The sequence below is a fragment of the Clostridium sp. AM46-21 genome (genome assembly GCF_003480025.1).
GTDB lineage: Bacteria > Bacillota > Clostridia > Lachnospirales > Lachnospiraceae > Coprococcus > Coprococcus ammoniilyticus.
This window is the reverse complement of the sequence record NZ_QUIB01000004.1, coordinates 1-57,671: the sequence shown is the minus strand read 5'-3', so window position 1 is coordinate 57,671 and position 57,671 is coordinate 1. Positions and strand designations below refer to the sequence as shown.

General features: G+C 41.6%; 48 protein-coding genes and 1 pseudogene (1 of these 49 running past the window's edge). 12 read left to right on the top strand and 37 right to left on the bottom strand.

The features are described from left to right. The 6 genes from DW959_RS03495 to DW959_RS03470 all read right to left on the bottom strand — a co-directional run. Positions 1–579: the 5' portion of an AAA family ATPase gene (locus DW959_RS03495; RefSeq protein WP_173783928.1), read on the bottom strand. The gene continues 444 nt to the left of window position 1, outside the view; only the first 579 of its 1,023 coding nucleotides appear in the window; its start codon is at positions 577–579; its stop codon lies off the left edge, out of view. Then, positions 560–751: a hypothetical protein gene (locus tag DW959_RS03490; protein ID WP_054325471.1), complete on the bottom strand. Its 192-nt coding sequence runs from the start codon at positions 749–751 to the stop codon at positions 560–562. The genes DW959_RS03495 and DW959_RS03490 overlap by 20 nt, the downstream gene beginning before the upstream one ends. A gap of 388 nt (positions 752–1,139) precedes the next feature. Then, the gene (locus DW959_RS03485) at positions 1,140–1,832 is read right to left on the bottom strand and encodes a hypothetical protein (protein WP_054690455.1); all 693 of its coding nucleotides are present in this window, start codon (positions 1,830–1,832) and stop codon (positions 1,140–1,142) included. After that, on the bottom strand, positions 1,829–2,389 hold the full coding sequence (locus tag DW959_RS03480; protein ID WP_071428839.1) for a sigma-70 family RNA polymerase sigma factor: 561 nt from the start codon (positions 2,387–2,389) through the stop codon (positions 1,829–1,831). The genes DW959_RS03485 and DW959_RS03480 overlap by 4 nt, the downstream gene beginning before the upstream one ends. 340 nt (positions 2,390–2,729) lie before the next feature. After that, positions 2,730–3,107: a TnpV protein gene (locus DW959_RS03475; RefSeq protein WP_054325472.1), complete on the bottom strand. Its 378-nt coding sequence runs from the start codon at positions 3,105–3,107 to the stop codon at positions 2,730–2,732. Beyond that, complete coding sequence (locus DW959_RS03470; RefSeq protein WP_117599152.1) at positions 3,032–5,152, bottom strand: recombinase family protein; 2,121 nt, start codon at positions 5,150–5,152, stop codon at positions 3,032–3,034. The genes DW959_RS03475 and DW959_RS03470 overlap by 76 nt, the downstream gene beginning before the upstream one ends. Positions 5,153–5,374: 222 nt before the next feature. On the opposite strand from DW959_RS03470, the gene DW959_RS03465 reads away from it, so the two are divergent. The 4 genes from DW959_RS03465 (at position 5,375) to aguA (ending at position 8,989) form a co-directional block, all read left to right on the top strand. Continuing rightward, the gene (locus DW959_RS03465; protein ID WP_347475311.1) at positions 5,375–5,623 is read left to right on the top strand and encodes a sigma-70 family RNA polymerase sigma factor; all 249 of its coding nucleotides are present in this window, start codon (positions 5,375–5,377) and stop codon (positions 5,621–5,623) included. Next, positions 5,607–6,227, top strand: coding sequence for a hypothetical protein (locus tag DW959_RS03460; RefSeq protein ID WP_118483323.1), 621 nt, complete (start codon positions 5,607–5,609; stop codon positions 6,225–6,227). Before DW959_RS03465 ends, DW959_RS03460 begins: the two co-directional genes overlap by 17 nt. A 166-nt stretch (positions 6,228–6,393) precedes the next feature. Then, a complete protein-coding gene (locus tag DW959_RS03455) occupies positions 6,394–7,686 on the top strand; it encodes a serpin family protein (RefSeq protein WP_117808296.1) in 1,293 nt (430 codons plus the stop codon). Between the two features lie 205 nt (positions 7,687–7,891). After that, on the top strand, positions 7,892–8,989 hold the full coding sequence (gene aguA / locus DW959_RS03450) for an agmatine deiminase (protein ID WP_118483321.1): 1,098 nt from the start codon (positions 7,892–7,894) through the stop codon (positions 8,987–8,989). Positions 8,990–9,090: 101 nt separating this feature from the next. Here aguA and DW959_RS03445 read toward each other — a convergent pair whose 3' ends face one another. The 8 genes from DW959_RS03445 to acgA all read right to left on the bottom strand — a co-directional run bounded on the left by DW959_RS03445 (position 9,091) and on the right by acgA (position 14,427). Further along, positions 9,091–9,528 (bottom strand): DUF3783 domain-containing protein, encoded by a 438-nt coding sequence (locus DW959_RS03445; RefSeq protein WP_118483319.1) that lies wholly within the window; start codon positions 9,526–9,528, stop codon positions 9,091–9,093. Positions 9,529–9,596: 68 nt separating this feature from the next. Next, a complete protein-coding gene (locus tag DW959_RS03440; protein WP_118615400.1) occupies positions 9,597–9,929 on the bottom strand; it encodes a carboxymuconolactone decarboxylase family protein in 333 nt (110 codons plus the stop codon). A gap of 16 nt (positions 9,930–9,945) precedes the next feature. Further along, a complete protein-coding gene (locus tag DW959_RS03435) occupies positions 9,946–10,380 on the bottom strand; it encodes a cupin domain-containing protein (RefSeq protein ID WP_117808293.1) in 435 nt (144 codons plus the stop codon). Between the two features lie 178 nt (positions 10,381–10,558). Beyond that, the gene (locus DW959_RS03430; RefSeq protein ID WP_118483317.1) at positions 10,559–11,341 is read right to left on the bottom strand and encodes a protein-ADP-ribose hydrolase; all 783 of its coding nucleotides are present in this window, start codon (positions 11,339–11,341) and stop codon (positions 10,559–10,561) included. 107 nt (positions 11,342–11,448) lie between these two features. After that, positions 11,449–12,402, bottom strand: a complete 954-nt coding sequence (locus DW959_RS03425; RefSeq protein ID WP_118615460.1) for a Sir2 silent information regulator family NAD-dependent deacetylase — start codon at positions 12,400–12,402, stop codon at positions 11,449–11,451. A 50-nt stretch (positions 12,403–12,452) separates the two neighbouring features. Beyond that, entirely contained in the window at positions 12,453–13,064 is a 612-nt protein-coding gene (locus DW959_RS03420; RefSeq protein ID WP_118615398.1) for a 4Fe-4S binding protein, read from the bottom strand. Between the two features lie 90 nt (positions 13,065–13,154). After that, a complete protein-coding gene (acgM, locus tag DW959_RS03415; RefSeq protein WP_118615396.1) occupies positions 13,155–14,216 on the bottom strand; it encodes a radical SAM/SPASM domain protein, ACGX system in 1,062 nt (353 codons plus the stop codon). Positions 14,217–14,244: 28 nt separating this feature from the next. Next, the gene (gene acgA / locus DW959_RS03410; protein WP_118615394.1) at positions 14,245–14,427 is read right to left on the bottom strand and encodes an ACGX-repeat peptide; all 183 of its coding nucleotides are present in this window, start codon (positions 14,425–14,427) and stop codon (positions 14,245–14,247) included. 248 nt (positions 14,428–14,675) lie between these two features. Between acgA and DW959_RS03405 the strand changes: the two genes are divergently transcribed. After that, a complete protein-coding gene (locus DW959_RS03405; RefSeq protein WP_117808288.1) occupies positions 14,676–14,996 on the top strand; it encodes a helix-turn-helix domain-containing protein in 321 nt (106 codons plus the stop codon). 123 nt (positions 14,997–15,119) lie between these two features. Here the strand turns inward: DW959_RS03405 and DW959_RS03400 are convergent, their stop codons facing one another. The 6 genes and pseudogenes from DW959_RS03400 to DW959_RS03375 all read right to left on the bottom strand — a co-directional run bounded on the left by DW959_RS03400 (position 15,120) and on the right by DW959_RS03375 (position 21,948). Then, the gene (locus tag DW959_RS03400) at positions 15,120–15,422 is read right to left on the bottom strand and encodes a hypothetical protein (protein WP_008400078.1); all 303 of its coding nucleotides are present in this window, start codon (positions 15,420–15,422) and stop codon (positions 15,120–15,122) included. 554 nt (positions 15,423–15,976) lie between these two features. Further along, the gene (ptsP, locus tag DW959_RS03395; protein ID WP_118615458.1) at positions 15,977–17,680 is read right to left on the bottom strand and encodes a phosphoenolpyruvate--protein phosphotransferase; all 1,704 of its coding nucleotides are present in this window, start codon (positions 17,678–17,680) and stop codon (positions 15,977–15,979) included. Between the two features lie 40 nt (positions 17,681–17,720). After that, positions 17,721–17,984, bottom strand: coding sequence for an HPr family phosphocarrier protein (locus tag DW959_RS03390; protein WP_008400082.1), 264 nt, complete (start codon positions 17,982–17,984; stop codon positions 17,721–17,723). Positions 17,985–18,155: 171 nt separating this feature from the next. Further along, positions 18,156–20,218, bottom strand: a pseudogene (locus DW959_RS03385) (fructose-specific PTS transporter subunit EIIC). Between the two features lie 78 nt (positions 20,219–20,296). Further along, entirely contained in the window at positions 20,297–21,199 is a 903-nt protein-coding gene (pfkB, locus tag DW959_RS03380) for a 1-phosphofructokinase (protein ID WP_117822209.1), read from the bottom strand. Further along, entirely contained in the window at positions 21,196–21,948 is a 753-nt protein-coding gene (locus DW959_RS03375; RefSeq protein WP_008400090.1) for a DeoR/GlpR family DNA-binding transcription regulator, read from the bottom strand. The genes pfkB and DW959_RS03375 overlap by 4 nt, the downstream gene beginning before the upstream one ends. A 484-nt stretch (positions 21,949–22,432) precedes the next feature. On the opposite strand from DW959_RS03375, the gene DW959_RS03365 reads away from it, so the two are divergent. After that, on the top strand, positions 22,433–23,095 hold the full coding sequence (locus DW959_RS03365; protein WP_118615392.1) for an Ig-like domain-containing protein: 663 nt from the start codon (positions 22,433–22,435) through the stop codon (positions 23,093–23,095). 20 nt (positions 23,096–23,115) lie between these two features. Then, the gene (locus tag DW959_RS03360) at positions 23,116–23,559 is read left to right on the top strand and encodes a hypothetical protein (protein ID WP_118615390.1); all 444 of its coding nucleotides are present in this window, start codon (positions 23,116–23,118) and stop codon (positions 23,557–23,559) included. Positions 23,560–23,718: 159 nt separating this feature from the next. Here DW959_RS03360 and argJ read toward each other — a convergent pair whose 3' ends face one another. The 12 genes from argJ to DW959_RS03300 form a co-directional block, all read right to left on the bottom strand. Then, on the bottom strand, positions 23,719–24,963 hold the full coding sequence (gene argJ / locus DW959_RS03355) for a bifunctional glutamate N-acetyltransferase/amino-acid acetyltransferase ArgJ (protein WP_044944736.1): 1,245 nt from the start codon (positions 24,961–24,963) through the stop codon (positions 23,719–23,721). Between the two features lie 116 nt (positions 24,964–25,079). Continuing rightward, on the bottom strand, positions 25,080–26,759 hold the full coding sequence (gltX, locus tag DW959_RS03350) for a glutamate--tRNA ligase (RefSeq protein ID WP_021944786.1): 1,680 nt from the start codon (positions 26,757–26,759) through the stop codon (positions 25,080–25,082). A gap of 191 nt (positions 26,760–26,950) precedes the next feature. Further along, a complete protein-coding gene (locus tag DW959_RS03345) occupies positions 26,951–27,925 on the bottom strand; it encodes an aldolase catalytic domain-containing protein (RefSeq protein ID WP_008400103.1) in 975 nt (324 codons plus the stop codon). 447 nt (positions 27,926–28,372) lie between these two features. After that, positions 28,373–30,925 carry a glycoside hydrolase family 3 N-terminal domain-containing protein gene (locus tag DW959_RS03340; protein ID WP_117822213.1) on the bottom strand — a complete coding sequence of 851 codons (2,553 nt, stop codon included), beginning with the start codon at positions 30,923–30,925 and terminating at the stop codon, positions 28,373–28,375. 79 nt (positions 30,926–31,004) lie between these two features. Then, on the bottom strand, positions 31,005–32,486 hold the full coding sequence (glpK, locus tag DW959_RS03335) for a glycerol kinase GlpK (protein ID WP_117822214.1): 1,482 nt from the start codon (positions 32,484–32,486) through the stop codon (positions 31,005–31,007). A gap of 450 nt (positions 32,487–32,936) precedes the next feature. Next, positions 32,937–35,117: a hypothetical protein gene (locus DW959_RS03330; RefSeq protein WP_118615388.1), complete on the bottom strand. Its 2,181-nt coding sequence runs from the start codon at positions 35,115–35,117 to the stop codon at positions 32,937–32,939. Next, a complete protein-coding gene (locus tag DW959_RS03325; protein ID WP_118483299.1) occupies positions 35,086–35,286 on the bottom strand; it encodes a hypothetical protein in 201 nt (66 codons plus the stop codon). The genes DW959_RS03330 and DW959_RS03325 overlap by 32 nt, the downstream gene beginning before the upstream one ends. A 269-nt stretch (positions 35,287–35,555) precedes the next feature. Next, positions 35,556–38,258, bottom strand: a complete 2,703-nt coding sequence (locus tag DW959_RS03320) for a TetM/TetW/TetO/TetS family tetracycline resistance ribosomal protection protein (RefSeq protein ID WP_243023322.1) — start codon at positions 38,256–38,258, stop codon at positions 35,556–35,558. Positions 38,259–38,348: 90 nt separating this feature from the next. Continuing rightward, entirely contained in the window at positions 38,349–39,368 is a 1,020-nt protein-coding gene (locus DW959_RS03315) for a lysylphosphatidylglycerol synthase transmembrane domain-containing protein (RefSeq protein ID WP_117808280.1), read from the bottom strand. A 536-nt stretch (positions 39,369–39,904) separates the two neighbouring features. Then, the gene (gene cysK / locus DW959_RS03310; RefSeq protein WP_118615384.1) at positions 39,905–40,834 is read right to left on the bottom strand and encodes a cysteine synthase A; all 930 of its coding nucleotides are present in this window, start codon (positions 40,832–40,834) and stop codon (positions 39,905–39,907) included. 114 nt (positions 40,835–40,948) lie between these two features. Next, entirely contained in the window at positions 40,949–42,259 is a 1,311-nt protein-coding gene (locus DW959_RS03305) for an O-acetylhomoserine aminocarboxypropyltransferase/cysteine synthase family protein (protein WP_117822220.1), read from the bottom strand. A 489-nt stretch (positions 42,260–42,748) separates the two neighbouring features. After that, positions 42,749–44,875: an Ig-like domain-containing protein gene (locus tag DW959_RS03300; RefSeq protein ID WP_118615382.1), complete on the bottom strand. Its 2,127-nt coding sequence runs from the start codon at positions 44,873–44,875 to the stop codon at positions 42,749–42,751. 495 nt (positions 44,876–45,370) lie between these two features. Here DW959_RS03300 and DW959_RS03295 point away from each other — a divergent pair, with 495 nt between their 5' ends. After that, a complete protein-coding gene (locus DW959_RS03295) occupies positions 45,371–45,805 on the top strand; it encodes an Rrf2 family transcriptional regulator (protein WP_118615380.1) in 435 nt (144 codons plus the stop codon). 803 nt (positions 45,806–46,608) lie between these two features. On the opposite strand, the gene DW959_RS03290 is transcribed toward DW959_RS03295, so the two are convergent. Further along, entirely contained in the window at positions 46,609–47,658 is a 1,050-nt protein-coding gene (locus DW959_RS03290) for a S66 peptidase family protein (RefSeq protein ID WP_117822223.1), read from the bottom strand. Positions 47,659–47,741: 83 nt separating this feature from the next. Next, positions 47,742–49,253: an SMI1/KNR4 family protein gene (locus tag DW959_RS03285; RefSeq protein ID WP_117551463.1), complete on the bottom strand. Its 1,512-nt coding sequence runs from the start codon at positions 49,251–49,253 to the stop codon at positions 47,742–47,744. A 310-nt stretch (positions 49,254–49,563) separates the two neighbouring features. Between DW959_RS03285 and DW959_RS03280 the strand changes: the two genes are divergently transcribed. Beyond that, positions 49,564–49,800, top strand: a complete 237-nt coding sequence (locus DW959_RS03280; protein WP_002578301.1) for a DUF6061 family protein — start codon at positions 49,564–49,566, stop codon at positions 49,798–49,800. Positions 49,801–50,000: 200 nt separating this feature from the next. Here DW959_RS03280 and DW959_RS03270 read toward each other — a convergent pair whose 3' ends face one another. From DW959_RS03270 to DW959_RS03260, 3 genes are all read right to left on the bottom strand, one after another. Further along, positions 50,001–51,194, bottom strand: coding sequence for a site-specific integrase (locus DW959_RS03270; RefSeq protein ID WP_021361840.1), 1,194 nt, complete (start codon positions 51,192–51,194; stop codon positions 50,001–50,003). A 78-nt stretch (positions 51,195–51,272) separates the two neighbouring features. Next, on the bottom strand, positions 51,273–51,479 hold the full coding sequence (locus tag DW959_RS03265) for an excisionase (protein WP_002341493.1): 207 nt from the start codon (positions 51,477–51,479) through the stop codon (positions 51,273–51,275). Further along, a complete protein-coding gene (locus DW959_RS03260) occupies positions 51,472–52,614 on the bottom strand; it encodes an XRE family transcriptional regulator (protein ID WP_021361841.1) in 1,143 nt (380 codons plus the stop codon). Before DW959_RS03260 ends, DW959_RS03265 begins: the two co-directional genes overlap by 8 nt. 526 nt (positions 52,615–53,140) lie before the next feature. On the opposite strand from DW959_RS03260, the gene DW959_RS03255 reads away from it, so the two are divergent. The 3 genes from DW959_RS03255 (at position 53,141) to DW959_RS03240 (ending at position 57,502) form a co-directional block, all read left to right on the top strand. Beyond that, complete coding sequence (locus tag DW959_RS03255; RefSeq protein WP_009242236.1) at positions 53,141–53,761, top strand: helix-turn-helix transcriptional regulator; 621 nt, start codon at positions 53,141–53,143, stop codon at positions 53,759–53,761. A 458-nt stretch (positions 53,762–54,219) separates the two neighbouring features. Next, positions 54,220–56,382 carry an immunoglobulin-like domain-containing protein gene (locus DW959_RS03245; RefSeq protein WP_021361842.1) on the top strand — a complete coding sequence of 721 codons (2,163 nt, stop codon included), beginning with the start codon at positions 54,220–54,222 and terminating at the stop codon, positions 56,380–56,382. Further along, on the top strand, positions 56,330–57,502 hold the full coding sequence (locus DW959_RS03240; protein WP_000195429.1) for an IS256-like element IS256 family transposase: 1,173 nt from the start codon (positions 56,330–56,332) through the stop codon (positions 57,500–57,502). The genes DW959_RS03245 and DW959_RS03240 overlap by 53 nt, the downstream gene beginning before the upstream one ends. Positions 57,503–57,671: the final 169 nt, after the last annotated feature.

Genomic DNA, 57,671 nt, shown 5'->3' with positions numbered 1-57,671 from the left:
GCGATAAAGAGGATTTATATCTCTCATCTTGTTCATATGGGCGATAATCACGATGGCACAGCCAGTATTTTTTGCAACTGCAATCAAGTGATTAAACTCTGCCCTTGTTTCGTTGGCATTGTTCATTGAACAGTTCTCTCCGATATAGGAACTCATCGGGTCAAGAATTAAAAGTTTTGCGTGATACTTTTCGATTGCTTCAGCAATACGGTTATCTCCAAAGGATAAAGACTTTTCATCTTCCTTGATGAAGATAAGGTTTTCTCCGTTCCCACCGGCAGAGTTAAATCGGGGTACTACCGTATCGTCTGCATCATCTTCCGTTGTCTGATAGATGATAGTCATAGGCTCATTTTCTTCCGTTTCAGTAAAAGGCAGAGGTTCGCCCTTAGAGAGCAGTGCGGCGATTGACAGCATTAACTTGCTTTTTCCATCGCCCGGATCGCCCTGCAACAGCGTAACCTTGCCGTACGGAATATACGGATACCACAGCCATTTCACTTCCTTCGGCTCAATCTCACTTGCCTTAATAACTTCGAGAGGGACATTTACATTCATTTCATTTTCCATTTGCTTCATTTTTCTTCGTTCTCCTTTTCGATAAATACTTAGGGCAAAGCACCACGATACAACGGAAACTCTGCTTGCAGTCATTACTGCATTTTCTGCAAAGTTCGTTGTAGGTAATGCGATTTCTTTCGTTCAGAAACAATGCCCAATCTTGTTTCCGTTTCTTACTCATTCTCGGCATATCAATCCTCCTTTCCGTCTGAAAATAAAAAAACCACAGGAAAGATACTCAGAGCCTTGTTTCTGTCATTTTTCGGGGCGAAAATCGGGCAAAATTGCCTTTCTAAGCCTTTCAAAAAAATCACGCAAGGTATTTGTACTAACCTGTGGTTATGTATGAAATTGTAGGGTTTGGGGCAACAAAAAACACCGTATTTCTACGATGTTTTCTGTCATTCAAGTAGCAAAAAACGTGACCACTAAAATTATAATCATAAGAACAGGCAAAAAGCGAAGATACCGTTCTAATAGAGCTTTTTAGACTTGTTTTTTGGGGCTTTATATTACTTTCCCTATTTTTTAAGGGTATAGGGTGTTACATCAAGTTCTTAGTATATGAAATTTGCAGATTATTCTTGGATTTGGCTCAAATCAAATGCACCGTTCTCAATCAACTTCAAAATTGTGTCTGCCAAGTTGTTTTTTACAGTTTCACTTTCATTTTCAACGCCAGAATACTCTACATAAATAGTGTTCTCTCCCATATCAAAGGTTGCATAATATATTACGGTTTTGACACCTTGACTATTTGACTTTGTTACGAAATATCCTGCGTTGATATCAACGCCGTCTACACTTGAAGTGATTGTATTTCCATCAATGATAGTATCTAATAGATTTACACCCTGTTTAGAAACTACCATTCTTGTATCATCAATTTTTCCCTCAAAACCCAGAATATTATGATTGTCAGCATCAAAATAAGCATCTGCGGTAACAGGCAAGTCTGCAAAAAGCATTTCAATTTCAGCATCGCTCAAAGGTCTTGTTGTTACATTTAAGTTAATTGAAGATTGTGATAAGTCATTTTTAACAAAAGTAATTGTTTCTCCATCATTCAGCGTGGCAATATCGTTTTTTGTACCAAACAGATTGCTTTGAAAAACTCCCACTCCAATCACAGCAACGAGTACGAAGCAAGCTGCAACAGACACCCATTTTTGCCGATTAGTTATTTTACTTGTTTTTTTCATAGGTTCAGCCTCCTTAATATACTGATTATCGACATTTCCCAATGCCCTTAAAAGTTTCTTTTCTTTCATACAGAGATACCTTCTTTCTCTAACAATTTTTTGAGTTCGTTCCTTGAACGAAATAATGACATCTTGATTTTGCTCTCGCTCATACCATATTCCGTTGCAATTTCTTTAATGGGCGATAAATACCAATATCTTCTCATAAAGATTTTTCGCTGTTCTAATGACAGGGAAGAAAGAAAGCGGTTGAGAATATCCGTTAGAGCGATTTCTTCAACAATGTTTTCTGTACTATCCAACGATGGTATGCACTCTTGTATTTCATCAAAAACCAATGGCATTTGCCCACCATTACGTTTCTTTGCATTAAGCAGTTCGTACCTGTCCAAAGATAGGTTGCGAGTAATCTTCCCTAAAAAAGTTTTTAGGACAGATGGACGGTTAGGCGGTATGCTGTTCCAAGCTCTTAAATAAGTATCATTTACACATTCCTCGCTATCTTCGTCATTGTGAAGAATATTAAAGGCTATGTATCTGCAATACTTTCCGTATTTTTTTGAAGTTTCGGATATAGCAGCTTCGGAGCGCTCCCAATATAAATCTAATATCTGCTTATCATCCATAGGCTTCTCCTCCTTTCCCTTGTATTAAGGCCTTTCACCCTAATAAACGGGAAAAATGTGTCAAGCGTCACTTAAATTCAAAAAATATTTATTCAAAGATTAGCTTTCATTTTTTGAAAGAATATAATAAAACAGCAAAAGGCTTACACCTACAAGTCTCTTAATATTCAATGCGGAAAATTACAATTCATCACTCTCATTTTAACACATCATACCATCTTTATGAACTTTCAATTTAACCACTTCCATTACACTCACGACTTAATGACTTCTTGAATACTTCCCGAAAAAGAAAACTGCCATCAGTAAAGACAGCAGTTCCTTTTCGGCTGGTATGCTATTAGGAATACACAATATCGTTCAATACAATCTCATCTGCACAGGCTCGGATATTATTCATCAATCCGACCCATCTCATCATATCCTCCGCTTTCAGTTGTTCCGTCACACCTTGTTTTCTTGCCATTTCCTTTATCAGATACTCCGCCATATTACACGCCGAAGTATCAATTTCAGCAAGGTGTTCATATAACTTTCCGCTTGTAAGCAGATTGCAATATAAGACTTTCCTATGCTCCCTCAAATATCTTTCCCTCATTCTTCCGTATTTTGTGAGCGTAGGCGGTTCTTCGTTTTCTATCGTCAAGCAGGGATAGTAATAATCTCCGATGAGTTCGTACTGGATACCAGTTCTTTCGTCTGTAATAAATCTTTGCATTCTGATTTCTCCTTCTGCTTCTTGTGATAAAATTCCAAAGACTTCTCGTTATGGTTTATCTTTTGACATTCTTCGGAACAGAATTTCTGCTGACTGTGTGTAGGCCAGTAGGTACTGCCACACACAGCACAGACACGCTGACGATAATAATGATTTCCTTTTTCAGCTTCTCTGTCGGCTTTTGTCTTGTCCTGCCTTGCCTGATAGCAACAATCTTTTGAACAGAATATCTGTCGGTTACTTGTAGGCACAAACTCTTTTTGACAGTGAGGACATATCTTTGTCTTGACGATTTCTCCACCGTTTTCAGCGAGTTTTTTCGCCTTTCGCTTCTCTCGGTAGGCTTTTTCACGCTCACGCTGTTTTGCCAAGCGTTCCATCTCAATCTGTTCTTCCTGTGCCTTTATTTCAGCAAGTTCTTCTTCTGTATAGGCAATATCGACCTGCCCGACATAGTTGAAGTAAATATCAACCTTTTGTGTCCTTGCTTTTCCCACACCCTCTGCTTCATAAACCACAATCTTGTCAATGAGTTCAGCAAACATCAAATCGGAAATTTCTGTCGGCTCTTTGCACTTGCGAATTAAAGAAATGAAATGCTTAATATCAACAGCATTTACTTTTTCTTCGGTAAGTTCCTTTTCCATTTCCTCAATCTTCGTTTCCAGCTCAGCCTGTTCGTCATCGTACTGCTTCATCAGTTGCTTATACTGTCTTTCGGGCAGTAATCCCGAAACAAGATTTTCATACAAGCCACGAATAAGTTTAGACAATTCATCGTATCGCTTCTGAAAACGGTGCAATTCCGATTTATTGTGCTTTGGCTTTTCTGTCTGCTTTTCATTCCAAAGTGCTTGAAGTTCCTTTGCAAAGGCTTCTTCGTCATTCAGAACAAATCTTGATAATCGTTTGACAGCCGATAATATCAAGGCTTCAACATTATCAGCACTAATTGAATGGGCAGAGCAGGAGTTTACTTTGCTTGCATATCCGCCGCAACGGTAAGAATACTGCACCGAACGGTCTTTTTTACTGTAATGCGTTTGCAGGGTCATTCTTCTGCCACAATCCGCACAGTACAGATAACCGCTTAAACGGTTGCTATGCGTTCCTCTTGCCGCTGTCCTGTTCGCTCGTTTCTTTCGCTTCTGAACGCTGTCCCAAAGTTCCTGCGAGATGATAGGCTCGTGCGTATTATAAAATACATACTGTTCATCTTCATCGGTATTCTTTCTTTTGTGCAGTTTGAAATTGGTGCTGACCGATTTACGCAAAACAGTATGACCGAGATATTCCTGTCTGCTTAAAATCGCTCTTATGGTTGACATTCCCCAAAGATACGGGTCTGAAAACTTTGTTCCGTTATACTGTTCGGGGTGATATTCCTTTGCGTGTGCAGCCGGAATTAAAACCTTTTCTTCGGTAAGCAATTCAGCGATTGCTCTCGGACTTTTGCCCTCGTTGGCAAGCAAAAAGATACGCTTTACCACCGCAGAAGCCACAGGGTCAACGACAAGCGTTTGTTTGTCGGTTGCTAATCGGTTATATCCATAGGGAATTGAACCGCTACAACGCTTTCCGTCTTTCATACGGGCGTCAAACACAGCCTTGATTTTATTGCTTGTGTCTTTTGCGTACCATTCGTTCATTATATTCAAAAATGGGGCAAAGTCATTGTCAGAAGCATTATTGCTGTCGATACTGTTATTTATCGCAAGGAAACGGACATCTTTCTGTGGGAACAGAACTTCCGTATAAAAACCGACTTGCAGATAGTTTCGCCCTAATCGGCTCATATCCTTAACAATAATCGTTGCGACATTTCCTGCTTCTACTTCCTTAATCAACTCCTGAAAACTCGGACGATTGAAATTTACACCCGAAAAACCATCGTCAGTAAAATGACGGATATTCGTAAAACCATTTCTTCGGGCGTAATCTTCCAAGTATTGCTTTTGATTGGTGATTGAATTTGACTCACCATTAAGATCATCATCTCTCGACAAACGCTCATAGAGTGCTGTAATCTTTGAACTCCTTGACATTCTCTTATCCTCCTTTCCTTATGTAATCCGATTTAGCATTACAGGGATTACTCCCTCTGCTAATAGGAGAAAATAGGGGTACAAAGCGGAACTGTTTTTCAAGAAAATCAAAATATTTTTTTGAAGTTCCAAGACCGATTTTGATAGCCTATTTTCAATTTAGAAACGCATTATTTATCGTCCTACTAAAGTATAGCCCTCTGGCACAGGAACCGGACATCATTGGAAGATTATATGGAACAACTGAATTTTTCTGATACTGAAAGCCAGGAATTATTTGAAACAGTCATGAAGCTGCCGGAAAAATACCGGACAGTGATCCATCTGTTTTATTATGAAGACTATTCCATTAAGGAAATTGCAGACATTCTAAAGATCAGCAAAAGCAACGTAAAGGTCCGGTTAAACCGCGGACGTACCGTGCTTCGTGACACCCTAAAGGAGGCTTGGGACTATGAACAATCAGAATAAAGAACGCTATAAGAAAACATTTGACATGATCCACTCAGATGCAGTCATCAACATCACCACGGAACGCTCAAAGAAGCTGCGGATCCACACGATCACACGCAGACTTTCCTACGCAGTTGCCGGACTGGCAGCCATCTTCTGTCTGTCAAATGGCATCTGTCTGGCAGCAACCGGAAGCACCTGGGTGCATAAGGTATTCTCTACTGCAAATGGTACGAAGGTCGAATACGATGCAGAAGACGCTACCATGTCTTTCCGTATCGAATCAACCGATCAAACCTATGTCACCGCGAAAGCCGGAAGACTGTATTTCACCCTGAACGGACAGCAGACCGATATCACAGACAAATGCAGTACAGATACCTACTTCCGATATGATTACACGGATGCCGATCATATCACACATGTGATCGTCATAGGCGGAACTGCCGATGATTATGGCTATGCCGAATATCTGTTTGATGCAGATGGTACTTATATCTTCAACAACATGAATGTATCTTCCGATACTCCGGCATGGTTTGTAAATGCGGAAAAAGATCTCGGTGTAGATGCGGAATCCTTATCGGATGAAGCTGCCACCTATTCCGTGACCGAAGAATAAAAATTTTTAAAATAATTCCATAAATCCTCCATTTTCTTTCGTATGTAAATTAAAGAAGCAAATAAACCGGACACTGATAAGACTATATATTTTTTTGAATATTCTTATTCACTGATATATGTTAGTATTATTCATATCTGACCACGAAAGAAATGGAGGATTATTTATGAATAAAAAGATAATCAGCTTATTACTTGGTGCATGTCTGTGCACAAGTCTTGCAGGATGCAGAAACGCAGATAATAATGGCGGCAGCGTCACCAAACAAAAACTTTTAGCATCAAAGGAACTCGGAAGTGACATCGCAGTCGGAGCAAAACCGGCGCCCGTCGATTCCTATGAGGAACTTAAAAACGGTGTCAACAATTTTGCATTTGACCTGTATGATGCACTTCCAAAAGACAGCAACTGTTTTTATTCCCCTTACAGTATTTCCAGTGCACTGTCCATGCTCGATCAGGGTGCCGGGGGCGAAACGAAAACGGAACTGGAATCAACACTTGGCATCAAAGATCTTTCAACCTGGAATACGGAAATGCAAAGCTATCTGAACAAAGACTGGTCCAAGCAGACATATGTAAATACTGCAAATTCCATCTGGATGACCACCGGAAAAGACTGGGCGGCTAATATCTCAGATGATTTTCTGCTTCCGGCCAAGACCTATTACCATGGTGAGATATATGAAGCCGATTTTACGGATCATGCCGATCAGGTTGTGAAGGATGTAAACAACTGGGTAAATGAACATACAAATCAGATGATCCCATCCATCATGAATGAACTTTCGACAAATACTGTTATGATGCTCATTAATGCGGTTTACTTTGAAGGAAAATGGCAGACACCATTTACAGAGGGTAACACATACGATGATACTTTTCACGGAACAAACGGAGATTCTACCGTACCAATGATGCATCTGTACGATGAACGATTCTCTTATGCGGATAGCGGATCGATAAAAGGAATCGTACTTCCTTACGATGGTGATTCTGTTGTAATGAAAGTATTCCTTCCATCTAAAGAAGGCGATACGATCACCAACCTGTTCGATGCTTTAAGCAGTGATGAGAAACAGGCACTTATCGACTCTCTGGATAATGCTGATTCTCCTGAGATAGAGACCATTCAGCTTCCAAAATTCACAGATGAACAGAGTATCAACGGTCTGGATGATATCCTGAACAGACTTGGAATCCGGTCTGCATATGCTTCTGCTGATTTCTCAAAGATCGCAGATGGCATCGCGGTATCTTCCGTTTCTCACAAAGCAAAAGTGATCGTTGATGAAAACGGAACAAAGGCTGCCGCGGAGACGGATATCATAATAAAGGAAACTGCTATGATGCCACCGGAAGAAACCTATAACTTCATCGTTGACCAGCCATTTGTCTATGTCATTGAAGATCAGGATACCGGAATGATCCTGTTCATGGGACGGGTAAATGATCTGTAAGATCCAATTCCATATTGATTTTCAATAATCTCTGTGCTATCGTAATAAGAAATAAATACAGACACATGCAACGGAGCAATTCAGAAAATGAGTTGCTCCTTTTTTTGTTTTATCAAATATAAGACTGAAAAATCTCCTGCCTGCAAGAGATGATTTTTCAAACACGATATGGATATTTTATTTGCGATACAAGGAGGATACAGGAATGGCGAAACTTATTACAAACTCGACCCCAAAGGCTGACGGTTTCCGTATGCCGGGAGAATTTGAAGAACAAAAGCAGATCTTTATGATCTGGCCGGAACGAACCGACAACTGGAGAGCCGGTGCGAAACCGGCACAAAAAACATTTGCAAATGTAGCTGCTGCGATCTCAGAATTCGAACCTGTTACAATGTGCGTATCTGCCGCACAATATGAACATGCAAAAACCATGCTGCCTGCCGGCGTACGGATCGTTGAAATGAGCAGTAACGATGCATGGTGCAGAGATATGGGACCAACTTTTCTGATAAATGATAAAGGCAAAACCCGTGCCTGTGACTGGACCTTTAATGCCTGGGGCGGACTGGTCGACGGATTGTATTTTCCATGGGATAAGGATGATCAGATCGCATCCAAGATCTGCGAACTGGAACAGATTGATTCTTACCGAACTGATGATTTCGTATTAGAGGGCGGCTCTTTTCATGTCGATGGGGAAGGTACACTGATCACCACCGAGATGTGCCTGCTGTCAAAGGGAAGAAATCCTCATCTCACAAAAGCTCAGATCGAGCAGAAATTAAAAGATTATCTGAATGTCGATACGATCATCTGGATCAAGGACGGCATCGATCCCGACGAGACAAATGGACATATCGATGATGTCGCCTGCTTCGTCCGTCCCGGTGAAGTTGCCTGCATCTATACGGATGATCCGACTGACCCATTCTATAAAGAAGCACAGGCCGCTTACCACACCCTGTCAAATGCTGTAGATGCCAAAGGCAGGAAACTGATCGTCCATAAGCTCTGTACAACCAAAGCTCCGGTTTATCTGAAGGGCATGGAAACAGTCGATGCAGTTCCCGGAAGCACTCCAAGAAAAAACGGTGACCTTGCGATCGCCTCTTATCTGAATTTTCTGATCGTAAATGGCGGCATCATCCTGCCACAGTACGGTGATGAAAATGACGCTCTTGCAATCCGTCAGGTACAGTCCATGTTCCCGGAACGTAAGGTTGTCGGTGTCCGTACCGAAGAAATTGCTTACGGCGGCGGCAATATCCACTGTATCACCCAGCAGCAGCCGAAAGCCTGACATGATGTCTGCCATCTTTATCATAGCAAATCTGCTATTGCATCACCGAAATTCACTACAAAAAATGGAGCATACAGAGTTCTCTCTGTACGCTCCATTTTCTACTTTCGCATCATTACAAACCGCTCCTTGCGAAGCTCCTGCATAAGAAGCTTCACTGTCCAGTTCTGATTGCTCGGTGTCAGGATCGCCTTGTAATCCACTTTCACATCACCATGCCGAAGCTCGAATAGCATCTTGTCCAGACGTTTTTCCTTCAAATTACATAAAAGAATCAGGCTGTCTGCCCGGCTCTTTGTCTGCATACCCGCAGTCACTGCACTCGAAGAATGTTTAGCTGCGTTTTTCCCAGTCTGATCCGTTGCATCTGCCATTTCTGCTACTTTTTTATAGGTTCCATTTACAAGCTCACCCAGCTTATAATTCGTTGTCACTATCTCATCCGGTATCCGATCTACGGTGATCTTCATCCGGCTTGCAATATTCTGTATTTTACGGTATTCGCTGTCTGTTACATGTATTAATATTAACTTTTCCATGCTGTCTCCTGTCTGTATATCTCGTTTCACACTACCACAGGATTAGAAGAAATGCAAGAGACTCTATACTACATATCTTCTTCTGCCCAGACTTCTTTTGCCATACGAAATACTGCCCATGCCTTCGGCCATCCACAGTAAAATGCTGCATGTGTAACGATCTCTGCAATTTCCTCCTGTGTGATTCCGTTTGCCTTTGCACTCATCAGATGATAACGGAAGGATTCATCGGTAAGCCCCTGTGCCATTAATGCAACTACAGTTACCAGTGACCGGTCTCTGAGGGACAGCTTATCCTCTCTGCTCCATACCTCGCCAAATAATACATCATCATTTAATTCTGCAAATTTTGGAGCAAATTCTCCAAGCTGTGTTCTTCCTGCTGTCTGTTTTACTGCCATGATAGATCCACCTTTCCTATGCTAACTTATTATATTCTTCATCCGTGACCGGTTCGCACCATTCATTACTGCAGTTCTCACCCGGTACTTCTACTGCGATATGGGAAAACCAGCTATCCTTCTTTGCACCATGCCAGTGCTTTACCTCTGCCGGAATCGTGATTACAGTTCCCGGTACAAGACTGACTGCCTCTTTTCCTTCTTCCTGATACCAGCCCTCTCCGGCTGTGCAGATCAGGAGCTGTCCGCCGCCCTTTGTTGCGTGATGGATATGCCAGTTATTCCGGCATCCCGGCTCAAAGGTTACATTTGCAAGAAACAATCCTGTTTTCGTGTCTGTCAGCGGATTCAAAAAGGAATCCCCAATAAAATATTGTGCAAATGCTGTATTTGCATTTCCTGTTCCAAATACGTTCTGCTTCTCAAATTCTTCTCTGTTTGTAGTCTTCATACTATCACTCTCCATCTTACTTAAACTTGTTTCAGCGCTTATGCGCCTATGCTCTGATGCTTTCCGTATTTATATACTAAAAAGGAGTATACCTTTTTCGTACACTCCTATCATACTCTTTGAACTTTACTCCAAGTCAAGAACTTTTTTGTATGAAGTTTTTATGAAGTAAGTATTCTCAGTATTCAAGTAACCTTTTGTATATATGTAAATCCTCATCCTTGAACACGTTAAATACCACCTGCATCCGGCTTCCTGTTTCTTCCAGATACTTCTGCACGGTTTCTACTGCGATCTCCGCTGCCCGTTTATTCGGGAACATGAATACGCCTGTCGAAATGCAGCAAAAGGCAATACTTGATACTCCATTTTCTTCTGCAAGCTCCAGACAGGAACGATAACAGGATGCCAGCAATTCTTCGTGTTCCTTCCGCAGCCGTTCCTGCACGATCGGACCTACTGTATGAAGTACATATTTACATGGAAGGTTAAATGCCGGTGTGATCTTTGCCTGTCCGGTCGGCTCCTCATGTCCCTGCGCCTGCATGATATCATTACAGCGCAGCCTGAGCTCTATTCCTGCCTTTGAGTGAATGATATTGTCCACACAATTATGCATTGGACGAAAGCAACCGCACATCTGACTGTTTGCGGCATTCACGATTGCGTCCACCTTTAGTACTGTTATATCTCCCTGCCAGAGATAGATCCGGTCATCTGATTTTGTCGGAGACAGCTCTGTAAAATCTATGACTCCTGCCTTTTTATTTTCCTCTGTCAGATATTCGTCCTGAATCCATAAAAATTCCTGACTGATCTTCTTCGGCATCCGTACATTCATCAGAGAGCGCAGAAGATCCTTCTGTTCCTGTTCATCTTCCGGAATTCTGTAATTCTTATAATATGCATCTTCATCCAGCAAATTCCGGATCAGCCATTTTCTCTGTTCCTCGTGATTCATCAATTTCTGCTTCCTTCCATATTTAGACTTTCTGTTTTACTATTTATTACACTATCTCTGGAAATCCTTCATCCGTTATTTTTCTGCCGCATAGCGCCAAATGTCCGTTACATCCCAGCCACACAACGCTCTATATCCGTAATGCTTTCTTTCATATCTGCATTAATTCCGACCGCGCGGTCACCAAGACTCTCCGGCACAACTGCTTCATTCAGATTCAGACGGATTATCGAGATATTTTTATTCTCTCTGACCAGTTTTTCAAATGGAAATCTAATTATCATTGGTGTGTTAAATCCAACGCCAAGTTCCAGCAGCACCAATCTGCCTTTCTCTGCCTCAGACAGGAAATCTCCAAATCTCTGCTCCGCATCATACCATGCTGCATCCTGAACGAAATGCTGATCTTTTCGCAGATTCATGTCCATAGCCCCGCCGCACACCGGACATTTCGGAACCATATAGATCGGTATCCTGCAATCCCTCCGTGCCTGATCCATCTGCCGGAACAGATCTACCGCATCGTAAAGTTTATCATGACAGCCTTTTCCGCACTGAATATGGAAATAATCTCCCTGTGTGCAGAAGATCTGATCTTCCGGCAACCCTGCTTTGACAAACTGACCATCTGCATTTGTGCTTAAGACAAATATCTTCTTACCGGAAAACATACTTAAAAACATTTTATGAAGCGGTGTCACATCCAGATCAATACCGCCAAGGATCGCCTGTTTCGACCAGTAGCCCCAGTAGCTTTCTTCATCCGGGTACGGGTAAAAGCCTGCAGAATACATATCCTGCATATATGGCCCTTTTCCATATTTCTTCTGGAACTCTCCGAAATTCTCCTCAAAAAATGTTCCGCCATACTGCGCGCCTGCCGCTGCACTCATCCCTGCTCCTGCTCCAACCAGAACGTACTCTGCATCCTGTAACATCTGGGAAGCCAAACGGATCTGTTCCTCATATGGCGTCTTCTGGAACACATAATCTCTGGCAGGTGTCCCGGACAAAAAAGTTTCAAATGTTATTTTATCATTTCTATACTTAATCTTTTTCATAATCTGTCGCTCTGTTTCTGTCTGTATATCCATTTCATTATTTCTATCGGTCACTTTCGCATGATTGCCTGAACAGGACAGTTCTCATAACAATTTCCACAATGCAGACAATGCTGCTGATTGATCTTATATGGTGTTCCTCTCTCGATACACCTCTGGGGACAGAGTTTCTCACATTTACCACAGCCGATACAGGCATCTGTTATCACATACCCCTTTTCCCGGATTATAGCATTTCCAAGGCTGTATGTCTCACGAAATATCGGATTCACGCCCAGATTAAAATATTCTACCTCACCCTGATCAATACAGAATATAATACCTATACTTCTGGTATTACCCGGATAGACATTTGCCAGATAAGGCTGCTCCTCAAAGATGGTATCACGCCATTTCTCCTGTTCTTCCTCGCGCACCGCATATGCCTTTCCCGACAGTCGTATCATCTCTTTATATTTTGTATAGCAAAGGATCTGAACCCGTCCATCTTCCAGAAGTTCCTGACAGAAATTCTTCCCCCTTGCCGTATAAAAATACAGGGCATCCGATTCATAATGGATCGCACTGATATTCCGTATCTGCGGCGCACCATCCTTATCCACTGTTGCAAATGCAAGAACTCCTACCAATTGCATCTTCTTTAAGCATGTTTTTAAATCCATCTATCGTTCCTCCAATACAAAATAACCAGACATCCGCATTCCTGTTTGCGTTTGTTTACTCTACAATTTTAATTCTTCCCTGTTTTCTTGTTAACATGGAAGCACCTCCCCAGTAATCTCATTTCTTGTCTTCCAGCACTGAGGATCTGCTCCGTAAAAGCTCCCGGTCGTTCCATTTGCAACAGCCGGACACCCTCTACACCATGCCTTTAATTCACACTTGCTGCATTTGCTGAATTTCTCATAATCTCTGTATTTCTCCATCTGACAGATCCACACATCTGCCAGCCGGTCCTCAAATACATTTGCCACCTTGCTGTCCATAACACGCCTGCATGCCATCACGTCACCATTTGATGAGATCGTGATATGGCAGTTACCACAATTACAACCCGCATAGATCATGCCTACCTGTGCATTTTCCGGCAGCGTAAACGCTCCTGTTTCATACTCATATAACGTCCACAGATGACCCTTTTTATTAAAATACGTCTTGCAGCCTGCCGCTTCATATGCCTTATACTTCGCATCACAGACAGACAAAAGCTCCCGGTACTCCTCCGGTGTCATGCTGGTATCGACCTCTCCACCGGTCGGTACATATCTTGAAAATGCATACACATCCACGCCAGCCTGAACAACTGCATCGATAATATCCGGTATCTCATGCATATTTGTCTTTGAAACCGTACTCATGATAATGCTCCGGATTCCTGCCCGATTCAGACAGCCGACTTTTTCCAGCGTCAGATCGAAGCTGCCCGGTTTCCGAAACCAGTCATGGGTCTCTCTCATTCCATCTAACGACATCTGGTATTTTTCACAGCCACAAACGGCTAACATTTTACAGATCTCATCGTTCAGATGGAATGGATTTCCCATGATTGTAAATGGAATATTTTTGCTCTTTAACAGAACCATCAATTTCCAGAAATCAGGATGCAGGATAGGATCGCCGCCAGTAATATAGAAGTACGGTACTCTGTGATAGACCTTACAGAAATCTTCACAGTTCGCCACAACCTCCTGCATCTGCTCCCAGGTCATGCTCTTTAATTCCTTACATCCTGTCCCTGAAAATATATAACAGTGCTTACACCGCTGATCACACTCATCTGTGATATGCCATTGAAATGCAAAATACTGACTCATCCTGTCCATGCCTCCTTATTTCTTCATCTTATTTCTGCTCCGGCTTGTCAGACGCTCCACATGCTGTTCCGCACGCTGCCGGTTTGTCGGATGCTCCACATGCTGTTCCGCACGCTGCCGGTTTGTCGGATGCTCCACATGCTGTTCCACATGCTGCACCTGCCTGCTTGTCCTTATCGTCTTCCCAATCTGCAATATTTGATAATGCCATCTTCTGTTACCTCCTGATAATTTTATTTTTGGGCTGTTGCCCTCTTGCATTATCAACATAACAAATTCTGATTTTCGAAAAAGTACGCACTTTTTTATTACCTGGTCACAAAAAAGTAACCCCGGTTACCTTTTTGTAACTAATTGACCATACATAGGATGTTAGATTATAATTGGATGTAACAAGAAAAAAGAATATTGGGTACAAAATAAATGTTAGATATAAAACAAATACATGGAGGTAATGTTATGTTAACAAAAGAAGAATTACCAGAATGTCCGGTTGCAACGACCGTTGCTCTGATCGGAAGTAAATGGAAGCTGCTTATTATAAGAAATCTGTTACAGCGTCCATGGCGATTCAACGAACTCAAACGCGATCTGACCGGTATCAGCCAGAAGGTTCTGACCGACAGCCTTCGCTCAATGGAAGAAGACGGGCTGATCACCCGAACCGTATACCCGGAGGTTCCGCCACGCGTAGAATATGCGTTAAGCGACCTCGGACAGACCTTAAAGCCAATCCTTGACTCTATGGTCGAATGGGGTAACGCCTATAAACAAATGTAAAAAAAAGCCATACATAGTGATTAACCCTTTTCATAGCTATTATCTCCACTATGCATGGATAGTAACGGATACCAGAGAAGAACACAAGACAATTGAAAAAGCACCCGACCGGGTGCTCTTGCTTTATCTTTTCTTTGCCGCCTTGGCTGCTTTCTCCAGCTTTCGCTTCTTTGCCTGCTCAGCCATGAATAATTTTCTGAGATTTTCCAGCTTTGCAGCCTCCTCTTTTGCGGTATTCAGATCATCTGTGACCCTGTCCTGTGCGTCCTGACTGTCAAATCTTACAAACTTCTCAAATACGGTTGGATAAGTGAAAGTCTTTTCTATATTCTCACACTGAAATAAAATACGGATGTGTGTACCATCACATTCAACTACATTTCCCTCACCAAATTTTACATGTTTCACTTTTTCGTTTTCAAACATAACCTATCTTCCTCTCTACCTATTGAAAACATCTCCAACTGCCAATATGTGCCCTGTTTCGTCTTGCCGCTACGGCTAAAAAATAACTTTTTTATTTCAGACTTCTATATTATTAATATTACCAAATATTTTCCATAAAATTCCAGTGCAAATTAATTTTCGTAAGAAATTCGTGAAAACCCCACACTCAAGCTTTCAAATTTTGTAAAAAATGTATTCTTGACATTTACCCTGCTATTCAAATATGCAGAAAACCGTCTCAGAAAACAATGCACTTTTTAAGCCTCGCCTGCGCTAATTGCAGAAACTTTCATATCTGTTTTGTTTGGAACTATCCGATATATTACAAAAGCAACAGTTACTATATATTACACTATTATGTAGCAAGCCTTTTTCAACGCCGGTCCTTAGCGAGTTGCCATAGGCAAGGAGCTTAGTACCGCTGCGTTAAAATAAAGTGCAAACGACTTGCGGAATAATAGGTGTAATTATAGTACTAGTTGCTTTTAATATCTTTCATTCTGTTCCAAACAAAACAGATATGGGCTTTTCGCTTATCTTGCGAAGGCTTTTAACAGTTCAGCCACCTCAGCTTCTGTGGATAAGGACAATGCTTTTGCTGCAAGCGCATCTGCATCTGCCTTTGACCATTTGGCAATTGTGCCTCTGGTTCTTAAAACAGAAGTTGCCGATACACTGAACTCTCCCAGTCCAAAGGAGATCAGAAGTGGGATCAGTAACGGATCAGCAGCTGCTTCACCACACATACCTACCATGATGCCTGCTGCATTTCCTGCTTCAATAACATTCTTCATAGAACGAAGAACAGCAGGATTGTATGCGGAATACAGATATGCAACCTTGGCATTTCCTCTGTCAACTGCCATTGTGTACTGGGTCAGATCATTTGTACCGATACTGAAGAAATCAGCTTCCTTTGCCAGAAGATCTGCGATCAGGCTGGCTGCAGGAGTCTCGATCATAACGCCGACCTGAATATCCTTGTTATATGCGATTTTCTCTGAATCTAACTCCTTCTTAAGTTCCGCTACCAGTTCTTTTACCCGTCGGATCTCATCCACACAGGTAACAAGCGGAACCATGATCTTAATATCGCCAAATGCACTCGCACGAAGCAATGCACGAAGCTGTACCTTGTAGCTGTCCTCATTTTTCAAACAATATCTGACTGCACGGAAACCAAGGAACGGATTGTCTTCTTTTTCCAATCCGAGATACGGGATATCTTTGTCACCGCCGACATCCAGTGTACGGATAATAACTTCTTTACCCTGCATCGTCTCGGCTGCTGCCTTATATGCTTCAAACTGCTCGTCCTCTGTTGGCAAACTGTCTGTTCCCATGAACAGGAACTCAGTACGGAATAAGCCTACGCCTTCACCATCAGCAGCTACAACACCCTTGGCATCCTCTGGATTGCCGATATTGCCATATAAAGCTACCTTTGTTCCATCAGCAGTTACTGTATCTTTTCCTCTGTAGATCTGAAGCAGTTTCTTCTCTTTCAGGTAATCTGCACGCTTTGTCTCATATTCTGCGATCTCATCCATCGCAGGTTCTAAGATGCAAACGCCTTCGCATCCGTCTACAACTGCCATCATACCATCGGACACCTGATCTACGATACCATCTACACTAAGTACAGCAGGGATCTCAAGTGCTCTTGCAAGAATAGCTGAATGAGAAGTCTTACCGCCAATCTCGGTGATAATACCTGCTACATTTTCCTTTACGATTCCTGCTGTCATGGATGGTGTCAGATCCTTTGCGACGATCACTGTACCTGCCGGAACATCTCCGATATTAATATCCGGCGTACCGGTAAGGATCTTAAGCATACGGACACGGATATCTCCTACGTCAGTTGCTCTCTGTCTGGTCAGTTCATCATCTACCTGGGAGAACATGGATACGAACATATCACATACACTGTCAACGGCTGCTTCTGCACATTCGCCATTACCGATCAACTCCTTGACCTGATCCTGCATAAATGGATCACTTATCAAAACGATATGTCCTTCCAGGATCTCTGCATTATGTTCTCCAACCTTTTCTTTCATTGCATCTGCCATTTTCTGAGTCTTTTCAACAAAAACTTCCATAGCATTCTCAAATCTCTGAAGTTCAGCATCTGTATCTGTTACTGTATGCTGCTTATATTCCGGTTTGCCATCACTGATGATGACAACCTTTCCGATGCCATAACCGGCTGAGCCGCCTATTCCTTTTAACATATCTTCTACCCCGCTTTCCAGATGAAAGAATGCTGTCTGACTATTCGCCAAGACCGGATTCAACCAACTCTACTGCCTTTGCGAGAGCTGCCTGCTCGTCTTCACCGTCACACTCAATTGTCATCTCTGTTCCACACTTAATACATGCTGCAATGATCAGCATAACGCTCTTTGCGTTGATTCTCTTACCGGCAATATCGATTGTTACGTTACATTTGAACTTTGTCATTTCCTTTGCAAATACTCCTGCCGGTCTCATGTGTAATCCCTGCTCATTAATAACTTTAACTGTCTGTGATACCATAATTATCTTCTCCTTTTTATATCTCTTTTATCATTTGTCCGATTCGGACAAACGCATGATCAACATTGTTACTTTTGATTTAATATTTGAAATATCCCTGTTTTATTTATATCCGGCAGGAACAGATTCTTTCTGTTCCCACCGTTGTTAAAAAGGATAGGGTTTTTGTTTTTATTCTTCTGCTACATTTTTCTTGATCAGACCGAGCAGTAAACAGGTTACTACAGAACCGATCACCCATGAAAGAATGTAGAATAATGGATGTCCTACTGTTGCAAATACGAAGATTCCTCCGTGTGGTGCCATCAGTGTACATTTGAATGCTGCTGATAATGCTCCTGCTACACCTGCACCAACCAGGGTACATGGGATAACATGAAGCGGATCTGCTGCTGCAAATGGAATCGCACCCTCTGTGATGAAGGAACAACCCATTACAAAGTTAGAAACGGCTGAGCCTCTTTCTGCCTTTGTGAATTTCTTAGGGAACAGCTTACATGCAAGTGCAATTCCCATTGGTGGAACCATACCGCCGATCATTACGGCTGCCATGGAAATGTAGCATGCCTGAACGGCTGCATCACTCTGGGATGCACCGGCTGATACAAGGTCTGCTGCTGTAGAAAGCATTCCCGAGCCGAATACATAAGCTGCCTTGTTGATAGGACCGCCCATGTCGATCGCCATCATTGCTCCGAGGATCAGACCAAGGAGAGCTAACAGATTCTTATCTGCAAGTGATGTAAGCATATTGGAAAGTCCTGTATTTACAAGGCCGATCAATGGATTAAAGATAAATACCATCAATACGCCTACAAGGAAAATACCAACTAACGGATAGATCAATGTTGGCTTGATACCCTCTAATGACTGAGGGAACTTTGAACACATCTTCTTTAATAAAAGTACGATATAACCTGCAAGGAAACCTGCAAGAATACCACCTAAGAAACCGGATACTGTATTACCGGAGCCTCGCCTACAAAACCGAATTTTGAAATAAAATTCTGGAATGGGGAAAGGCTTGCACCTGCCCATATATATTTTGCGATCGCTGCATTACCGGATGAAGCAAGAAGTCCGCCGGTAAATCCAACTGCAAGACCCGGACGATCTGCGATCGAATATGCGATATAACCTGCAAGTACCGGAACCATCAGTCCCATGGACAGATCTCCGACATATTTAAAGAATGCGGAAAGTGGTGTACAGGTACCGAAGTTTGAACCACCGGTTGAACCATATCCACAGATTGTATCGATCAGGAATGCCAGTGCGATCATGATACCGCCACCGATAACGAATGGAAGCATATGGGATACACCGCTCATCAGATGCTTGTAGATCTGACTTCCAACACCGCCTGCGCTTTCTTCCTCTGCTTTCTTTCCACTCTCATGATGCACCGAAACCTTGCCATCGATTACTTTATTGATAAGCTCTTCCGGTTTGTGGATACCATCTGCTACCTTTGTAAAAAGAACTGGCTTGCCGTCAAATCTTGCAGTCTCCACATTCTTATCGGCTGCTACGATAATACCGTCACATTCTTCAATCTCCTTTGCTGTCAGACGATTCTTAACACCGCCGGATCCATTTGTTTCAACCTTGATCGAAATGCCCATTTCATTTCCTTTTTTCTCAAGGGCTTCCGCTGCCATAAATGTATGTGCGATACCGGTCGGACATGCTGTAACTGCAAGGACTCTGTATCCTGTCTTTTCCGGTGCGTTTTCCTTCTTATCTTCTGTTGCTTCTCCAAGTTCATCCGCAAACTTTTCCATCTCATATTTGCTGCAGATATCTAAGAACTGATCTGCATTCTTTGCTGCAAGAAGTTCTGCTCTGAAGTTCTCATCCATCAGCAACATACTGAGTCTTGATAATACTTCCAGATGTACATCTGCGCCCTTTTCCGGTGCTGCGATCATGAAGAACAGGTTTGCAGGCTGTCCGTCTAATGAATCATAATCTACACCGTCCGGTACTGTCATAGCTGCAAGTCCCGGCTGCTTAACTGCTGCATTCTTGGAATGAGGAATTGCGATTCCCTCTCCAACTCCGGTCGAACCGGATTCCTCTCTTGCAAGAATTCCTTTCTTGAATTCTGCCTTATCTGTTATATTGCCCGATTTTGCATGAAGATCGATCAGATAATCGATCGCTGCGTCTTTAGAATCTACTTTTACACCAAGGGCAATTCCTTCTTTTTTTAATAACTCCCTTATTCTCATACTCATTCTCCTTTACTCAAATACCGGTTTATCAGGATCTGGTCAGTTCAGTCGGTTCTTCTCCCTTTTCCCCAACTGTTAAAATTGTCCTAAAAGTTTCTCAACCTGGTCTTTTGTTGCAAGTCCTTCTGAAAATGCAGTTGCACTGCCTGTTGCTGCGCCGTACTTTAATGCTTTCTTGTAATCATGCTCTGCAAAATAGCTTGCGATAAATCCTGCCACCATGGAATCTCCGGCTCCTACAGAATTAACAACTTTTCCTTTTGGAACGCCCATTCTGTATGTCTCTCCGGTCTCTGTGATCAGCATAGATCCGTCTCCTGCCATGGAGATCGCTACGTTTCTTGCTCCAAGTGCCTGTAATCTCTTTGCATATTCTTCAATCTCCTCATCGGAATGAAGTGTTACGCCAAACATTTCTCCAAGCTCGAAGTTATTCGGCTTGATAAGAAACGGATGATACTTGAGAACATTTAACAGGAGATCCTTCGTAGCATCGACTACGATATCAACCTTCTTGCCTGCAAGTCTTGCCATGATCTTCTCGTACACATCAGATGGTAAAGATGGTGGGATCGCTCCTGCCAGAACCAGACAGTCACCGTCTGTTAAACCATCTAATTTCTTATAAAGTTCTTCCAGTTCTGCATCGCTGATATTGGGGCCTTTTCCATTGATCTCTGTTTCTTCTCCGGCTTTCAGCTTAACATTGATTCTGCTAACGCCATCTGAAACCGTGATGAAATCAGCTTTTACACCAAGGGCAGCGACTCCTTCTTCAATCGCTTTTCCGGTAAAGCCTGCAACAAATCCAAGTGCTACAGAATCTACGCCCAGATTCTTAAGGACTGTTGAAACATTGATTCCCTTTCCACCGTAGAACAGGGCTTCTTCTCTGCTTCTGTTTACCGAACCGATTTCCAGTTTTTCCATTCTGACAACATAATCGATTGCCGGATTGAAAGTTACTGTGTAGATCATTCCTTCATTACCTCCTTTATGACTGTTGCATCTGCATACTTATCATTTACAAGTCGGTCGGTGATAATACACGCCTTCTTGATTCCTGCAAATGTAACCGCTGTAACCTTGTCAAACTTCGTGTGATCGGCAAGGACAACACTCGCATAAGATCGGTTGACCGCTTCCATCTTTACAAGTGCTTCTTCTACATCGACTGTCGTGAAACCGTAATCTGTATGTACACCGTTGGTTCCAAGGAAGCATTTTGAGAAATTGAACATCTTCATATTATTTACAGCATCTGCACCTACCGTAGATTCTGTGACCGGCTTTCCAAGTCCTCCGATCATGTATGCCCGAAGTCCTTTGTTCATCAGCCGTTTGATATGTGCAATTCCATTTGTGACAAATGTCGCTCTGGTTGATTCCAGATACTCGATCATCCATCCGGTACTTGTTCCTGCATCTATGAAAATAAAATCGTCATCATTGATCATATTCACCGCATACCGCGCAATTGCTTTCTTTTCTTCCACACAGAGCTGCTCTTTTACACTGACCGCAATCTCATCTGCAATAAACTGGTGTGCAACTGCTGTAGCTCCTCCGTGTACCTTATTCAGTTTTCCCATTTCATCGAGAGCGATAAGATCCCGCCTTATGGTTGATTCTGATGCTCCTGTGCACTCTGTCATTTCTGCAACTGTGATCGTTCCTTTGTTCTTCAGAGCTTCCAGTATCTTGTTATATCTTTCTTCCGTAAGCATATATATAGGTCTCCTTATTATCAAATCATTTTATTATTTGCAATTCAATTCATATATATGCATTATAACCAATTTTTCATTCAAAATCAATCATATTCGTTCAACTTGGATTTATATTAACACACATTTCGTTCACAATCAATCATTAATTTGCATTTTTTTGAAGTTTTTTGAACAAATATGAAAGAAACGGAATTAAAGAAAGCAGGCAGTCTCGTTATAAGACCACCTGCCGGTTTTCTTTCTTCTGCTGTCAATGCCGATCCCGGAGAACTAAGCGCAAGTTTTCCTGGCATCGGAACACCTTCTTCCTGCTGATTGATATATGACATCAGCCAAAGGGTCATAGCTGCGTCTCTTCCAAAAAGGATCTCATTATAGAGTTCTTTTTTGCGTACGAAATTCTAAAATATAAAATGGGACGTCACCATATCATTCCAATTCTTTCTGGAAACGTACAATCATCGGATGCAGCCTGCTCGGTATGGTTATCGTAACTGCATTGCCAGCACAGGCAGCAACTTTAAATGAGCGCACAGTTTCCGCTGTCAGTACATACACAGGCACCAATGCTGCCCTTGCCACAAGTAAGACCGCAGCTATAAACACTGCCACTTCTACTACAAATACAACCACAAATGATGCCACCCTTACCGCAAGCAAGACCACGGCCAAGAAAGCTGCGCTGAATAAAACATCTTTAAAGCTGAAGAAGGGCAAAACTTACCAGTTAAAAACAAAAAATGTAAAGGGAACGGTAACATGGAAGTCTTCTAATAAGAAGATTGCCACAGTTTCAAAGAAAGGTAAGGTCACTGCAAAAAAGGCAGGCTCCGCTGTTATTAAAGCTACCTATAAAAAGAACGAAAAGATAAAGACATTAAAGTGCAAGGTCACTGTTACAGCAGCGAAAAAAGAATCCCGTGAAGAGACTGTAAAGAAGAAAATCCTTGCATTACAGAATACATATAAAGAAGGTACAACATGGACAAATGACGACTTCTATCTCTGGAAGGCAAAGAACATGTACTGCTATGGCTGTATCGCCCCTGCAGCAAACAGGCTTTTCAGTAAATACACGGTATTAAGCACAGTTCAAATGCAAATCATTCATTTCAGGGAGATAAGTTTTTATCTCTCTGTTTGACTATACTTATGGAGAAAATTATGAATAATTCTTATAAAGATGAGATAAATAATAAAATATATGACTACATTGCCGGCTACATAAATTGTTCAACAGATCAATTAAAAGAAGAAGGCACACATTTCGTAAAGAACGAAAAGGCTGCTAATAATTATGTTAAAATTCTCAGCATCAGAGATACAAATATCATTTCTCTGTCTGAAGAAAAATATGAACTTGGAAAACAACTGTTATCAGGTAAAACCCGAGACGAATTATATGAAGGTAACAACCTTAAAACATTATGTGATATCGAGGGCTTTGAAAATTCACTGGCTTTTGATGCAGAAGGAAATACAAATACAACCATCGTTTTATGTGCAATAAAAGATAACGAAATAATAGCCATTGCGGGTGCTGCTCCCACCGGTAAACTGATGGAAGTTGGAATTGATGTAAAAAAGAACTGGCTTCCCAAGCAGTAGCCATCCGAAGCGGCTATATGCCACTCTGGACGGATTCATTTGGGACACGCTAATCAGCGCACTATAAGTATAAAAAATAACCGCCCAGCCTGCAAACTGCGAGCGGTTATTTTTAACCAATCATATCAAGGCTAACCGTCTATCGGTGGCACTCTTTATTTATGAACGATAATCACCATTGATCTTGACATAATCATAAGTCAGGTCACAGCCCCACGCTTTAGCGGATGCTTCGCCCTGATTCAGATTGACGTTGATATAGATATCATCCTCAGATAATACCTCAGAGGCTTTTTCCTCAGAAAATGGAATACCGGAACCGTTTCTGCATACCTCTACGATACCCTTCTCAGATTCAAGATCTACATCTACTTTATCGATATCGAAATCCGCTTCTGCATATCCGATCGCACAGAGAATACGTCCCCAGTTTGCGTCTTCACCAAACATCGCACATTTGGTCAGTGGGGAACGGATAATGCTCTTTGCAACGATGATCGCTGTATCCTGATCCGGCGCTCCAGATACTGTACATTCCAGCATCTTGCTTGCGCCCTCTCCATCACTTGCGAGCATCATCGTCATACACTCCATAACGATGTACAGTGCTTTCTTGAAAATTGCATAGTCGTCATTTTCTGTTACGATCTCTTCATTTCCTGCAAGTCCGTTTGCCATGACACTTAAAGTATCATTTGTCGATGTATCACCATCTATAGACAGACAATTATAGGTTACCTTTACGATCTCACTCAGAGCCTTCTGGATCATATCGGCTGAGATTGCAACATCCGTTGTGATAAAGTTCAGCGTGGTTGCCATATTCGGATGGATCATACCGCTTCCCTTTGCCATTCCACCAAGACGACAGGTCTTGCCACCAAGTGTGAATTCTACTGCAACCTGCTTATCAACTGTATCTGTCGTCATGATCGCATTTGCAGCCTTATCATTGCCATCGGCACTTAAACCGCCAGCAAGCTCTTTCATGTGCTCTTCAAATGGTTCGATCGGAATGATCTGACCAATCACACCGGTCGATGCATTGATGATCATATCTGCATCGATTCCCAGTGCATCTGCTGCCAGCTCACAGATCCGCTCTGCCTTTTCCACGCCATCCGCATTACAGGTATTTGCATTCTTTGAATTAACGACAACTGCCATGGCTTTGCCGCCTGTTGCCTTCAGATGCTCCTTAGTTACAAGGATCGGCGCACCTTTTACCTTGTTCTGTGTATATACGGCTGCTGCATTACAGACTGTACTGCTGTAAACCATACCCAGATCATTCTTATTCTTATCGGAATTCAGTCCGCAGTTTATACCATTTGCCACAAATCCCTTTGCTGCACAGACACCACCGTCTACATATGTGTATCCTTCGTATGTTTTCTTCTTCATAATCATCCGTAGCCAAATCCTGTCGACTTCCACGTTTCATTCCACTACTGCCGATCAGTGATTCGCCACTGCCTCCTTTTTAAGATATATAAAACTCTGCCTGTATTTCTATTATCTTACTTGCCGATTGCTGCCAGAAACTTGTCCAGTCTTCCGATCGTACGATTCTTGCCGATTACGTTCATGATCGTAGCAAGATCCGGTGAATTCTTCTTACCGGTTACTGCCACACGAACGATCGTGCAGACATCTGTGATCGATCCCTTATAAGCATCCGGATTCTTCTTATATTCCTTGACATTCGGGCAATAGCCAAGCTTATCACCCATAACCTTCATCTCGGCAAACCAGTTCTCAGCATCTAAGAACAGATCCTTCTTATATTCATTGATGATCTCTGCCATCTGATCTGCATTATACTTCTCGTCGATCTCGTAGGAAAGCTTCAGTTCATCCTCCGGCACATAGAGATAGCCGAACATCTCTGCCAGATCCGACCACTTACCAACATCCTTACGGACTTTATTTCCTGACATCTTCCAAAGGCTAATCGTCTTTAAGAAGCTCTCTTTATCATTTGTGCCAAATTCATACAGCTTCTCATCAAATTCTTTTGCCCATGCCATGATCTTCTCATAGCACTTTTCTTCTGAAAATGTGGAGATCATCTCTTTGCTGACATCATTTAACTTCACCATGTCAAATAATGCACCGGATGCCGGCATCTTCGCAAGTGACAATGTGAAATCATCGATCGTCTTATCAGGATTTGCTGCATGCCATTCCTCATAATTGGAATTGGCGATCGTCATCAGATATTCCAGTACACTCTCGGATGGATAGCCCTGCTCCTGATAGAAGCCAACGGCTGCCTCCGGGTCTTTTCTCTTACTAAGCTTTCTCTTATGCTGATGTTCATTTCCATCCTCATCCACGGATATTTCCATCTTCATAATTGGTGAAATATGTGCATACTCAGGAAGTTCAAATCCGCACAGTTCAAATAACTGCTTATGAAGCGGATAGGATGCAAGCCATTCATCACCACGGATGACCATATTTGTTCTCATGAAATGATCGTCTACTGCATGTGCAAAATGATAGGTTGGAATTCCGTCAGATTTTAACAGTACAACATCCATCATATTCTCAGGCATCTCGATCTTACCACGGATCGGGTCACTGTAAACAACCGTCTTTCCTGCTTCGCCCGGGCTCTTAAGTCTGACAACATAAGGTTCTCCGGCTGCTAGTTTCTCCTCGATCTGCTCGTATGTCAGATTTCTGCCAACTGCATACTCTCCATAATATCCGATATCTACCTTTGCAGCCTCCTGCTTTGCTCTTATCGCATCCAGTTCTTCCGCAGTTGTAAAATCAGGATATGCATATCCCTCCTGCATCAGCTTCTTAACGCAGATCTGATAGATCTCTTTTCTCTCGCTCTGCTTATATGGTGCATATGTGACAGGGCTTCCTTCAAATGGTCCCTCGTCAAATCCAAGATCAAACTTGTTTAAGGAATTGATGATCTCCTCCACGCCATTTTCAAGCTCTCTCTTTCTATCTGTATCTTCTATTCTAAGATAGAACACACCACCGCTCTGCTTTGCAAGTTTTCTTGATATCATAGCAGCATATAAACCACCGATATGCATATATCCGGTTGGGCTTGGCGCAAATCTCGTTACCTTCGCACCCTCCGGCAAGTCTCTCTTTGGAAATCTTGCTTCGAGATCGTCTACCGTTCCTGTTATATCCGGGAATATTAATTCTGCTAATTTGTTATAATCCATCTTATCTGCCACCTCTTATATCAAATCTATTTTTCGTTTCTTACCGCCTGACAGCACCTAATCGACTGTCAAAACACATATAGTAAAAAATACCACAAACCCCCGGCTTTGTACAGGTCTTTTCTCCCGTTTGCACTCAGGTGGACAAAAAAGACCCGGGATTTTTCCCGGATCTCTTTTCGACTTATTTCTTACTCACGATAAAGTAAGTAGCTGTACATGTCAGCGTATTCGTGTTTGCCCTGTTTGATGAAATCAATGGCCTCTCTTGGATGCTGGTTCAGCATACCGGTCAGCATGTAAGGTACATCATAGCCCCATACAGCATCACCCTTTTCCTTTAACGGAACCATGTAACGCTCAATGAACTTCAGGATATGGTACAGATTGTACTTTGGATTACGAAGGAAGCCAAGCAGCAATTCCATCGCGCAATTTCCTGCACCTCGTCCCATAGAGCTTACCGTTCCATCTAACATGCTTGCTCCATGTCTCATTGCTTCAACAGTATTTGCATATGCCATCTTCATGTTGTCATGTGCATGAATACCAATCTTCTTACCGTATTTCTCTCCAACTGCCACATATTTCTGTGTCAGTCTCTGGATCTGCTCCGGGTATAAAGAGCCGTAGCTGTCTACAATGTAGATTCCGTCTACATTTGATTTGCCTAACATCTCAAGAGCGATATCGATCTCTGACTCCTGATCCTTTGAGATCGCCATAATGTTACAGGTCGTCTCATATCCCTTTGCATGTGCATCCTCTATCATCTCGATCGCAGCAGGCATGGTGTTGATGTACGTAGCCACACGTATCATGTCAATAACACTGTCTGCTCTGTCAATAATATCTGTCTTGTAATCGCATCTTCCGACATCAGCCATAACAGATATCTTCATCTCTGTATTATTCTCTCCGACTATACTGCGAATGGCTTCTTCGTCACAGAACTTCCACTTTCCGAACTTTTCTACATCGAACATCTCCTTGGAAGCCTTGTAGCCGAATTCCATATAATCAACACCAGCCTTCAAATTTGCTTCATAAAGTGCTTTTACAAATTCATCTGTAAAATAAAAATCGTTGACAAGTCCTCCATCTCGAATTGTAGCATCAAGCACCTGAATATCAGGTCTGTACGTGATCATATCTCCGCCTATCATCGCTGTTTCCTCCTAAATCTTTTTTATCACCTGATGAGCCGATCAAACTCTCAGGGGTATCCAACGCTCTTTCTATTTATTTTCTCACTTTAACGCGTTGGTGTGAGTATAGTATAACAGCTTTTTAAAATAATGCAAGCACTTTTTTACTTCAACGCAATAAACTTTTTCACTTTAAAGTTCCGTGATGACTGTCCTATCATAGAAAAAGCTCCCGGACATCCCACCCCTGCTGCATACTGCCTATACGAAATAACATTGCGAGAATTTCGTTGTTCACTGCACATTGTCAGTAAATGCGGGCGCAGGTTCTCACCGAAGGTGAGTTTGCGCAGGAGCACTTACGAATCAGACATGTGCAATGAGCAGAAATCGCAGCAAGTTATTTCGTATAGGCAGTATGCAGCAGGGATGGAGTGCCCGGAAGCTTTTAATAATAATATATCTTTACGCCCGCTTCAGGCTTCCAACCCGGAGTTCGAATTCATCCAGTACTTCCTGATCCGGATTCTCACATTTCAGATGAACCAGATTGATCAGTCTGGTATGTGGTTCATATTCGTATTTATTATCAATGTCCGCCGGATCAAGTCCCAGTCTGAACCACAGATGATTCATGTGTTCTCTGGTCACGGTATTCTCATACAGCACCTTGATCGGTGTCTGCAGACTGTAGCTGTACTCTGTCTTCGCATCCAGATAAACAGGCATACTGCACACGATATTTCGGGAGCTGTTGCCAATCAGAATATTATAGACGCCTTCCTCTGCTACCCACTGATGCAGGTCACTGTCAAAGGATGCAAAATCCTCCTTCGTCAATGTGAATGTCACCTTTTCACGCTCACCATATGCCAGCCGGATCTTCTTAAAAGCTTTCAGTTCCTTTACAGGCTTTGATATCGTCGCATACGGATCACTGATATAAAGCTGAACGACTTCCATACCCTCTGAAAACTCTTCCGGTCCCTGATTGATCACATCCACAGCGATCCGGAGAGAATCCGTCAGCACCGGCATCTTCTTATTATCCACTTTGCCATCCGGATAAACCAGTTCCACCGGAACAGAATCTGCGATTGCACGCTCATTGCTGATCTCAAAATGACTATAGGATAAGCCATGTCCAAATGGATACAACGGCTCTACCATCTTCTTATCATAATATCTGTATCCGACGTAAATCCCTTCTCCATAATTGACCTGATATCCATCCCCGGGGAAATTCAGATACGTCGGTGTATCCTTATGCTTCTTCGGGAAGGTCAGCGGCAGCTTTCCGGATGGATTAACACGTCCGGTTAAAATATCTGCCATCGCATGTCCGCCCTCCATTCCCGGAAGGAACATACAGAAAATACCATCCAGCTCATGCTCCCAGAGTGCCAGATCAACCGGGCCGCTTACATTTAAGATCAATCCTAATTTGACCATAGGATTTTCCCGTTTCAGATCTAACATCTGATTCAAAATCTGTGCATCCTCCGCGGACAGCTTCATATTCTTCCGGTCATTTCCTTCCATGCCCGGTATTCTGGCAACGCAGATATAGGTGGAAATGCCTGCACGCTTCCCTGCTGCCGGTATTCCGATACTCACCTCGACACCATTCTGGATCAGCCCCTCGTAGATGCTGCTGTCCTTATCTGTCGTAATACCTGCACTTCCGGTACCACAGTCATATAAACGGATAGCTCCGCTTCCGCACAGAACAACCCCGGACATTACCTCCTCGTCTGATACAGTTTCAAATACAGAATCATTGCCCGCCTTTCCTTTCGACCGGATCGGGAAGATTCCATTTTCATTTTTCAATAATACAATTCCCTCACAGGCTGCCTTATATGCTGCCTGCTTCGACATATCCATAATATACTGTGCTGACATATCATAGCATTCCGGTGAACCATAGGTGTCCATCAGCTCCAGCACTCTCGCCACATTCCGGTCAAGCTCCTCTTCTATCAGCTCCCCGGCTTCTACTGCCTGAACAACCTTCTCCGGATCTGCTGTGATTCCCGGCATATTCAGATCATTGCCTGCCTTTAACGCTGCGATCGGATCATATACTGCCCCCCAGTCTGATACGACCATACCTTCAAAGCCCCAGTATTTACGCAGAATACCGTCTAACAGCCATTCATTTGCAGTGCAGGCTGTTCCATTGATCTTATTATAGGCTGCCATAACTGTCGCAGGCTGTGCCTGCTCTACACAGGCACGGAAACCAGGAAAATAAATCTCCTGCAATGCCCGTTCTGATATCGTTTCATTTATTCCCTGACGGTTCTTCTCCTGATTATTGGCAGCAAAATGCTTGATATTTGCTGCAACGCCTTCCGCCTGCACACCCTTTACATATTCCGGAGCAAGCTTCGCTACCAGACACGGATCCTCAGAGAATCCCTCAAACAGTCTTCCGCCCAGTGGATCTCTGTGGATATTGATATTCGGAGTTCCAAGAAGCATGCTCACACCATATGCTCTCGCTTCTCTTCCAAGTGCATGTCCTGTCTGATTGACAACATCGGGGTTAAAGGTTGCTCCCAGCATCATGCCACACGGAAAACATGCCGGAGACATAATATCAGCCGCCGCATCGCCTGCCATTTCAACAAATGCAAGCGTCGTATCATTATTGGTTGTATTCTTTATAAATTGTTCCTTCAGATATTCCCGGACTTTTTTCCAGACCTTTGTCTCTTTTTCTGTCAGTTTGTCCGGACGAAAATAGTCAAATATAACATTTCTTTCTTCCGTTGCACTAAAATCCTTCATCAGCCATGCTTCTTCCTCATCGCGCGGATTTGTACGCCAGGAAAGGATCAGATCTGCGATCAACTGTTCATAATTGATCCCGGTTCCTCCATCCAGCATACGGATCGCAGGCACCCCATATCTGGAAGCATCCGCTGTGCAGAAATTACTTGCACCGCATACCATGTCAGCCTTTTCTTCTATTGTCATTTGTTCCAGTATTGTCTTGATCTTATCTGTCATATTTTTATCTCCTGCTATTTGTAACTATTTTCTGTTCATCTGAAAACAGCTCACAAATTCTATCTACTAAATTCTGATTTTATAAAAGCACCCGCTTTACTGCGGTTCCCCAGCCGGAAAGCAGCATCCTCCGCATCTCTTCATCGATCTGCGGCTCAAATATCCGCTCCACCTGCCAGTTCTGCTTTATCTCTTCTATACTGTCATAATATCCAACAGCCAGTCCTGCCAGATATGCCGCACCAAGTGCTGTCGTTTCTGTTACGACCGGGCGCACAATTTCCCCTGCTAACAGGTCAGCCTGGAACTGCATCAGGAAATTATTTGCACTCGCACCGCCATCTACACGCAGCCGTTTCAGCTCCATGCCGGAATCATTCTCCATTGCCTTTAACACATCGTAGGTTTCATATGCCAGTGATTCCACGGTTGCCCGAACAATATGTTCCCTTGTGGTGCCTCTGGTCAGTCCCAGGATCGCACCTCTGGCATATGCATCCCAATATGGTGCGCCAAGTCCTGTAAATGCCGGAACCACATAGACACCATTGCTGTCCTTAACGGATAATGCTATTCTCTCTGTATCACCGGCTTTCTCGATCAGCTTCATTTCATCGCGCAGCCATTTGATCGCCGCTCCTGCGACAAATACGCTGCCTTCCAGTGCATACTGTACCTTGCCGTTCAGCCCAATCGCTATCGTAGTAAGCAGTCCATGTTCGGAATAAACAGCCCTGTCTCCCGTATTCATCAACAGGAAACAGCCGGTACCATATGTGTTCTTCGTATCTCCCGGTTCAAAGCAGCACTGTCCAAATAAAGCTGCCTGCTGATCTCCGGCAACACCTGCAACCGGTATCGAACCGCCAAATAACCGTTCATCCGTGTATCCATAGATCTCACTGGAATTATGCACCTCCGGCAGCATACTTTCCGGTATCCGGAATTTCTCCAGCAATTCCTTATCCCACTCTAATGTGTGAATATTAAACAGCATCGTTCTGGATGCATTTGTATAATCCGTTGCATGAACCCTGCCGCCGGTAAGCTTATAGATCAGCCAGGTATCCACTGTACCGAAATACAGCTTGCCCTGCTCTGCCATCTCTCTTGCTCCGTCAACATGATCGAGGATCCACTCGATCTTCGTAGCGGAAAAATACGGATCTGCGATTAGTCCGGTCTTTTGCCGGATCACAGTATCATACCCTTCTGCCTTTAATGCATCGATCCGGTCAGCGGTTCTTCTGCACTGCCATACAATAGCCGGATAAATCGGTTCTCCTGTTTCTTTATTCCAGACAATCGTTGTCTCTCTCTGATTCGTAATTCCGATCGCTGCAATCTCTTCTACTGGAATACCAAGTGTCTCTCTTGCTTCCATCATTACGCTCATCTGTGAAGCCCATATTTCCTTCGGATCCTGCTCTACCCAGCCATTTTCCGGAAAATATTGTGTAAATTCCTTCTGTGATACAGCAGCCATCTCTCCATTTTTCCCAAATAAAATTGCTCTTGAACTGGTTGTTCCCTGATCAAGTGCCATTATGTATTTCTGCATTGTATATCCTCTTTATAAATAACAATTTCTCAGGCTGTTCTAACTCCTGCCTGTCCTATGCTGCGTTTTCCTCGTTCCCATAACAAATGAACAAAATACGGAGGCAGGATTTGGTATAAAACGTCCCCTGTCCCCGTATTTTATTTGTACCGGCAACCAGCCAGTATCCTTGCATACACATATCTCTGATGATTGCCTCCATAACCGGAAAAGCGCCTTGAATACGAGACTCCTCCGGTTTTATATATTCATTCAATTTCTGATATTTTTATAACTCTAATTTTCACCTGTTGGATCTATAATAAGTCCATTGTTTATTTCACCTGAAGTTGTAATAATATCCTCTGTCTCAAATTCCACAATCTCCATAACCGGTGCCTCATACTGTTTTTTCATTTTTATTTACCCTCCTTATATTTCCTATATCTTTATATTAATATCTTATCGTTCCTAGTTTGCAAGCCAGTAGCTTAATGCAGAATTACCGTATTCCATGATATCCTGCAGTAATGCAACCAGCTTTGTGTTGCTGTTGTTTCTCATATTATAGGCATAAGCAGATATACCATAGGTCATACGTGCTGACGCTTCACCATTTACCTGAACTGTAAATGTATAAGTTTCATCCATCTTTGTCGGAAGGATCTCATATGTAACACCATAATATTTGTTTGTGCCATATGGCTTTAGATCCTGACCTGCTATAACATCTGAAACTCCTGTTCCGTTGACATTGATCGTAATATCAGCAATATTCCCTTCATATTCAGATGTATCAATGATCACCGCAATACCAACACGGTTCTCAAGCACCAATGTTCGTCCACTGATCTTTACATTACCGGAATTTGTAACTGAGCTTCCGGAATTTGTAAATCCTGTTAATGAATGTTTTGCACTCGCATAGGTCTGATAATCATCAAAATCTGCATTTGCCAAATCTGAAGTGTTATATCCAAAATAGGTCTGAGCGGATGCACCATAGTTTACCAGATCAACCAACAGTTTCCTTAATACTTTACTTGTGCCATCCATTGCGATCAGCCGTTTTGCATAATCAGCAACACTGGTTGTATAAGCCTTGCTGTAGCAATTTGTCATTCCACCATCACTGGTACCTTCAAGCGTTGCTGTTATATCTTTCGTCATTTCCTTTGCTGCAATTCCTGTAAACTCTCCATACAGATATGTCTTGCCATTTACAGTCTTTGTAAGTTCTTTTGACAAGCCCGATGCTCCCTGTACTGTTCCGGATGCATCCCGGTACACAATTGTCGCATTCTGATAACGTTCCAGAACAGCCGGATCTACCAGATATACCAGAGAAATATCACTATCCAGTGTGATCGATACCTGTTTTATATTCAACAGTGAATCCACATAACCTTCTGTCAGTGGATACAGCTCCAGATCCTCAGAACCAACAACTGAATTCTTATCATATATTCTTCCCTTGCTGTCTACCCATGCAATATAGGAAGGATCTGCTGCCTCCGGATATACGAGTTTTGCGCCCTCCTCCATGAAGTTTGAACCGCCGCTGATCACATTATTGTCTGTATCATAAAATGTTACTTTTCTTGTAACCTTGGTTTCTGAACTGAATGTCAGTGAACCATTGTCTGTTTCTACAAAAGATTTCCATTCAGATGTATGGTATTCTTTCTTCTCAGCATCTGTCAAAGAAGCTGCATATCCATTCAATTTGTAAGAAGCATTACCGGCTGCGATCTCTGACGACTCCATGAATACACAATCCGTAACATTGTCTGCTGCACCTATCAGATTCATTGGCTCCATAGCAGCATTTGCAATGCAGTTTGCAACTTTATTACCGTTACCATTTCCTCTGAAAATACCTGTTGTAGTACCTGTTGAACCATCCTTTAATGAAAACTTACCATTTGCAAAACAGTTAACTATCGTTCCTGAATTCGATGCCTCTCCTGCAAAAGCACTACACATATTATAACCAGCGGCTGTCATAGTCCCTGAATAAATACAGTTTGCTATCAAACCACTATTAACTCCAACAAATCCGCCTGTAAGCGAAATAGCACCAGTTCCTTTGATTGTGCCCTTAAATATACTATTTATAATTTGAGAATTACTTAATACATAAACATATCCACCAGCAGGTGGGGCCTGATTTTCCAACTGAAGCTGCACCGCAACAACACAATCACTAACTGTGCTTTCAATAAGCATACATCCAAGGCCTCCAACCATTGCTGTATTGCCATTAAACGTACAGCTATTATCAATCGTACAACCACTGATCGTAGTCGCAATTGATCTGCCACATAAGATACCACTGCCCGATCCTGCAGAGCCGGAAATTTCTACATTACTCATCTTCAAATTCTTGATCGTGGCTCCCTGCGTCTGTCCAAATAAACCAAACGGAACACTATCATTCTCAGCATTATATTCTGCAGCCGTTATACTTGCCGTAAGTCCTGATACTGTATGTCCATCCCCATCAAATACTCCCGTATATGGATTAGCTGCACTACCGATCGGTGTCCATGTGGTTCCTGAGGTATCGTGATATCCGCTGTCAGCTTTACACTTGCATATGACTCTGCCGTACCTGCATTTACCGCTTTTGCAAAGCTGCAAACTGTTCATATGTACTGATCTCCACTGCCGTACTCTCAGTCGCTGCATCTACAACAAATGCCCCAGCCTGTCCCCCTGCATACGGAAGTCCTGCCGGATTCATTGAGAAAACAGTAGCTGCTGCCGCAACGCAGGCAACGGTTCTCTTCATCTGTCTTACAAATAATTTATTTCCCATACTTCCTCCTCCATATCTCATCTGAATTCGTACGCTCATACCATTCACTTTAGCAGATTTTGTTATTAACTTCAAGAAATATATGGTTTTCTTTGGTTATTTTTTCCAAATTTATTTAAACATTCCAAATATTTTTATCTATATAATATAATTTTGTGAAAAGAATACTCACTTTTACATTCTATTTTTAACAAATTTCATACATATAGCTGTTTTGGAATCGATTCCCTCTAATATCTTTTCAGGATCATACCAGAAACATGTCCGTTTTATTTGAGATAATCATTTCTCAAAATCTGGTTCACACGTTCTACTTCTTCCCGAAGCCCACGGGAGGACATCCGAAGTGCGCCCTGCCCCATGATGATCAACTGTTCCAGTCCATCTGATGAGGCAACCGTCACCTTATATTTTCTGCCAAGCTCATGTGTCGTCTTTTCTATATACATATCAGCAGTCTCTGCTTCCTTCGTATAGACCACATGGATATTTCCATGCTTTGTGATGCTGCCCGGATTCTGCTTCACCTTATAAGCATCAAATACAAGGATCAATTCACAGCCGACATACCCCTGATAATTCGACATAATATCGATCAGCTTATCTCTGGCACTGTCGATGTTCACCGCCGCCAGTGCTTTCAGATCATCCCATGCAAATATCACGTTATACCCATCAACTAACAGATATTCTTTCTCGCCCTTTTGCTTCCTGTATGCCCCAGGTCTGGCAATTCCGGTATCCGCCGTCTTTGATCCGGCAGACAGTGTCTGCGCACCGGTAGTTTTGCTTTTACCATGTTCTGCCGCCTTTTTCACATACCAGTCCGCTTCCGATACACTCTTATTATGCCGATTGAAACCTGCTTTATTATAAGCTGCATTTTCCCGGCTGTTTGAACCATAGGTGCGGACAAATATATCCTCTAACTCTTTCTCATCATACACCGGAGCACCTGCGTCCTGCCGCTCGCGCGCCATCCGTTTTCGGTTATCCTCGTCTGCCTCAGTAGGCTCTGACGTTATATTCCGCAGGACATCTTCCATTCCTGCAAGTGCAAATCCCGGATCTTCTTTTACATGCATCATATCATACACATCGTACCAGTCCACGATATATCCGGCTCCATGTGCACAGAATACCGATGATGCCGGATTTGCCATATCAAGCTCCGGATCATAGGTACTTGCCGCCAGCACTTCATCTTCATTGTGGCATGGCTCATATCCCTGCAAGGTACAGGATAACTTACCCTGTCCTCTGGTATATGCCGTTACATCCTGCTGGTACTCCTGCATCGTAGCAACCGGTGCAGTTCCTGTCAGGATACTCATTTCACCCTCGATCTCCGGCTGTGCGAATCGTCCATGCATCCGTGTGATATCGTTCATTGCCCGACCGGTCATCTCTGTAGGAATCTCCAGTCGGAACGCATACACGGGTTCTAACAGCCTGCATTCTCCCATCATAAGCCCCTGCCTTACTGCACGATATGTCGCCTGACGGAAATCACCGCCCTCTGTGTGCTTCTGATGTGCCCGTCCTGCAGTCACCGTGATCTTCATATCCGTGATCGGTGCGCCTGTCAGCACGCCCCGGTATTCCTTTTCTTCCAGATGTGTCAGGATCAGCCGCTGCCAGTTCTTATCGAGTACATCCTCGCTGTATATCGTATCAAACTGCATGCCACTTCCCGGCTCCAACGGTTCCATCAGCAAATGCACTTCGGCATAGTGACGAAGCGGCTCAAAATGTCCGACTCCCATTACCGGTTCTGCAAGTGTCTCTTTATATATGATCCTTCCCATACCAAATGATATGAGATAGCCAAATCTGTCTTTTATAATCTGTGTCAGCACCTGAAGCTGCACCTGTCCCATAACCTTCACAAAGATCTCTCCGGTCTCCTGTGCAAACTCAACATGTAACTCCGGTTCTTCTTCCTCTAACTGCCTGATATCCCGGAGCACGACAACTGCATCCTTGTCCTCCGGATAGCTGACTTTATAGGATAACACAGGTTCCAGTCCGGCAAATACATTTTCCTGTTCACATCCAACGCCCTGACCTGCGGATGTCTCACCAAGCCCGGTGACCGCACATACCGTTCCGGCAGAAGCCTCCTCTACCGTCTCGTAACGCGCACCGGAATAAATCCGTATCTGGTTGACTTTTCCTTCGGTTCCCTCGATCTGCTCTCTGCACTTTAAGCTTCCTCCGGTCACCTTCATATAGGTAAGACGTTCCCCTTTTGCATCTCTCGATATCTTGAAGATCCGTCCGCCAAATTCTGCATTATATGCAGGCATCACCATATAGGTATTCATCGCATCCAATAATTCCTGCACACCGGAGAGTTTGAGTGCCGATCCCCAGAAACAAGGAAATATCTTTCTGTCAAGAATTGCTTCGATGATATCCTCTACCTCAACCATACCACTATCCAGATAGGTATCTAACAGTCTCTCGTCTGCCATCGCAATCTGTTCATCTCTGTCCCCGGATGAGAAATCTACGCAATCCCCATCCAGCTTTTTTCGTATATTTGGGAAAACAGCATCTTTATCTGTCCCTTCCATGTCCATCTTATTTACAAATATAAATGTCGGGATCTCGTACCGCTTCAACAGCTTCCATAACGTATCGGTATGACTCTGTACCCCGTCCATGCCATTAATGACAAGAATCGCATAGTCAAGCACCTGTAAGGTTCGTTCCATTTCCGCCGAGAAATCAACATGCCCCGGCGTATCAAGCAATGTGATCTCCATGCCATCATATGTAAATACCGCCTGCTTGGAAAATATCGTGATCCCACGCTCCCGCTCCTGTGCATCCGTATCCAGGTAAGCATCCTTATGATCCACCCGTCCAAGCTTACGGATCTTGCCTGCCGTATATAACATGGCTTCCGATAATGTAGTTTTTCCCGAATCAACATGGGCAAGAATACCCACCACCAACTTTTTCATATCTGTATTTACCCTGTTTCTGTCCATCATATATCATATCGAGCATATAGCTGATGGATATTTTTCCATCCGTCCCACATTTCATACGGGTCAGACTTCCTTCTTCTTATTCTTTCTCTGTTTTATAACTGCAAACTTCGCTGCATAGACCGCGCCCAGTGCACATGGAAATACAAATGTTGCAAAACGGTATAGCAGTGCCATAGCTCCTGCTTTCGCACTTCCCACGATCGCACCAAACATTGCGATCATTACAAACTCACTGGAACCGATTCCTGCAGGCGTAGGAATAACTGCCGCCAGCATGACTGATACCGTCGTGATCGCCAGTGCCACATCCGGCGAAAATGCACCGTTCTTGTACAGTACGATATACGGAATCATAAACCAGCAGGAAAATTTACAAATGTTGATCAGCAGAACGCCAAGCAGCAGCTTCCAATGGCGCAGCAGTTTCTTTGATTCCGTTTCCATGATATCACACTGTTCCTTGATTTTAGCAAACTTTTCTGTAAATCGTCCTTTGTAATTCACCAGATCCATCAGCTTCTTTAAGATCTGATGGAACCATCCGGCACATACAAACAACAGTAAACATATCGTAATAATAACTGTAGCCACAAATCCAATTCCAATATATGCTTCATATTCCGCAAAGGTTTCATTCATATAATGGAAATGCAGCAGATACAGGATCACCGCCATGATTCCGATGCTTAATTTGTGCACTGCATATTCAATCATATACATACCAAATGCTTCTGAGGTCTTCACTCCATACTCATTCAGGTAAACCAGAGCCGACACACCCGCTCCGCTTCCAAGCGTCGCCGTTCTGTAAAATGACACAAAATATGTCATTCCAAACGCCTGTCTGAATGTAAACGTCGGATTATACTGTCTGGCAAATAACATCGTGATCGTACTCTCAAACACACCATACAGCAATGTCGCCACAAGGATCAGCACGACGATCCAAGGGCTTGTCTTCACAAGCTGCTTTGCGATCGGTCCTGCCATATCCCGGAACACATATACGATCAAGCCGAGAAGCACCAGCACAAATGCCCATTTTATAATACTTTTCTGTGTTTCTGTTAATTTCTTCATACTCAACTTATTACTCCGTATCTTTTATCTATTGTTACTCAACTTCCATATATGCAGCATCCTCAAAAAAATCATTTTGCTCTATTTTCATCCTCCAAATATTCATATACTTATATAATATACCATATCCACACGCTCACCGACAACAAAAAAGGGGAGTTTGCACAGGAGCATGAGCGAATAAGACATATGCATGGAATAGAAACTTACACAAGTTTTTATTGCCTGTACAGCTATGCCATACATTATGATATAAAACATTTGGGTCAGTTTCGTTATGACATGCATATTGCCGGCGAATGCGGGTGCATGTTTGAGCCGAAGGCGAGTTTGCACAGGAGCATGAGCGAATAAGGCATATGCATGGAATAGAAACTTACACAAGTTTTTATCATAATGTATGGCATAGCTGTACAGGCATAAAAGACACAACAGCAAACACGCCCCACCACATTGCTGTATGGTGAAGCGTGTCTGTTTTGAGATAAATGATTATTTTGAAAGGATATTATATTCACATGTAAATCTTATTGGTTTTATCCAAAGAGCGGAGTTGAGTAATATCTGTCACCACTATCCGGAAGGAGAACTACGATTGTCTTTCCTGCATTTTCAGGACGCTTTGCAAGTTCCTTTGCTGCTACGAAAGCTGCACCGGATGAGATACCAACGAGAATACCTTCTATACTTGCGATCTCTTTGCCGCCTTCAAATGCCGCATCATTGTCGATTGTGATAATCTCATCGTAGATTTTTGTATTTAATGTATCCGGTACAAATCCTGCACCGATACCCTGAATCTTATGTGCTCCTGCAGTTCCCTTTGAAAGAACCGGTGATGTAGCCGGCTCTACTGCTACAACCTTAACATCCGGATTCTGCTGCTTCAGATATTCACCGACACCTGTTACAGTTCCGCCTGTACCAACACCTGCTACAAAGATATCAACCTTTCCGTCTGTATCATTCCAGATCTCCGGGCCTGTTGTCTTTCTGTGTGCTTCCGGATTTGCAGGATTTATGAACTGACCTGCAACGAAGCTGTCAGGGATCTCCTTAGAAAGCTCCTCAGCCTTTGCGATCGCACCCTTCATACCCTTTGCACCTTCAGTCAGAACGATCTCTGCGCCGTATGCTTTGATGATATTTCTTCTTTCAACGCTCATGGTCTCCGGCATAACGATGATTGCCTTATACCCCTTTGCTGTAGCGATAGATGCAAGACCGATACCTGTATTTCCGGATGTAGGCTCAATGATCGTAGCGCCCGGCTTTAATGTGCCCTTTCTCTCAGCATCTTCGATCATCTCTTTTGCGATTCTGTCTTTTACGCTTCCTGCCGGATTAAAATACTCTAACTTTGCAAGGATCTTTGCATTTAAGCCTTCCTTTTTCTCAATGTGATTGAACTCTACTAATGGTGTATTTCCGATTAACTCTGTTGCGTCTTTATAAATTTTACTCATAACTTTAATCTCCTATTCTGATTCTATTATTCGTTTTGCAGGTGACCGATGATCTTCGATCACCCATATTTTTTATTATTTTTATGTTCAATTATCTACTGTTTTTATTATTGATTATTCTGCGATTGCCTTAAATGCTTCATCCAGATCTTCGATAATATCGTCGATGTTCTCTGTTCCGATGGACAGACGAATTGTATTCGGCTTGATACCCTGATCTAATAACTCAGCCTCGTTGCACTCTGAATGAGTGGTTGATGCCGGATGGATAGCAAGGGATTTTACATCTGCAACATTTGCAAGGAGTGAGAATAACTCAAGCTGATCAATAAATGCCTGTGCTTCTTTTGCTCCGCCCTTAATCTCAAATGTGAAGATTGATCCACCGCCATTTGGGAAATATTTCTTATATAATGCCTGCTGTTCAGGATCCTCTGAGATGGATGGATGATTTACCTTCTCAACCAGTGGCTGATCTTTCAGATACTGTACAACCTTAAGTGCATTTTCAACATGACGTTCTACACGTAAGGATAATGTCTCAAGTCCCTGAAGGAAGATGAATGAATGTACCGGTGAGATAGTTGCTCCCATATCTCTTAACAGGATTGCTCTGATGTAAGTAACAAATGCAGCAGGTGCTGTATCCTTTGCAAAGCTTACTCCATGGTAAGATACGTTCGGCTCTGTTAACCATGGGTATTTGTCACTGGATGTCCAGTCGAAGTTACCACTGTCGATGATGACACCACCAATCGTTGTTCCGTGTCCGCCGATAAACTTGGTAGCTGAATGTACAACGATATCTGCGCCGTACTCGATCGGGCGAACGAGATATGGTGTTGCAAATGTATTATCTACGATCAATGGAATGTTATGTGCATGTGCGATATTTGCGATTCTCTCGATATCTACAACCTCTGAGTTAGGATTTCCGAGTGTCTCGATCTCGATACCGGTTGTATTGTCCTGAATAGCAGCTTCGATTGCATCATAGTCAAATGGATCAACGAATGTTGTCTCGATTCCAAAATCCGGAAGTGTATGTGCAAGAAGGTTATATGTTCCACCGTAGATGTTCTTTGCTGCTACGATGTGGTCACCCTTATGTGCAACTGCCTGAAGTGCATATGTCAGAGCTGCTGCTCCCGAACCAACTGCAAGTGCTGCTACGCCACCCTCTAATGCTGCGATTCTCTTTTCGAAAATGTCTTCTGTAGGATTTGTAAGTCTTCCGTAAATGTTACCTGCATCTCTGAGGCCAAATCTGTCTGCCGCATGCTGGCTGTTATGGAATACATATGATGATGTAAGATAGATCGGAACTGCTCTTGCATCTGTTACAGGATCCGGTGTTTCCTGTCCTACGTGTAACTGTAATGTTTCAAATTTTAAATTTCTTTCGCTGTATGATTTCTTTGCCATAATTTTTAATCTCCTGTTCTTTTCTCCCGGCTGATGTACGTATCCGTTTCTTCTATCATTATGTACTGCCGTTTTATTATCTGTCATTTTATTCTGTATTCGTTATTTGCTCCCTATGCCGGAGCTTATCATTTCGTCATTCATGGATATTCTTATCCGGGCTTACTCTAGCGACAACATCTGTAAATTCCGCCCGCTGATAGCGTTTGTCTGGTAGTACACATTCGATTGTCTTCATTCAAATATTGTGGTTGATAATACTTGTTCAACATACCTTTTACCTCGTTCCCGCTTATTCCTATCAACAAACTATGATTTAGCTTATGCATGTATATTACACCTCTATTCCTACTTTGTCAATAGGATAATAGAAATATTTTTCAGAAAATAGAAAAAGATGCCAAACCACAGGCTTTATCCCGTGGTTCAGCATCCTTTATTTTAACTTATCGGTTTATATTTATTTGTTACATACAACTGCTTTAAGCATTATTTAATTTTGATCTTAATAGTTGCTTTCTTACCGCTTCCATCTGTTGCAGTTGCTATGATCTTTACAGTCTTCCCTTTTCCTGCTTTCCTGGTAGTAACAACACCCTTGGAATTTACAGTTGCATACTTCTTGTTACTGCTCTTATATGTCAGCTTTTTGTTTACTTCCTTTCCAGGAGTGACAGTTGCTTTTATTGTTACCTTTTTACCAGCAGTTACTTTTGTTTTTGATGCTTTTAAGGTAATTTTCTTAACAGCTTTCTTCATGATCTTTATACGGTAGGTTGCTTTCTTTCCGCTTCCATCCTTTGCAATCGCTGTTATCGTTACCTTCTTGCCTATTCCTGCTTTCTTTACAGTTACAACACCCTTGGAATTTACAGTTGCATATTTCTTATTGCTGCTCTTCCATTTTACTGTACGATTTGCTGCAGTCTTTGGAGTTACGGTTACTTTCAGCTTAATCTTCTTACCTGCTGCAATCTGCTTGGACATTCCTGTGATCTTGATCTTCTTCACCTTGATCTTTGTCCACTTTGCAGTTAATGTCAGATTGGCTTTAACCGGAGTATCAAACTTATATGCAGTCTTTCCTGCATACCAACCTGCAAACTTATAGCCCTTTCTCGTTGGTTTTTTCGGCTTACCTACCAACTTACCTTCTTCTACCTGTTGAGCCTTAACTGCACTTCCACCTGCTGCTTTAAATGTTACTGTATATGTCTTTATCTGTGGGGTAACCGGGGTATTATTATCTTTATTGTTGTCTTTCTCTTTCAGACCTGCAACAGCATCCTCAATAGATTTTGCCATTGCATCTACTATCTTCTGCTCATACTTGCTCTTTTTACGGTCAACAGCATTAATGGCAGCCTTTACATCTTCATAATTAGAATACAGTGTTCCATCTATCTTGTCCGCTTTTGCAATAGCCGCATCAACTGCTGTATAATCTGCCGGAATATTTCTGTCATCCCATGCAAATGTAGGATGATCGATTCCTGCTACCCATTCAATGCCTGCTCCCTGCTTTGCCTGAAGTCCGGAAAGCACATCCGCAGATGTGAAATCTGACACAGCGGTTCCATCCTGCTCTTTAAGAAGCGTTGCCTGATACCGGTCATCTGCCGGCCAGTAATTGTTTTCTGCCGTACCAAGACTAAGTCCACTATAGACAAGCCAACAGGTATTGCCACCTTCATCTGCAGCAAGGTCTGCAGAAGTTACCATACAATTAGTAACACTTGCATTGTCTGAATATCCAACCATTCCACCAACTGTTGCCTGTACAGAATTAACATTGATTTTTCCAGAAAACCAACAATCTTCGACTGTAAGGCTTCCGTCTAGCATTCCTCCTGCAATACCACCCAGACAGTCAAAATACGTCATTACATCTTCTTCTTTATAACAAGTTCCCTTATAATTTCCTGTAATAGTTGCAGTCGAATAACATCCTGTAAGAGTACTATTTCTCAAGGTACATCCTGCAAGTCCGCCAACATAATGCTCCAGATATGCACCACCTGAAATAGAACCAGATGTCCAACAATTTGTAATTTTGGAATTACAAAGCCAGTCTACTAATATACCTTTTCCATATGTAGATGCATCATTGAGATCAACTATAATATCAGCATTTTCAATACCAAGATTCTTGACCTCACCATCATAGACATTTCCAAATAAGCCCTGTCTATAACAATTTTCCTCATCATCCCCCACATTCGTTTTTGGCATCAGCGAATCACGGGAATACAAATTAGAAATTACATGTCCCTGTCCGTCAAATATACCACAAAAACTATATGCTGCCTGACTTCCACCTTTACCTTTGCCAATGGATATCCATTCACGTTTATCCAGATCAAGATCATTATCCAAATAAACAGTCTTTCCCTCAAAGGTTATAGTACCTGTGTTAATAAGCTGCGCAAGTCCGGCAAGCTGTTCTGCCGTCGTTATATGGTACTCACTCTCTGTCTCATGACCCGTGTACCAGCTTGTATCTGCTGTACCATCCCATATGTCTGTTGTTTGTCCCTCTGCTGCCAGTGCTGTTATTGAACCAAATGCCATAACAAAGCACAACACTAACAGAAGGCTTAGAAATTTTTTCTTCATTCCTTATTCCTCCATATCGTTTTTATATTATCCGCTTATGCTTCCCTACGGCAGCGGACACACCGAGAGAAAAGAATGGATTGAATCCGGTCGAAGACCTTGACCGGTTGGATGTGAAACGTCAATATCGAGATGACGGCAGTATTCTATTGCCTGTATCCTGAACGATTTTCCTAATACCCCATTGAAAAACGTGCTCTTTGATAATAAATTGTCAGATTGCCATACCCCCGTTATATTGTCGTTTGGTCTGACTATATCCTATCCTATTTCTTATAGAAACAGTCAGTACCAATTCCCCATATACCACCTTTTACAAAATCAATATACCAAATTATTGATGAAAACTCAATTTTTAATTCTTACTTTTTATATTCCTACTTTATCAATAGGAAAATAGAAATATTTCTGTAGCTTTTTCTTTTAAACTGGTGTATAATCAATTCATAGAAAATTAGTATGAATTATGATCGTGTAATTTGGAGGTGTATTACATTGAAAATATCAACAAAAGGAAGATATGCATTACGGCTTATGATCTATATAGCAGCCAACTCTAATGGTAAGCCGGTCAGCATAAAGGATGTAGCAAAAAACGAGGATATCTCTGATAAATATCTGGAACAGATCATTTCTATATTAAATTCCGGCGGACTTGTCCGAAGCGTCCGTGGTCCACAGGGTGGCTACCTGTTACGAAAAGCACCGGAAGACATTACAGTCGGTGCAGTTCTTCGTCTGACAGAAGGAACGCTTGCCCCTGTTGCCTGTGTCGAAGAGGATGCGCCTGAATGTGAGCGTGAATCCATCTGCTCCACTTACAATCTGTGGAAGCGGCTTTACAGTGCGATCTGCAGTGTTGTTGACACAACCACCATCGCGGATCTCTGCAACAGCCGACCTGAAGCCGGCGACGAATACTGCATTTAGCCTGATACTCCAAGCGGCTGAATTGCTTATACTCTGACACATAAAAAACTAGCATAGATTTCTATTTAATGCATATGCCTTATCCGCTCATGCCCCTGTGCAAACTCGCCCTACGGGCTCAGACATGCACCCGCATTCGCTGGCAATATGCATTATATAACGAAATCTATGCTATTGTTTTGTTAGTGCCAGAGTATAACCAATTCAGCCGTTTTGTAATATCATAAGAGACAATATGGTTATATGCACATGTCTCTGCCGCAATAAAATCATCTGCGGCGACGACATGGCACAAAATCATAGGAAACTCAGTCGACTGCACTATTGATTTTTAAACGATGGGCTGTCGTGCGCTTAAAAGATATTCTTATCAATAAAAATACTTCCCCGAATGGGATTACTGTTGCCTATCATCTAAACCAATAAACGCGTGATCAGCCTTATCACTAGAATGAAACAAACTTAAAAAATCCCCCTTGGGGTACTAAACTGAATTGAGATTATCTGTTTGGAACAGTATAGCTGGTTGTCAGTCTTCATTGGTCTGGATCAGATCGATAATAGACAAAAACATTCGTATAGAATTCGTTATGACATGCATATTGCCAGCGAATGCGAGTGCATGTCTGAGCCCGTAAGGCGAGTTTGCACATAAGCATGAGCGAATCAGGCATATGCATGGAATAGAATGCTATACGAGTTTTTCTATTATTGATTCTGAGCCAGTCCAGTACAGACTGACAATCGACTAAAATACATTCAAACAGATAATCTCAACACAACGTTATCCCAAAGGGGGCATTCTACTTCAGTTTCATGTCAACCACAAGGTTGTTTCCGGAGGCGGTAATGCTTGCATAGCTGCCGGAGATCAATGGCAGCATCGGCGCGATATGTCCAAGATCGGCATCCATGATAACCGGCACATTGTGGTGGGCGATAATATCCAGTACCGCATGATACTGGTCAAGCCCCATCATCTCCTGTCCATGCACCAGCGGGCGTCCGATCAGGAATCCCTTCACATATCGGAACCATCCCGCATGCTCCATCTGCCACATAGCACGGCGGATCGCCATCACATTCAGATCACAGGCTTCTAAGAACCAGATGAAGCCATCCTCTTTATAGTGTTCCAGAAAATCTGTTGTTTTATCAAATTTCGTTCCAAGCAGATTCACCAGACAATCCATACATCCGCCGATCAGTCTGCCTGCCATGAATACTTCATCGACAGCAGTCGATCCATGCGTCGCATCTGTTTCATACAAGTGAAGTTCCTTCTGTTCAGTGATATTATACGGTGCAAGCGGATGTTCTTCATCCTTCAGGGATTCCTTCTCATATCCACGATATCCCTGCAGGCTTTTCTTCTCACCACAAAGCAGCGCAAATGTATCTTCTATCGATGCATGCCACGGCTCCATGCCAAACGCTGCCGCACATGGGCCATAAACAGAAGCTGTATCACAGATCGTTGTCAGCAGATAGGTTAGATTCGTATTATCCGAATATCCCACAAACCATTTCGGATCTGCTTTCTTTAAGCGTTCAAAATCAATATGATCAAGAGTCTCACACATCAGCTCTCCACCGCCGCAGGATATCAGAACATCATTTTTCTTTGATGTGTACATTTCATTAATCTCCTGACCGCATTTCTCCGGCGTGTTACTGATACCGATACCACAGCCTTCATAACAATTCGGACCAAGCTCCGTCTGATAGCCCTTAGCATGGAATGTATCAAGTGCATGACCAAATGCTGTCCGATATGGTTCTATATTACAACCAAAAGATGGCGCAACAAAACCAATCGTTCCACCTTTTTCTAAAAATTTCGGATATCTCATTTTTCTCCTCCTTTTATCCTCATAAACTGGAAGTTATCGAGTTCTTTTACAACTTTCCACCTAAAACAGGAAATAATCCAAACTTATTCAAGCATCTCTATAAGAGACTCCAATGCTTCTTGTCCATCATCGCTTCCAAGTATTGAGTAGGAATCTTCATATTCATCATCTGTAGCGACAACTTGGAAAAACGGTTTTATTGTGACTCCTTTTATAATATATTCATATATTTTCTTTAAATCTTTAGTAAAACCATGCTTCTTTATAAATCTATTAAATTCCCTATTATAATCTGAATCACGAGGTTCTTCATATTCCTCTATAAATGCATCCACAGATTTTAATATATCAGCATTACAGAAATCATCTATATATCCTCTCTGTACCGCAACAATATTCATGAACTCATTTATATTGCGGGCTATGATTCCACATTCGCCCTCTGTACCGATATATCCGATCATTTCATCATCTAACACTACCCATAATCCACCTAAGCCGTCACGTGCAAACGGTTTAATATTCTTATAACTGGATTCTCCCGATCCCATAAGATCTTCAAACCACGAATCATCCTCCTCAAGATCCTTAACCCATGCCTCATCATAGATTTCAATATCACAATCGAAAAATGCATCTTTCAAGTCTTCATCATTATATATTTCTTCCAGAAAGTCTTGGACATCCTTCGGTAAATCAGTATTATTGAATTTTTCATGCCCATCTAATATATATGCAAACTCCTTATTATTTACAGATATCTCAATATCACTATACAGTTTCTTAAGATCCGTTCTCGTAGCTTCGACAACTCTTGCATCCGCAATATCATTGATTCGCATTTCTTCCATGTGTTTTCTCAGCAAAACATCTCTGACTATCGCATAATTAATCATGTCATAGCTATAATGTTTAAATATCTTTGTATAAATGTTTTTCCCCTTTTCTACTATTCTTACGACATATCCATTTTCATCCACTTCGACAAAAACCTTACCATCCTCAGGATTTTCAACATTAATGTATTCTGCTTCTATTTTATCTGCATTTGTATAATCGTGATAAAGCTTATTGACCTGTATAGGCACCCTTTCTTTTATACTATCTATTGCATCAAATCTATAGATAGTCTTTGCTTTTTCAAATAAATCTGACAGATCGGGATATTCCTTTGACAAAACATCCATATTTCTCGCAAGTGGCAATGCGCTGTTAGATTTAATACTGATTGCATAATCAACAAGCTCATTGAACAGCTTAATCGTTTCTTCCCTTCTATGCATGCTTTGCGAAATCAATGCAATCGAGTAATAATAGCCCATGATATCCGGTATAAAATCTGTGTTTTTAAAAGGATATTTCATATCCTGTAATGTATCCAGAACTACATCGACAATTGCATCATCCTCAGCGAACACCGCCATTTTCTTAAAATCTGACATAGCGCCCGGTACACGAGCATAAGACGCTAACTTTTTAACAAGCTTCCATACAGGTTCCTTCATTTCTTCAGAAGCATGTTCCATCAATGGCAATGTCATCTTCTTATGGCTATAATTCTTTATTTCATCATCGCTTGGAGTATTTTTCTTCATTTCTTTCCCTCACAAATTCCGATTGAGATTTCACCTGTTTTAAGAAATTTAATAACTGTTATATTTTATTATTAAATTCTTCGCACCCCCTTGAAAACACTGGATTTGTCGCAGGTGAGCTTTCCCTTATTATTTCCCTTGTGTTATATCGTCCCATCAGTGTTTATGCACTCTGATAAGGGCAAATACAAGGGCAAGAAAAATCTATAAGACAGTATAACACAAAATAAAAGTGACATGGTGAACTGATTGAAATGCTTCTTAATTTTTGCTACTACTGATTGATTAAATGATAAGGAGATGGGATACGATGAGAACAATATTTGCAGAATACAATCCACAGTGCAACAGCATTGATGTATATACTAATACGGGCTATATACTCCGTATTGATTGTTGGGAAGCAGAAAAAAATTTAAGAACCACACCTGGATCTGATTGTGCTTTGACATCGCTTGCAATCGATGAGCCATTAGAATATGCAAGGTTATATCTTGATGGGAATTTACAGATGTGGGTAGATGCTGAAGATTCATTAGAGTTATGATTATTCCAATCAAAATCTACTAGAATTTAACATAAATTATATATGTCTTTTTGACTATCTTTTTATATCTCCTTAAATGTCCGCAAAGCCTTATTTTATAGGCTCTACGGGCATTTTGCTTTTGTGGTAAACCTCACATATCTAGGTCTATCTTCTTATATTTTCGCTATCAAGCGTGGTTAAAATCGTGGTAAATACTTCTATGCGATTAGACGCTGAACCTCTGATTTTGCGGTATCTATGGACGCATGAGCGTACCAGTTCATTGTGATACTAATGTTTGAATGTCCCATGATATACTGTAAATCTTTTGGGTTCATGTTCTTGCTTGCCAGTCTTGTGCAGAATGTATGGCGTAGCGTATGCGGTGTGATATGTGGCAAGGGATTGTCCTTGTGGTGCTTGTTATATTTCTTTACCATACGGACAAATAAGGCGTTGTAATCAATCGCAACTTTGGGCTTGCCTTTATGATTGACAAATAAGAAATTGCTCTGTCCGTCTATCACAAATGGTTCTGCCTTTGGGCGTTTCTTCATAACCCGTTGAAATGCCTGTATTGTTTCTCTACTTAATGGCACTTGTCTTATTCCGCTTTTCGTCTTAGGCGTTTCAATATAATAGCCCTGTTCCTTGCTCTTTAGTAACTGGTGGTCGATAATTACAACTTCATTCTTGAAATCAATATCAGCTACTGTCAGTCCGCACAGTTCCGAGATACGAAGTCCAGTCTTTAACAGTATCAGCACATCATCATAATGCTTGTGATACACATTGTCTGTCTTGATAAATGAGAGTAAGGCTTGTTCCTGTTCCTCTGTCAATGCGACTTTCTCTTTGGTATCATTTTCTAGGACTTCACTTAACTTAAAATCAAAAGGGTTCTTCCTTACACAATCGTCTTGTATGGCGATATAGAATGACGCTTTTAACGAGCGTTTATGGTTGTTAATGGTGTTATAGGAAAAGCCTTTATCTTTCATGCGTAACGCCCATTCCTTAGCGTCAGAGGGTTTTATCGCATCAATGCTCCTAGCACCCAACTTGTCCTCTTTCAATAACCGCATGAGTTGTTCCCGTTGTTTTTGTGTGCTTTTCTTCACATTCGCCCTCTGTAAGTTCTGTTTGGCATAGAGTTGGCAAAGCGTCATTTTCTTGCCTGTGCTGTCGATACCGTCCTCAATATCCCGTCTTATCTGCTGTTCCAGTTCACGAAGTGAGGGTTTTTCCCGTTTTTCCTTTGGTGTCGGGTCTGTGGGTGTCAATCTCCAAGCATACACATATTTTGTGTTTCCAAATGCGTCTACATATTTATATAAGTATTTCCCGTCTGTTCGTTGGCTCTCTCCAGTATGCAGGATACGTCCTTTACTATCCCGTCTTTTTTCTTTCATGGTGTCTGCTCCTTTCCTTGTTGGAAAGAGCCTTGATATGACTTGTGTTCATCATAACACATACAAGGCTCATTTGCATTAGATTGCGTCCAATTTGTCAATAACCTGTTCAAACTGTCGGCGTTTAATCTGTATGCGGTTGCCATTCATAATGAGCCAGCCAGCGTCCTTGTTTTCCTCTGCTAAGCGTCTTAACTTGTTTTCTCCGATACGGAAATACTTTGACGCTTCTTCAATGGTAAGGGTATATTTTTCCCATACGGGAATATCCTGTGCATTACTCATAAAACACCCCCTCACTTTCGATTACATCTGCTATATCCGTACACATCTGTTCTACAAGCATTTCCTGTTTTTCGGAAAGGTTGGTACATTCATCAATCATTTTCATGTAGTTTGAGCCTGTCAGCCTGTCGATTTCCTCTATCATCACGATTGACGGCATGACCTGTCTTTCCAGCCATTGCAGAGTGCGTTCCATATTGACAGGTACGGGGTTCATTTCAAAAGGTAAACTGTCATGGGAAATGAATATCTCCCACAGCGGATAATCGGGAAATTGCACAAAATCAGTAATAAGGTAAAACACCAACCCATGAGGGTTATATGTCAATAACAATTCCTCAACTGCCTGTACTGCCTTTTTATCACGCAGACGAATTTCAAAACGGTTGATAATATCCGTATGTTTCTTTTTGGTTGCCTGTTCCTTTTGTTTTTCATACAGGCAGAAATATTTTGTGCTTGCCTTTGAGCCGATATAAAGGGTACTTGCTAAATTACGGTTTTTTCCGCTTAGTTTTCCACCTTGTACATTTTCATAGTTTTTACAGCGACAATCCGCACCGCCATTTTTGTATTTTTCAGACAAAACGGGAATATCCAGCAGACCGCACATATCATTGATTGCCAAGTCAAAACGTCGGATAACACCGCCACAGTCAAGACAGCGGTTTAAAAATGAATACCAATCCCTGTTCTGTGCCTGTAAGACATATTCCATGTTGCGTGAGCCTGCCCCTTTTAATTCTAAAAATACACCCATGTGTTCATCATCAGAAGCCATGACCTTGATTTCCCCGTAGGCATAATGCTCCTTATAGCCATAATACCCATAGTCATAATGGATAAAATAGTCCGCTTTCATGCCAAGCACCTTTCGGATAACTTCTAATGCGTCAGTCGTTGGAAAACGGACAGACAGATAATCAACGAGCAGATAAAAAGGCTTATCACAGACATAGTAATTCAGACAACGCAGGATAATGTTCTGTGTTTCTTTACTTGCGTTGGCTTTTCCGTTCTCAAAGCGGTTGATACTATATCTTGATACATGGGTAAGACTTGCAAGTTCTCCTTGTGAAAGACCGCTTGCAAGACGTTTGTTCTTCATTTCAAGTGCAAATTCTAAATTGTTCATTGTATTCCTCCAATCCCACAACAGCCTTGAAATACCTGTAAACCACTATTCAAAAGAATGTGAAATTACTATCTTCTTAAAACTTCTCATTACTACTCACAGGTTTGGGGTTGTATGGTTTTTGACTTGTCTTTTGTGAAATAGTGCCCCCCTGTTAGATAACGGGGGCACAGTCAAGGCTCGCAGGCTCGCCAGCCGACAAAGCATTTCTTCCCCTTGACACAAGGTGTCATGGCGGTAAGCCTGAGAGGCTTCCGCCACCGTGTCAGAAATACTTTGTCAGCAAGTCCTGTTTTGCCTTTTCTAACAAGTTCCATTTCAACCAATATTCATATCTACGGGTTTAATCAGATGGGTATTTCTTTTTGAATGTTTTTGTATTTCATGCTATTGTGCTTATTCACTCACAATAGCATAGTAATTCTTATATGCTTATTTGTCAATATCTTTTTTTGTCTTTACAAATCATATTAAGCATGATAGACTTATAACAGTGAAGATATAACGAGATATGGAGGGTTGTGCAATGAAAATAAGCCATTTAGGAAATAATATACAGACCATAAGAAAATTTAGGGGAATGAAACAACAGGAACTTGCGGACAAAATCGGTATCAATATGCAGAGCCTTTCCAAGATTGAAAGAGGGTTGAACTATCCTGCTTATGAAACGCTGGAAAAGATAATGGAAGTGCTGGACGTAACGCCGAATGAATTATTATCGGGAGAATGGAAGTATGTCAATCAGTCTGAAAAAGAAGTCTGTCAGTTTTTAAGAACAGAAGAACGTCTAAATGCAGAACTGAAACACGGACACTATGATAACTTCTTTGACAGCGAGGAAGAATGGCTGGAATATGAGTTGGAAAAGTTACGGGAATACATTACAGACTATATCAACGGGAAAAGCATTGAAGCGTCCGACCTTTACCCAATCAAAGAATTTATCCAGCATTTGAAGTTTCAAAAATTACTAGACCGCTATGATGATTTATACAGTATGGATATGTTTGGGGAAAGCATAGAGGGACATAAATATAGGACACCTTATCAAGTCGTGAAAATGATAAATCCGAACTCAAAAGAGGATATGGAACTGTTACGGGAAGTATTAAGGAATAACCATTTTGATGATGAGGACGAGTAATCTTTTTCCTCTTGCGAGAAGATACAGCAAACAAAAAGCCCGATCAAGAGTGCAAAGCACCACCAATGGTGGCAAGCTCTTGACAGGGCTTTTTCTTTTCTGTTGTGGGTACTCAAGAGGAAAAAAGGAAAAGTGTGATGTCTCAATTTTTTTATCTTGCACGCATAAAAAGATTGAAAGAGGTGTTTGTTTCCAGTATAATGTTTTTTGTATAGAAGCAAGGATTGAATTTTTTTGAAAGAAAGGGTTGACAGTCATGTTCACACATTGTTACGCTTGCGACAGACAGACAGACAGACAGACAGACAGACAGACAGACAGACAGACAGACAAGTAAATTCTGCCCTTTTTTCAATTCTATCAATAATAAACAGAACGCACAGATTATCCAGTTATAAGGGGGAGTTTGTGCGTTTTTCTATGCAAAGAATTTATGAAAAATAAGGAGTGAACAAACTATGAAGAAAAAACAAGTCCTTGCAGTAAGTTCCGCATTGATGATTGGAACAACAACTGCACTTACAGGGCTTCCTACTCCTGTCATGGCACAGGAAAACACAGAAGTTGTGCAGGAAGCCGTTGTAGAAGAAAACAAGACAGAGCAAGTTCCTGTGGAACAGAAAACAGAAAACGCAGAAGTACAAGAGAATATAACAGACAAGGAACAGGAAGAAACTGCTGAAAATGCAGAAACTTTAAAAGAAGAAAGTACAAAACAGGAAACACCTGCAACACCAGAAAAAGAAGTGGTTACCGAAGATAAGACCGTTGAAGCAAGCAAAAATACAGAAGTAAAAGCTGGAAGCATTGCTATTGATGAAGCACATTTTCCAGACAAAGTATTTAGAGAACAAATCATTGCAGAATTTGATAAAGACGGCGATAGTGTGTTATCTGTTGATGAAATATCAAAAGCCCAATTCTTAAACTTGCATGATATGAAAACGATATCTTCATTAGAGGGTATTCAATATCTAACAAATTTGCAGTCTTTAGATGTTTCTACGACTTCTGTTTCAGACTTAAGTCCGGTTAAAAACTCATCTTTAAAAAGATTAGATTGTCGTTCTTCAAAAGTAAGAAGCGTTGATTTAACACGTTATCCGAATTTGGAAGCTTTCGTTTGCGATAATACATCAATTAACAGTCTTGATGTATCTAAGAATGAAAAATTGAATACGTTATTTGCAGATAGTACCTCTATTTCCAATTTAGATGTAACAAACAATCCTAACTTAGAACAACTATCTTGTAGCAATACAGGATTAATGGAACTTGATGTCACACATAATCCGCAATTAGTCACTTTAGATATAGGAGATACAAAAGTAAAAACACTTGATATAAGTAAGAACCCTAATTTGAAACAACTATCATGTTATATGACAAATATAGCTGAATTAGATGTAACAAAAAACACAAAACTGACACGCCTTTTTTGTCATGATACAACTATTAAAAAATTAGATTTAAGCAATAATTTAGAACTTGAAATGCTACGTTGCGGTGAAATTTTTGAACAAGGGATAAGAGGTCTTGATATAAGTAAAAACACAAAAATTAAAAAATTAATTTGCGATGATTTATACTGGTTAAATGTCGGAGAGAATAAAGTTCTTGAAAATAATCATGCTTTTGTAGGCAACGGTTATATTGATATTAAAGGGAATAAAATCGACTTAAAAAAAGATGTTGAACAAGGAATAGATATTTCAAAAGTAAAAGTTACTGCAAATGGAACTTTAGATAAAGATACAGGAATTATAACGGTAGATGATGTAAAAAAACCAGTTACTTATGAGTATGATTGCGGTACTTATAAAGACGGAAACGTTGTTTTAAAAGTAGAATTATCGTTAAACTCACAAGGAGAAGATAATACAGCACCAACTATTTCTGCAAATGATGTTACATTGAATGTAGGCGATACTTTCGACCCATTGGCAAATGTAACAGCAACAGATAAAGAGGACGGAACTATCACTTTGACAAAAGATAATATTGTTGCAAATGATGTAGATACTTCTAAGGCTGGTACTTACCATGTGACTTATAAAGTAACAGATAAAAACGGAGCTTCTGCTAAAAAAACGATTACTGTAACTGTGAAACAAAATACAGGCGACCTTAACTCTGCTCCAATCATTTCAGCAAATGATGTTACATTGAATGTAGGCGATACGTTCGACCCATTGGCAAATGTGACAGCAACAGATAAAGAGGACGGAACGATTATTTTAACAAAAGATAACATTATTGCAAATGATGTAGATACTTCTAAGGCTGGCACTTATCATGTAACTTTCCGTGTAGTAGATAAAAATGGTGCAATTACTGAAAAAACAATTACAGTTACCGTAAAAGAAAAAGTAACAAATAAACCTGTAAGTCCACAACAGCCACAGAAACCGAGCAAGCCAACTACTCCAACAAAGCCTAGCGGACAAAAGAACCCTGTAAAAACAGGTGATATGACAAACGTAGGATTGTTTACTTCTATGTTTGCTGGTTCAACCGGTGTATTAGCTGTTTTATTAACGACAAAAACATACCCAGGAGGACTTTTACATGACCCAAGTACATTTTACACTGAAAAGCGAAGAGATTCAAAGCATTATTGAATATTCTGTAAAGGATGACGTTTCTAAAAATATTTTAACAACGGTATTTAATCAACTAATGGAAAATCAACGAACAGAATATATTCAAGCAAAAGAATATGAACGAACAGAAAACCGACAAAGTCAACGAAATGGCTATTATGAGCGCAGCTTTACGACACGTGTAGGCACGCTAGAATTAAAAGTACCCAGAACACGTGATGGCCATTTTTCACCCACAGTGTTTGAACGTTATCAACGAAACGAAAAAGCCCTCATGGCTTCAATGTTGGAAATGTATGTATCAGGCGTTTCAACTCGTAAAGTATCAAAAATTGTGGAAGAACTTTGTGGTAAATCCGTCTCTAAGTCCTTCGTTTCTAGCTTAACAGAACAGCTAGAACCTATGGTTAACGAGTGGCAGAATCGTTTATTATCAGAAAAAAATTATCCTTACTTAATGACCGATGTACTCTATATAAAAGTACGAGAAGAAAATCGAGTACTCTCAAAAAGCTGTCATATAGCGATTGGAATAACCAAAGATGGCGACCGTGAAATTATCGGCTTCATGATTCAAAGTGGCGAAAGCGAAGAGACCTGGACAACATTTTTTGAATACCTAAAAGAACGCGGTTTACAAGGTACGGAACTCGTTATTTCTGATGCGCACAAAGGATTAGTCTCTGCCATTAGAAAATCCTTCACCAACGTAAGTTGGCAAAGATGCCAAGTTCACTTCCTAAGAAATATCTTTACCACCATTCCTAAAAAAAATTCAAAATCTTTCAGAGAAGCTGTTAAAGGAATTTTTAAGTTCACAGATATTAACTTAGCGCGTGAGGCTAAAAATCGATTGATTCATGATTATATCGATCAACCAAAATATTCAAAAGCTTGCGCATCATTGGATGATGGATTCGAAGACGCCTTTCAATATACCGTACAAGGAAATTCCCACAATCGACTAAAGAGTACCAATCTAATTGAACGACTGAATCAAGAAGTACGCAGAAGAGAAAAGATTATTCGCATCTTCCCCAATCAAACATCAGCCAATCGCTTAATTGGAGCCGTTCTTATGGACCTACATGATGAATGGATTTATTCTTCAAGAAAATACATCAATTTTGATAAGTAGAAATGGTAAAAACATTGTATAGCATTTTACACAGGAGTCTGGACTTGACTCACTTCCTTTATTATTTTTCATTTTTTTTAAACTATTTAATACTAATGTCTTTTATAATAGCTTTTCATATATTATATAATCAATCTTTATAAGTCCTTTTATAAATTTCTTTTCTACC

What these genes read in the sequence shown, in the direction of transcription:
- DW959_RS03340 (WP_117822213.1), bottom strand. Translation starts at nt 30,925, where the DNA reads ATGACAGATAAGATCAAGACAATACTGGAACAAATGACAATAGAAGAA.
- DW959_RS03400 (WP_008400078.1), bottom strand. Translation starts at nt 15,422, where the DNA reads ATGTTTGAAAACGAAAAAGTGAAACATGTAAAATTTGGTGAGGGAAAT.
- DW959_RS03490 (WP_054325471.1), bottom strand. Translation starts at nt 751, where the DNA reads ATGCCGAGAATGAGTAAGAAACGGAAACAAGATTGGGCATTGTTTCTG.
- DW959_RS03300 (WP_118615382.1), bottom strand. Translation starts at nt 44,875, where the DNA reads ATGAAGAAAAAATTTCTAAGCCTTCTGTTAGTGTTGTGCTTTGTTATG.
- DW959_RS03325 (WP_118483299.1), bottom strand. Translation starts at nt 35,286, where the DNA reads ATGGGAAATAAATTATTTGTAAGACAGATGAAGAGAACCGTTGCCTGC.
- DW959_RS03330 (WP_118615388.1), bottom strand. Translation starts at nt 35,117, where the DNA reads ATGAACAGTTTGCAGCTTTGCAAAAGCGGTAAATGCAGGTACGGCAGA.
- argJ (WP_044944736.1), bottom strand. Translation starts at nt 24,963, where the DNA reads ATGAAGAAGAAAACATACGAAGGATACACATATGTAGACGGTGGTGTC.
- gltX (WP_021944786.1), bottom strand. Translation starts at nt 26,759, where the DNA reads ATGGATTATAACAAATTAGCAGAATTAATATTCCCGGATATAACAGGA.
- DW959_RS03270 (WP_021361840.1), bottom strand. Translation starts at nt 51,194, where the DNA reads ATGAAAGAAAAAAGACGGGATAGTAAAGGACGTATCCTGCATACTGGA.
- DW959_RS03480 (WP_071428839.1), bottom strand. Translation starts at nt 2,389, where the DNA reads ATGGATGATAAGCAGATATTAGATTTATATTGGGAGCGCTCCGAAGCT.
- acgA (WP_118615394.1), bottom strand. Translation starts at nt 14,427, where the DNA reads ATGGCATTATCAAATATTGCAGATTGGGAAGACGATAAGGACAAGCAG.
- DW959_RS03365 (WP_118615392.1), top strand. Translation starts at nt 22,433, where the DNA reads ATGGTTATCGTAACTGCATTGCCAGCACAGGCAGCAACTTTAAATGAG.
- DW959_RS03285 (WP_117551463.1), bottom strand. Translation starts at nt 49,253, where the DNA reads ATGAAGAAAAATACTCCAAGCGATGATGAAATAAAGAATTATAGCCAT.
- glpK (WP_117822214.1), bottom strand. Translation starts at nt 32,486, where the DNA reads ATGCAGAAATACATAATGGCACTTGATCAGGGAACAACCAGTTCAAGA.
- DW959_RS03425 (WP_118615460.1), bottom strand. Translation starts at nt 12,402, where the DNA reads ATGAAAAAGATTAAGTATAGAAATGATAAAATAACATTTGAAACTTTT.
- DW959_RS03470 (WP_117599152.1), bottom strand. Translation starts at nt 5,152, where the DNA reads ATGTCAAGGAGTTCAAAGATTACAGCACTCTATGAGCGTTTGTCGAGA.
- cysK (WP_118615384.1), bottom strand. Translation starts at nt 40,834, where the DNA reads ATGAGTAAAATTTATAAAGACGCAACAGAGTTAATCGGAAATACACCA.
- DW959_RS03445 (WP_118483319.1), bottom strand. Translation starts at nt 9,528, where the DNA reads ATGGAAAAGTTAATATTAATACATGTAACAGACAGCGAATACCGTAAA.
- acgM (WP_118615396.1), bottom strand. Translation starts at nt 14,216, where the DNA reads ATGAGTCAGTATTTTGCATTTCAATGGCATATCACAGATGAGTGTGAT.
- DW959_RS03345 (WP_008400103.1), bottom strand. Translation starts at nt 27,925, where the DNA reads ATGATAGGCGGAGATATGATCACGTACAGACCTGATATTCAGGTGCTT.
- DW959_RS03290 (WP_117822223.1), bottom strand. Translation starts at nt 47,658, where the DNA reads ATGAGATATCCGAAATTTTTAGAAAAAGGTGGAACGATTGGTTTTGTT.
- DW959_RS03430 (WP_118483317.1), bottom strand. Translation starts at nt 11,341, where the DNA reads ATGAATCACGAGGAACAGAGAAAATGGCTGATCCGGAATTTGCTGGAT.
- DW959_RS03375 (WP_008400090.1), bottom strand. Translation starts at nt 21,948, where the DNA reads ATGCTTACGGAAGAAAGATATAACAAGATACTGGAAGCTCTGAAGAAC.
- DW959_RS03435 (WP_117808293.1), bottom strand. Translation starts at nt 10,380, where the DNA reads ATGAAGACTACAAACAGAGAAGAATTTGAGAAGCAGAACGTATTTGGA.
- DW959_RS03405 (WP_117808288.1), top strand. Translation starts at nt 14,676, where the DNA reads ATGTTAACAAAAGAAGAATTACCAGAATGTCCGGTTGCAACGACCGTT.
- ptsP (WP_118615458.1), bottom strand. Translation starts at nt 17,680, where the DNA reads ATGTTAAAAGGAATAGGCGGCTCAGCCGGTTATGGCATCGGAAAGGTT.
- DW959_RS03390 (WP_008400082.1), bottom strand. Translation starts at nt 17,984, where the DNA reads ATGGTATCACAGACAGTTAAAGTTATTAATGAGCAGGGATTACACATG.
- DW959_RS03485 (WP_054690455.1), bottom strand. Translation starts at nt 1,832, where the DNA reads ATGAAAGAAAAGAAACTTTTAAGGGCATTGGGAAATGTCGATAATCAG.
- DW959_RS03360 (WP_118615390.1), top strand. Translation starts at nt 23,116, where the DNA reads ATGAATAATTCTTATAAAGATGAGATAAATAATAAAATATATGACTAC.
- DW959_RS03255 (WP_009242236.1), top strand. Translation starts at nt 53,141, where the DNA reads ATGAAAATAAGCCATTTAGGAAATAATATACAGACCATAAGAAAATTT.
- DW959_RS03460 (WP_118483323.1), top strand. Translation starts at nt 5,607, where the DNA reads ATGAACAATCAGAATAAAGAACGCTATAAGAAAACATTTGACATGATC.
- pfkB (WP_117822209.1), bottom strand. Translation starts at nt 21,199, where the DNA reads ATGATCTACACAGTAACTTTCAATCCGGCAATCGATTATGTTGTCAGA.
- DW959_RS03315 (WP_117808280.1), bottom strand. Translation starts at nt 39,368, where the DNA reads ATGAAGAAATTAACAGAAACACAGAAAAGTATTATAAAATGGGCATTT.
- DW959_RS03265 (WP_002341493.1), bottom strand. Translation starts at nt 51,479, where the DNA reads ATGAGTAATGCACAGGATATTCCCGTATGGGAAAAATATACCCTTACC.
- DW959_RS03240 (WP_000195429.1), top strand. Translation starts at nt 56,330, where the DNA reads ATGACCCAAGTACATTTTACACTGAAAAGCGAAGAGATTCAAAGCATT.
- DW959_RS03305 (WP_117822220.1), bottom strand. Translation starts at nt 42,259, where the DNA reads ATGGCAAAGAAATCATACAGCGAAAGAAATTTAAAATTTGAAACATTA.
- DW959_RS03280 (WP_002578301.1), top strand. Translation starts at nt 49,564, where the DNA reads ATGAGAACAATATTTGCAGAATACAATCCACAGTGCAACAGCATTGAT.
- DW959_RS03260 (WP_021361841.1), bottom strand. Translation starts at nt 52,614, where the DNA reads ATGAACAATTTAGAATTTGCACTTGAAATGAAGAACAAACGTCTTGCA.
- DW959_RS03440 (WP_118615400.1), bottom strand. Translation starts at nt 9,929, where the DNA reads ATGGCAGTAAAACAGACAGCAGGAAGAACACAGCTTGGAGAATTTGCT.
- DW959_RS03420 (WP_118615398.1), bottom strand. Translation starts at nt 13,064, where the DNA reads ATGGATTTAAAAACATGCTTAAAGAAGATGCAATTGGTAGGAGTTCTT.
- DW959_RS03475 (WP_054325472.1), bottom strand. Translation starts at nt 3,107, where the DNA reads ATGCAAAGATTTATTACAGACGAAAGAACTGGTATCCAGTACGAACTC.
- aguA (WP_118483321.1), top strand. Translation starts at nt 7,892, where the DNA reads ATGGCGAAACTTATTACAAACTCGACCCCAAAGGCTGACGGTTTCCGT.
- DW959_RS03245 (WP_021361842.1), top strand. Translation starts at nt 54,220, where the DNA reads ATGAAGAAAAAACAAGTCCTTGCAGTAAGTTCCGCATTGATGATTGGA.
- DW959_RS03320 (WP_243023322.1), bottom strand. Translation starts at nt 38,258, where the DNA reads ATGAAAAAGTTGGTGGTGGGTATTCTTGCCCATGTTGATTCGGGAAAA.
- DW959_RS03455 (WP_117808296.1), top strand. Translation starts at nt 6,394, where the DNA reads ATGAATAAAAAGATAATCAGCTTATTACTTGGTGCATGTCTGTGCACA.